We start from the raw sequence: 57,671 nt of genomic DNA on the forward strand, positions 1-57,671 counted from the left end.
GAGCGCGCCCCGCCCCCGGCCGCGCGCGACGAGGAGCGGGGTCAGCAGCGCGGCGACGCAGTAGGCCGCGTAGCCGCCGGCCGCCAGCGCACCCGCGGTGCCGGCGGAGAAGCCGAACGCGGCGCGGAACTGCGGCAGGTAGAGGCCGAAGCCGTACCGGGCGAGCCCGTAGGTGACGGCGATGACGGCGAGGCCCGCGCCGACCAGCGCCAGCGGCCGCACCTCCGGTGGCCCGTCATGGGCGCGTAACGATCGTTTCGGCATAACGGTCGTTACCGTAGTGCCGTGCCCCGGACGCCCGCGACCCCGACGGCGCGGCAGCGGCTGCTCTCGGCCGCGTCCGAGCTGTTCTACGAATCGGGCATCGCCGCGACGGGTGTGGACGCCGTCCTGGCGCGGGCCGGCGTCTCGCCGGCCACGATGTACGCCCACTTCGCCGGCAAGGACGCGCTGGTGGCCGCCTACCTGGAGGAGCGGCACCACCGGTGGCGCGGTGTCTGGGACGAGGTCCTGGCCGAGTCCGGTGACCACCGCGACCGGCTCCTGTCGGTCTTCGACGCGCTGACGCGCTACCGCCGGCGGACCGGCGACCGTCGCGGCTGCGGGTTCCAGGCCGCCGCGACCGAGCTGCCGGTCGGCCACCCCGGCCAGACCTGGCTCGCCGCCGACACCGCCCTCCTCTCCGGACGACTGCTCGAGCTCGCGCGCGCCGCCGGCGCGGACCGACCCGGCGAGCTCGCCGCGGACCTGCTGCTCCTCTACGACGGCGCGCTCGCCGGGCTCGCCCGGCGGGCGGCCGCTCCGGCCGGGTTCGACCAGGACCCTCTCGGCCGCGCCCGGGTGACCGCGCAGCTGCTCCTGGCCACCCGGCTCCCCGACGCGGGCAGCGCCCCCCGCCGTCCGCCCGCCTGACGCGGAGCGGGGCGGCCCCGGAACCCGGGACCACCCCTCTCGTGCGAGCGTGCGCGGTCTGTCAGCGGGTCGAGCAGGTGAGGTGCGCGAAGCCCTCCTCGGGCGCCTCGAACGGGTCGAACGCCACGTCGCCGAAGCGGGGGTCGTGCTCGACGACGTAGGACCGGGTGCTGCCTCCGGCCGCCCGGAAGATCGCCGCGAAGTCGATGTCCCCGCGGCCGACGATCTCGATCCGCCGCTCCACGTCCTCGTTCAGGTCCTTCACGTGCAGCAGCCGGATCCGGTTGCCGTACTCCTCGATCACGTCGATCGGGTCGGTGCCGGCGTAGGTCACCCAGTACAGGTCGAGCTGCGACACCACGTGCCGCCGCTCGGTGTGCTGCATGAGGACGTCGAAGGCGGTGCGGTCGCCGAAGGTGGTCTCGAACTCCCAGTCGTGGTTGTGGACCATCAGCCACTGGCCCGCCTTGCGCGCCTGCTCCCCGACGGTGTCCAGGTACTCGGCGTAGGCGGTCCACTCGGCCTCGCTCTCGTACTGCGGCGTGCCACCGGAGCCGAAGTACGTGACGCCCAGGACGCGGTTGTCCGCGAGGATCTGCTCGATGTCCGCCGGCTCCTCGGGGGTGCCGACGTCGACGTGCCGCGCCGGGGCCTGGAGCCGGTACTTCCGGAGCAGCTCGGCGTACCGCTCGGCCGTCATCCCGCTGAGGGTGAAGGGCTCGACGTTCCGGTACCCCATCTCGCTGAGGCTGCGGAGCACCTCCTCGTGCCGCGCCTGGGTGGCCGCGTCGGTGCCGAAGCCGATGTGCTCGGCGAAGGTCCACAGCTGGACGGAGACCAGGCGGGCCGGCACCGGGCGACCGACGCACGAGGACTCCCCGCGCTCCTCGGTGGCGGGCGGGGCCGCGCTCGCCGGGCCGACGAGGCCGACGAGCAGCAGGGAGGACAGTGCGGCGAACAGCGCCGCCCGCAGGGCGTGGCGCAGGTTTCTCGACAAAAGGGAGATCCTCTCGGGTGGGTGGCGAACGCGTGCCGCCGGCCGCCGACCACCCCACCCGCTGATCGCCGCCGGGGCCCGGTGGGCACCCGGCCGCCACGGGTGAGTCCGGGCCTGCGCCGAGGGCTGTGTGCTGCGCCACAAAAGCTAGCAACACTTCTGCACCACCGAAAGCGGAAGTCCGTTCACCGGCGAGCAGATGCCTGCGCGCGGAGCCGCCGGGTCGCGACCGCCCGGCTCACCAGCGCGGACGCCCGCAGACGAGCAGGTCGGCCCGGACCAGCACCGGCTCCGGCCACCAGCGATCCCCCATGGTGCGCAGCGGGCCGTCCCGCTCCCCCCGGGGTGCCCGGCGGACGCGCCGCCCCGTCGTCGGGCCGGCTGTCCGTGCGGGCCCGGGACGAGGACCGACCGCGGCACCGCGGCGCCGTTCGCGTTCGCCATCATGGCCCCATGAGCACTCCGCCGACGCGCTCCGGCGCGTTCGCGGCCCTGGTCGGCGGGGTCGCCACCGCGGCCTGGTACGCCACGCCCGACCTCATCCCTTCCCGCACCGCGCGGGGCTGGGCGAAGGCCGCGATCATGGTCGCCTCCCTCACCGCCTCCGCCCCCGACCTGCGGGCCGCACGGGTGGCCTTCCGCGACCTCCGCGAGGAGGTGCACCCCGCGGAGGCCTGGCGCGCACTGCCGCCGACGAGCAAGGCCGCCCTCGCCGGGGTCGGGAGCACCGCACTGGCCGCCTCGGTTGCGGGCGTGGTCGCCGGCGAGCGGTGGGCGTTCCGCCGGGGACAGGCGCGGGCCGCCGCCGGCAAGCGGTGGCCGCACGCCGGCCCGGCGCTGGTGTACGGCGCGCTGGCGAGCGCGCTCTGGCTGATCCCTCCTCCGGGGGCTCCGGGCACCACGGGCGGGGACCACCCCACCGGCTGAGGCGCCCCACCGGCGGGTCGCCACCGGTCAGCCGGCGAGGCGAGTCAGCCCCGCCTGCGGCGCTCGCGCTCCTCGGGCCAGCGGACGACGGCGTCGGCCAGCACCTCGTGCAGGAACGCGAGGAACTCCCGGGTCTCGACGAGCCGTCGCCCACCCGGGCGGCCTGCGCCGAGCTGCTCGATGCCGGCCGCCACGACGTCCTGGAACCGCTGCAGGGCCTGCACCTCTGCGGTGACGAACCGGGTCCAGAGGTGTGCGTCGTCCAGGACGTACAGATCGCTACGGGTGCCGGGCTCGCGCTCGCGCACGAGGAAGCCGATCTGCACCAGCTGGCGGACCGCCCCGCTGATCGCCGCCGGGCTCACCTGCAGCCCCTCGGCCAGCTCGGCGGCCGTGTAGCGGTCGGCGTCGTCGGCCAGGGCGTAGGCGAACACCCGTGCCGGCATGGGCTGCATGCCCGACTCGCGCAGCACCAGGGCGAACCGCTCCACGAAACGCAGGAGCGTCGCCCGCCCGGCGTCGATGTTCTCCGCGACCGTCACGTCGCCCACGATACCCGACGTGTTCCGTCATCAATGAACTTCACACTTTCGTGAATCGTCTGTAGCGTGCCGACCATGACGGCGATCTCCGTCTCGGGGCTGGTCAAGACCTTCGGGGCGACCCGGGCGCTGGACGGCCTGGACCTCGAGGTGGCCACCGGCGAGGTGCACGGTTTCCTCGGCCCGAACGGCTCGGGCAAGTCCACGACCATCCGGGTGCTGCTCGGCCTGCTGCGCCCGGACGCGGGCCGCGTCCGGCTGCTGGAGGGCGATCCGTGGCGGGACGCCGTCGCGCTGCACCGGCGCCTGGGCTACGTGCCCGGCGACGTCACCCTCTGGCCGAACATCTCCGGCGGCGAGTCGATCGACCTCCTCGGCCACCTCCGGGGCGGGCTGGACGCGCGCCGCCGCGCCGAGCTGCTCGACCGGTTCGACCTCGACCCGCGGAAGAAGGCGCGCACGTACTCCAAGGGCAACCGGCAGAAGGTCGCCCTGGTCGCCGCCCTGGCCTCGGACGCCGAGCTCCTGGTGCTGGACGAGCCGACCTCGGGCCTCGACCCGCTGATGGAGGCCGTCTTCCAGGAGTGCATCCGCGAGGTGCGCGCCGAGGGCCGGACCGTGCTGCTGTCCAGCCACATCCTGGCCGAGGCCGAAGCGCTCTGCGACCGGGTGAGCATCATCCGCCACGGCCGGACGGTGCAGAGCGGCAGCCTCGACGAGCTGCGGCACCTGACCCGCACCGCCATCACCGCCGAGACGGCGCGCCCGGCGACCGGCCTGGAGTCGCTGGCCGGCGTCCACGACCTGCGCCACGAGGACGGCCGGGTGCGCTTCGACGTCGACACCGACGCCCTGGACGGGGCACTGCGCCACCTCACCGGCTTCGGCGTCGTCAGCCTCACCAGCGCGCCGCCGACGTTGGAGGAGCTGTTCCTGCGCCACTACGGCGACGAGCTCGCCGAGAACGGCGCCGCTGCCCGGGAGCCGGTGCGGTCGTGAGCACGCAGCTGTCCGAGGCCCCCGCCCGTCCCGCCGCACCGGTGCGGCCGGGCCGCTCCGCCACCACCACCGGGACGGCGGCGCTGTTCCGCTTCGCGCTGCGCCGCGACCGCATCCGGCTGCCGGTCTGGATCGCCGCCGGGACGGCGATGGTGGCGCTGCAGTCGGTGTCGAGCCAGTCCTTCTACGACACCCCCGGGTCGCTGGCGGCCTACCGCGCCTCCGTCGGCAGCAACGCGGCCACGATCGCCCTGGCCGGACCGCCGGTCGGGCTGGACACCGTGGCCGGCGCGGTGGCGTTCGAGATCTCGGCGACGGTCATGCTGATCGCGGCGCTGATGGCGATGTTCACCGTCACCCGGCACACCCGCGCCGACGAGGAGGCCGGGCGCACCGAGCTGCTCCGCTCCGCGCGGGTCGGCCGGCACGCGCCGATGCTCGCCGCCGTCCTGCTCGCCGGGCTGGCGTGCGCCGCGCTGGCGGTGGCGGTCGGCATCGGGGCCACCGCTACCGGCCTGCCGGCGACGGGCTCGTTCGTGCTCGGCGCCTCCTTCGGGGCGTGCGGCCTGGTGTTCACCGGCATCACCGCCGTGGCGGCGCAGGTGACCGGCCACACCCGGTCGGTGTACGGCCTGGTGGGCGGGTTGTTCGCGGTCTTCTTCGTGCTGCGCGCCGTCGGTGACATCGAGGGCAACTGGGTCGTCTGGACCTCGCCGATCGGCTGGGCGCAGGCCAGCCACCCGTTCTCCGACGACGCCGTCCTCCCCCTCCTGCTGTGCCTGGTGGCCGCCGTCGTCCTGGTCCTCGGCGGGTTCGCGCTGCTCGACCGCCGCGACCTGGGCGCCGGGCTCACCCAGCCGCGCCCGGGGCGCGCCACCGCGACGCCCTGGCTGCGCTCCCCGCTGGCCCTCGCCGTGCGGCTGCAGCGCGGCGCCTTCCTCGCCTGGGCGCTGGGCCTGGCGCTGCTCGGCGTGGTCTACGGCGCGCTGGCCGACTCCGTGGAGACGCTCATCGCCGGCAACGAGGAGGCGCTGGCGGTGTTCGGCGATCCGGACGTCGACGACCTGGTCGACGCCTACCTCAGCACGACGTTCAGCATCACCGCGCTGCTCGCGGCGGCCTACGCCGTCTCCTCGGTGCTCCGCGCCCGCACCGAGGAGTCCGAGCAGCGCGCCGAGCCCGTGCTGGCGACGGCGACGAGCCGGTCGGCCTGGCTGGGCAGCCACGTCGCCGTCGCGCTGGTGGGGTCGGCCCTCGCCATGACGGCCTCGGGCGTCACCACCGGCGTGGTCCGCGTGCTGCAGACCGGTGAGGCGGCTGCCTTCGGTCGGATGGTGGGGGCCGCGGTCGCCTACGTGCCCGCCGTGTGGGTGGTCGCCGGCCTCGCGGTGGCGCTGTTCGGGCTGCTCCCCCGCCTGGCGGCCGCGCTCGCCTGGACGGCCGTGGGGCTGTTCCTCGTGATCACGATGTTCGCCGAGTCGTTCGACTGGCCGGGCTGGGTCAGCGACCTCTCCCCCGTCAGCTGGGTGCCGCTCATGCCGCTGGAGCCGTTCACCGCCGGTCCGGTGCTGGTGCTCACCGCCATCGCCGGCGCCCTGCTCGCCGCGGGTTCCGCCGGCTTCCGCCGCCGGGACCTGGCGACCGGATGACCGTCCGGCACCCCAGAACTAGGGGTCGGCCGACCCCACGGACGCGTCTGCCCGCCGCCCGTCCCGCTGGCGACGCTGCTCCCGCAGCGGGCCGCGGGGTCCGGATCACGCGTGGAGGCGATGAGGGTGCAGGACTCCCAGGGAGCAGGCGGCGGGTGCCCGTTCAGCGGTGCCGGGCGGGAGCACGGGGTGGCCCGCCGCGGCTTCCTCGCCGGTGCGCTGGCGGTCGCCGTCGCACCCGTCGTCGGCGGGATCGGGGGTGCGCGCGCCGAGGTGGTCAGCACCGAACCGGTCACCGACCCGACCGCCCCCGCGCCGGTGACCGAAGGCCCCGCGGAGACGGCCGCCCACGCCGTGGGCGACCCGCGGGGCGCCGAGGTCGCCGCGCGGATCGACCGGAAGCTCGAGGCGCGCTTCGGCCTGATGTTCAAGGACCTGCCGCCCTTCGCCCCGACCGACGGCCTGCTGCTGTGGCTCGCGGCGAGCATGAACGACGGCAAGGCGCCCCTGTCCGACGTCAAGGACAGCGACGTCGCCTTCGACAACCCGGGCATCCCGGCCGGCTACATCTACTTCGGTCAGTTCGTCGACCACGACATGACGCTGGACAAGACGCCGCTGACCCACCGGCTGCAGGACCCGATGGCCATGAAGAACTACGACACCCCGTGGTTCGACCTCGGCAGCGTCTACGGCAAGGGCATCAAGGGCAGTCCCCAGCTCTACGACCCCGAGCGCCACGGCTACCTGCGGGTGTGGGAGCACGACGACCTGGTCGACCTGCCGCGCGACGACGTCGGGGCCGCCTACCTGGGCGACCCGCGCAACGACGAGAACCTCATCGTCGCCCAGCTGCACACCGTCTTCATCCGGCTGCACAACAGCTTCATGGACCAGGGCATGACCTACGCCCAGGCCCAGCGGCAGACCCGGTGGCACTACCAGTGGCTCATCGTCAACGACTACCTGCCGCGCATCGTCGGCAAGCCGGTCGTGAGCAGCCTGATCAAGCGCGACGGCACGATCAAGTTCACCGGCACCCTCTACCAGCCCGAGCACCCCGAGAACCCCTACATGCCGATCGAGTACTCGGGCGCCGCCTACCGTTTCGGGCACAGCATGATCCGCGCCGAGTACGAGATGCAGGACGGGCACACCGTGCCGATCTTCGGCGCCGACGGCTTCGAGGACCTGCGCGGGAACCGGCCGATCCCGGCCAACCTGTGGTGCGACTGGAACTACTTCTTCGACATCCCCGGGCTCGAGCCGCCGGACGACCGCAACATGGCCCGGCTCATCGACACCCAGATGTCCCTGCCGCTGTTCACCCTGCCCTCCACCGTCGTCGCGCCCACCAGCAAGGCGATCGTCGCCCTCGCCGAGCGCAACCTGCTGCGCGGCAAGCGGCTGGGCCTCCCCTGCGGCCAGGACGTCGCCACCGCGATGGGCGTCACGCCGCTCACGAACGCCGAGCTGGGCCTCAAGCAGCCGGGCTGGGGCGGCAAGGCCCCGCTCTGGTACTACGTGCTCAAGGAGGCCGAGCTGCTCGCCGGCGGACGTCGGCTCGGCCCGGTGGGCGGGCGGATCGTCGCCGAGACGATCCTCGGCATCATGGCCCTGGACCCCGAGTCCTACTTCAACCGCAAGCCCTCGTTCCAGTGGCAGGAGAAGAAGACCGTCGGCGACCTGATCCTCCTCGCCGGCGCCCTCGACCCGCGCTCGCGGATCGTGCAGCCCGAGGACGAGGTGGAGGAGACCGGCGCCCTCCCGCTGGAGCCCGACGAGGAGATCAACCCGGAGGCGACCTCCCCGGTCGACTCGGAGAACCTCCTCACCCCGTGAACCCGGCCGGCCCCGGGTCGGGCGCGGGCCGGGTACGCGGAGGACGCCTCAGCGGCGGCGCAGCGCCTGCGCCGCCGCCACCGCACCGCCGGCGAGCACCAGGCCGGCGACGACACCGACCAGCACGTTGCGCCGCAGCGATCCGTCCGCCCGCTCGTCCGGCAGCTCGGCCGCGCTGCTGACGTAGGCGAGCGCCTGCGGGTTCTCCATCACCCGCAGGTCGACGTCGAGGCTCGCGATCTGGGTGTTGAGCCGGCGCAGCTCCGTCTCCACGGGGTCGAGCTCCGAGCTCAACGTCCGCTGGATCGCCAGCCGCTGGTTGAGCAGCCGGGAGAGCTCGACGGGGTCGGTCTCCACGGCCACGGCCTCGTCCAGCGCGGCCACCGGCTGGAGGATCTCCTGCTGCCTCGCCTGCAGTGCGTCGCGGTCGCCGATCAGCAGGTCGCGCAGGGCCGCGGTCTCGGCGACGTCGCTCGCGTGACGCACCGCCACGTAGGTCTCCGCCCAGGTCTGCGCGGCGTCCTGAGCGGCTTCGGCAGAGCCGGCCTCGGCGACGAAGACCAGCGCACTGGAGTCGGCGGTGCCGCGCACCTCGACCTCGGCCTCGTCGCCCGCGGCCTCGGCCGCGAGCCGCTGGAACTCGTCGCTCCCGACGTAGACCAGCTCGGCGGCCGGTGAGCGGATCAGCGCACCGGCCGACGTGCCGCCGGTGCGCGGGAAGAGCTGGCGGCTGTCCTCGGTGCGGATCAGGACCTCCGCGTCGGCCCGGTACACCGGGCCGAGCACGAACAGGGAGCCGACCGCCACCGCCAGCACGAGGAGGAAGGTGGTGAGCGCGAGCCACCAGTAGCGCCGCAGCGCGGCGAGGTACTCGGCCAGCCCGGAGCGCTCGGCCTCCGGCCGGTGGGTGCCGCCGGCGCGGTCCACGTTCGGGTGCGACGTTCCGTCAGGGGCGGTCTCCAGCACGGCGGTGAAGGTACCGGCAACTCACGGGATCCTGTGGTCTCGGTCGCATCACGATCGCCAGGCGCCGAGGGACCGGCCGAGCGCCGCGGCGAGGTCCTCGTTCGGTCCCGCGAAGCGTTCGTGCAGCGCGGCAGCGGTCGCGGGCGCCATGGGCGGGAAGGCCGCCGGCCCCTCGTTCAGCCGGTTGACCAGGTGGCGGACGCGGTACAGCGTCCGGCTCGGCACCCGGGCGAGGAGCCGGCGTGCAGGGCTCCCGGGCCGTTGCGCGGCCAGGAAGGCCCGGGCGAACGACGCCGACCGGGGGGACCGCCCCTCGTTGTGCCCTGCCGTCGCGTCCGGGACGTGCGGCGGGAGGCCGGCCAGGTCGAACAGCTCCGCGCAGATGCCCACGGCGTCCGCGCGCAGGTCGTCGGAGAGGTAGATGCGCAGCCGCTCCGGCGGCACCGTCTCCAGGAGCGCCCGCACGTGCGGCGCGTAGATGCCGTTCCCGACGTACTGCATGTCCCGGGCCCGCGGCGGTGCGCTCACCGCCCGGCCCGGCTCCCGCGCCAGGCCCTCCTCGAAGGTGGCCGCGTCCTCCCAGCCGCGCAGCCGGGCGTAGTGGAAGTGCGAGTACGCGCGCGGCACGGGCGCGCGGAGGACGGCGACCACGACTGCGGGCGTGGTGTCGGCGATGCGGCGCACCGCGGCCGGGTCGTACATGGCCATCGTGTGCTTGGCGAGCAGCGGCGCGTCCCCCACCGACGGCGGGAAGTACTTCTCGACCGCGTGCGCCCACCCCCGGGCGACCTCCTCGCCCCGGCCGAAGAACGGCATCTCCCGGTGCACGTGGCTGCGCACGTCGGGGTGCTGGGCCAGGTAGTGGAACAGCGCCGTGGAGCCGCTCTTCGGCGCACCGACGATCATCAGCCTCGGGCCCGGACGCACCCGCGGGATGCTAGGGGAACCGGCCGGTGCGGCGGAACGTCCAGGGCTCCCGCAACCCGCTCCGCTGCGTTAGCCTCGCCGACCAGCCGTCGCGGGACGGCGCAGGTCGGAGGTGCGGTGCGTCTCTCCCACGACGTGGTGGCGCGGTCGTGATCGCGCCGCTGCTCGCCGTGGCCGCGTCCGCGGTCGTGTGGGCGCTGGTCTACCGCGCCCTCGTGCGCCACCCGCTCGACGCGATGGCGCTGGTCCTCTACTACCTGGCGCTGCAGCTGCTGTGGCGCCCGCTGCTGCTGGCCGCGGAGCTGGACACCCCCTTCCCCACCCTGCTGTTCCAGGACCGGGACACCGAGCTCCTCCTGCTGCGCGGCCAGGCGGTGGTCGTGCTGTTCCTGGTCGCCCTGTGGGCCGGCGCCCGGCTGACCACCCCGCTGGTCCGGCCGGTGTCGGTGCTCTTCCCGCAGCTGCGCGGTCCCCTGCCGCCGCGGGTGCTGGTCGTCCTCGCCGTCGTCCTGACCGCTGCCGCCGCGGCCGCCACCGTCGCGCTGTGGCTCCGGTACGGCGGCCCGTCCGGGCTGCTGCAGGCCTCGAAGGTGGACCGGTCCCTGGCCGACAGCCGCGCGCTGCGGACCCTTCCTCTGCTGGCCGCGCTGCTGGGCGTGGCGGCCTGGTTCTCGGTCCGCGGGGCCGGCCTGCAGCGCCTGCTGCTCCTCGCGCTCATCGCCCTCAACGGCTACCTGAGCTGGACGTGGGGCGCCCGCGACGTGCCGGTGCTCTCGGCCATCGCGCTGCTCGCCGGCGCGCTGATCTTCGGCCGGACCGGACGCCGCGCCGCCCGCCGCCCCGACGGGCAGTGGTTGCGCGACCCGCGCTGGCGCCTGCGCTTCCTGCTGGTGCCGGTGCTGGCCCTGGCGCTGGCCTTCACGCTCCGCGCCGCCCGCGACACGGTGCTCTGGGGCGACCTGGCCCCCACGATCGAGGGGCAGGGCACCGTCCGCCAGGTCGCGGTCGCCACGAACAACACGTTCTACGACGCCCTGCTCCTCTACCTCGACGACTGGCCGGACCGGTTCGACTTCACCGGCGGCGCCGACTTCGTCGAGGGCTCGGTCGCCGCGGTGCCCTCGGTGCTGGCCGGCCCGCAGGAACCCTTCGTCTCCCCCGCCGTGCAGCTGGCGCAGACCTACATCGACCGCAACAACGGCTTCCCGGCGACCCCGGTCGGCGACTGGTACGTGAACCTGGGCTACCCGGGCATCGTGCTCGGCGGTCTGCTCAGCGGCCTGGTCGCCCGGGCGGGTCAGTTCGCGTTCCGCCGGTTCCTGCGCGATCCGCTGGTCTGGGGCTTCAGCCTCGTGTTCATGGTCCGGATCTTCCCCGGCGGCGTCTGGGCGACCTCGGCACCGAAGTGGGTGGCCATCGGCCTGCCGATCCTCGCGTTCACCGTGCTGGTCAACCTCTTCCTCCGGCGGTCCCGCGCCGACGACGAGGGAACGGCCCCGTCGGCAAGGGAGGGCGTCGCCGACGGGCGGGCGGTGGCCTCCCGGTGACCACCCCGCTCACCGGCGACCGGGGACGTGCGGGCGCACGCGGGTCCCTCCGCCGCGACACGGTCCTGGTCGTCGTCGGCCAGGTCGCCGCCGTCGTCAGCGGCCTGCTCGTCGCCCTGGTCGGGGCGCGTGTCCTGCCCACCGCCGAGTTCGGCGCCCTGTCGTGGGCCCTGAGCTGGCTGACGTTCCTCGCGGTCCTGGCCCAGTTCGGCCTCCCCCAGGTGGCCACCATCGCCGTGGCCCGGCAGGCCCGGCGCACCCACGCATCCCTGCTGCGGCGGCTCGTGCTCGCGCAGGCCGTCGGCGTCCTGGCCACGGCCGCGCTCTGGCAGTGGGCGGTGGGCCCGGCGGCGGTCGCGGCCGGCACCCCGGCGACGGCGTACCGGCCGCTGGTGCTCCTCGTGGCGCTGTGGCTGCCGGCCGCGGCCCTCTGCCCGGTGCTGGTCAACGTGCTCCGGGCGCGGAACCGCTTCGGCCTGGCCCTGGTGTTCGGCGAGCACGTCCGCCGGGTGGTGCTCGTGGTGGTCCTCCTGGCCGGCGCCGCCGGTGCCGCCGCGACCCTGTCGGCGCGGGCCGCGGTGGCGTGGACGGTGGCGGTCGAGACCGCGGTCGTCCTGCTCGCGCTGCTCCTCCTGGCCCGCGAGGTCGCGCCGGCCGGTCGGCACGCGGCCGGGCGCGCAGCGGACGACGGACCGGACGAAGGCACATCGGGGGACGGGCGGGACGGCGGCGGGTCACCCTGGCGGCTGCTGGGCACCGGTCGCGCCTTCGCCGTCGCCTCCCTCGCCTCGGTGACCCTGCCGCAGGCCGGGGTCTGGCTGCTCGCGGTGGTCGCCCCGGTCGAGGAGGTCGCGGTCTTCGCCGTGGCGGTGCGGATCGCCGTCCTGGTCGCCGTCCCGACGGCCGTCGGCGTGCGCACCCTCGCGCCGCGGGTGGCGGCGGCGTCGGCGGCCGACCGGCTGGGGGCGCTGGCGGAGCCGGTCCGCCGGTTCGCGGTGTGGTCGACGGCGGCGACCGCCACGGCGGTGGTCCTGCTGGGCGCGACCGGCCCGGTGGTGCTCCCGGCCCTGTTCGGGCCGGAGTACGCGGCGGCCGTGGTCCCGGCCCTGGTGATGAGCGCCGGCGTGCTGGTCAACGCCTGGACCGGCCCGTGCTCGGTCGTGCTCTCCCACGCCGGGCACCAGCGGGCCGTCGCGCTCAGCGCCCTGGCGGCGGCGCTGGCGTTCGCCGGGCTCGCCACCTGGTGGGGCGGGGCCTGGGGCGCCACCGGGGTCGCGGCGGCTGCGGCGGTGGCGATGAGCGCCCGCAACCTGCACCTCGCCCGCGCGGCGCACCGGGTCCTGGGGGTCCGCACGACCGCCCGCCCGCGCGGGGGCGGGTCGTGACCGGCCCGCAGTTCCTCGTGATCGGCGCCGCGCGCTCGGGGACGACGGCGCTGTACCAGTACCTGGCCGAGCACCCCGGCCTGTTCCTCACCGAGCCGAAGGAACCGCACCACTTCGCGCTCGCCGGGACGACGCCGGCGTTCACCGGCCCGGGCGACCGGCAGACGATCAACCGGCTCGCCGTCCCCGACCGGGGGGCCTACCTGCGGCTGTACCGGGACGCCCGCCCCGACCAGCTCCGCGGGGAGGCGTCGGTGTCGACGATGTACTACCCCGGAGCAGCGGCGCGCGTCCGGGAGATGGCTCCCGACGCCCGGCTCGTCGCCCTGCTGCGCGACCCGGTCGACCGGGCGTTGTCCGCCTACGGGTTCATGCGCACCCGGGGCTGGGAGCCGTGCGCCAGCTTCGAAGATGCGCTGGCCGACGAGCCGCGCCGGATCGCCGAGGGGTGGCACCACATCTGGCACTACGCCGCGATGAGCCGCTACGGCGAGCAGCTGCGCCGGGTGCTGGAGGTCTTCCCGCGCGAGCAGCTGCTGGTCCTGCGCCACGAGGACATGACGGCCGACCCCGATGCCGTGCTCGCCCGGGTCTACGCCCACCTCGGGGTGCCGCCGGTCCCCCGCACCACCACCCCGGACCCGCACCGCTCCGGCGAGCCGCGCAGCCGGTTCATCGGCCGGGTGGTCAGCACCCACCACCCGCTGAAGAAGGTCGTCTCCCCGCTCCTGCCGACGTCGCTGCGCCGCGGGCTGCGCCGGCGGATCGTCGCCCGCAACATCGTGCGGATCGGCTACCGGCCGGAGACCCGGCGCGCGCTGGTGGCCGACCTCGCTCCCGACCTCGACCTGCTCGAGCAGGTCACCGGCCTGGACGTGGCCGCATGGCGGTCGCCCGAGCGGCCGGCGGGCGGCGCCGGGTGACCGGCGGGGCCGGGCGCCTGTTCATGACCCTGCGGCTGCCCGACCGCACGGGTGCGGCCAAGATGGCGCTGGAGTTCGCCCGGGCGCTGCGCGCCGACGGCTTCGACCTCACCCTCGTGCACGGCGCCGTCCCACGGCCGAGCATCCTCCCCGACGTCGAGGCCCTCGGCGTCACGACCGTGCTGGAGCCGCGGCTGGAGCGCCCCTGGGACCCCCGCCTCGTGCCCGCGCTCGCCGATCGGGTGCGCCGCGACGGCGGGCGCTGCGTGATCGGCGTGAACCAGCGGGACCGCGCCCCGGCCCTGCTCGCGGCCGCCCGCGCCGCGGTGCCGGGGGTGCTGATGGTCCAGAACCAGCACCACTTCTGGGGGCCGCGGCCGCTGGCGGCCCTGAAGCGGCGCGGCTACCGGGCCGTCGTCGCCCGGTCGACCACGCTCGCGGTCTGCACCTCCGCCGTCGTGCAGGAGGAGATGACCGGCTTCGGGGTACCGCCCGGGCGCACCGTCGTCCTCCCCAACGGCATCGCCGTCCCGCCGCCGGTCCGGCTCGCCCCGGCCGAGCGCGCGCGGCTGCGGGCGGAGATGGGCGCCGGCGCCGACGACCTGCTGCTGGTCAACGTGGGCCGGCTGGACCCGCAGAAGGGCCAGGACGTCCTGCTGGCGGCCCTCGACGGCCTGCCCGCACCGGTGCACGTCGCGCTGGTGGGTTCGGCCGGGGACTCCGTCGCCGCCCGCCGGACCCGGGGCTACGCGTCCGCCCTGCACCGGCAGGTCCGCGACCTCGGCCTGGAGCGCGCCGTCACCTTCCTCGGCTGGCGGGACGACGTCGCCCGGCTGCTGGCCGCGGCCGACGGGTACGTGCACACCGCCCGGTGGGAGGGCCCCGCCCTGCCCCTCGCGGTCATGGAGGCGATGGCGGCCGGCTGCCCGACGGTGTTCACCGACTGCTCCGGCCGGCCGCCGGTGTTCGAGCCGGGCCGGGACGGGCTGCTGGCCGTCAGCGAGGACCCGGCATCGGTCCGGGAGCGGATCGCGGAACTGGCGGCCCTCCCGCCGGCCGAGCGCGCGGCCATGGGCGCCGCGGGCGCGGCGCTGATCCGCGCGCACTACCGGGTCGAGGACCTCGGCCGCACGTTCAGCCGGCTCGTCCGCGGAGTCCTCGACGGCGGCTGACCCGGTCGCGTCTCCGCGCCAGCAGCTCGTCGTAGAGCTCGACGTGCGCCTGCACCATCCGCTCCGGGGCGAAGTGCTCGACGAACCGCCGCCGTCCCGCCGCCCCGAGCCGGGCGGCGAGGTCCGGGTCGGTCAGCACGCGCACCAGGTCGCGGGCGAGCCCGTCCACGTCGCCCGCGGGCGACAGCAGCCCCGTCTCCCCGTGGACGACGACCTCGGGGATCCCCTCGACGCCGAAGCCGACCACCGGCCGGGCCGCCGCCATCGCCTCCAGGTTCACGATGCCGAACGCCTCCCAGCGCGACGGCAGCGCCAGCACGTCCACCGCCCGCATGACGTCGGCGAGATCGTGCCGCCAGCCGGTGAAGCGGACGTGATCAGCGACCCCCAGCTCGCCGGCCAGCGCCTCGCACTCCCCCCGGCGCGTGCCGTCACCGACCACGACGACGTGCGCCCGCGGGACCTTCGCCAGCACCGCGGGGACGGCGCGGATCAGCAGGTCGACACCCTTCTGGTCCTCGATCCGGCCGACCAGCGCGACCAGCGGCGCGTCGGGCGGCACCCCGAGCTCCCCCCGCAGACGGGCCCGGCCGGACGCGGTCCCGTCGCCCACGGCCATGCGGGCGGCGTACGGGATGACCGTGCAGTCCGCGCGCCGGAAGAGGCGGTTGCGGACGCCGACGTCGCGGATGAACGCCGAACCCGCGACGTAGTGCGTGGTGACCAGCCCGAGCACCCGCTCGACGAGCCGGTACAGCGAGCGCTTCGGCTGCCGCACCCCGGCGTGACCGGCATAGGCGTGCAGCATGTGCAGCCGGACCGGCGTGCCGGCCGACCAGGCGGCCACCCGGCCCATCGCCCCCGCGACCGAGGTGTGCGTGTGGACGACGTCGTACCGGTGCCGGCGGAGGTGCGCCCGGATGCGCAGGAACTGGCGGAGGAGCTCCACCGGGCCGTCCGGCGTCGCCTGCTTGAAGTGGCCGCTGCCGTGCGACGGGGCGTAGTCCAGCACCGGCAGGCCGCTGCGGCCGATCTCCTCGTCCAGCGGGCCACCGCCGGAGAGCGCGATCGCCACGTCGAACCGGTCCCGGGGCAGCAGGGTCGCCAGCTGCAGGAGGTGCTCGGCCGAGCCGCCGACGGTGATGCCGGTCAGCTGCAGCACCTTGACCCGGTCGCTCACGAGCGCCCCCTCACGTGCTCGGCGGTCGGCCACGCGGTCAGCCGGCGGCCGAGCAGCTCCTGCAGGGCTCCGACGTCGTCGGCGAAGGAGTCGGCCAGCCGGCTGCGGGTCGCCGGATCGATGCCCGCCGGGTCCAGGTTGGCCGAGCGGATCCGCTCCCGCTGCCGGTGCGGCACGGCCGCGGTGACCAGGCGCCGCAGCGACCGGGAGCGGCGCAGGGTGTTCAGCGCGGAGGTCACGGCGCGGCTGCGCGGCAGGCCGGAGGCGTTCACCCGGCGGGACGGGTCGATGTCGACGTCGGGGTCCACCTGCAGGAACTCGAGCACCCGCCGCAGCTGACCGGTCGGGTCCGCGGCGAACTCCTCCTGGACGACGACGAGCAGGCGGTCCCCGAACGCGGCGGCGAACGGCGCGAGCTGCCCGGCGTAACGGCTGAGCCCGGCGAGCTGCCACATGTGGCTCCACCCCGCCCGCGTGCGCTCCTCCTCGGCGGCCAGGCACTCCTCGAAGGTCCCGGCGTCGTAGCCCCGCGAGCGCAGGTACAGCCAGCTCGAGAAGGCCCGGTCGACCGGGTCCCGGAGCATGACCACCAGCCGGCACCCGGGCGCGCAGCACCGCTCGATGGCGGGGATCGCGGCGTCGGGGTGGGCCAGCGTGGTCACCGACCCCTCCCCGAGCCGCGCCTCGGCGCGCCCCTCGAACAGCGCCCGCCACGCCGCCTCACCGCGCACGGCGGTCCGGTTGACCAGGTCGTCGTCACCGAGGCCGGTGAAGCGCGGGGCGCCCTCCGGGAAGGCGAGGAAGTGCGGCTCCTTCGGGGTGGACACGAAGACGTCCGGGTGCTCGCCCAGGAAGGAGGTGAGCGCGGTCGTCCCGCTCCGGGCCGCCCCGATGACCAGGAAGTTCGCGGCTGCCCCCATCGCCGGGATGCTAGCCGCGCGCGACCCCGGGTGGCCCGGTTGCGCCACCCCACGATTTGGGGGGTGGGCGCCCCCCACGCGTGGACCTGTCCCCGGCACCACCACCCACCGAGTCTGTGCGCACGACGACGGAGACGGGGGCGCGATGACCGAGGTCTCGTACCAGGAGGGGCGGGCCGGGCTGCCCGGTGTCCCGCGGCCGCGGTGGCACGTCGACGCCCGCACCGCGCCCTCGCGGCGGGACGCAGCGGGGGACCTGCACCTGCCCGAGCGGGAGGTCCGCGACCGGACGGCGCCCGTCCGCGCCGGCCTGCTCGCCGTGGACGCCGCCGCGCTGGCCCTGCCGATGGCGTGGCTGGGCGGCGCCGGCGCCGTCTTCGCCGTCGTCGCGCTGCTGGTGCTGGCCGCCACCGGCGCCCACCACCCGCGGATCACCCTCTCCGTCCTCGACGAGGCCCCCCGCCTCCTCCCCCGGCTGGGCGTGGCGCTGCTGCTCGTCGCGCCCGTCGCCTCCTCCGCCGTGGCGGGCGTGGCCGTCCACGCGGCGTGGGCGGTGCCGTGCCTGGTGGTGGGCCGCGGCCTGGGCTACGCGGTCGTGCGCGGCGCGCGCCGCCGCCGGGCCGTGGAGGACCCGACCCTCGTCGTGGGCGGAGGCCGGCTGGGCATGGAGCTGCTGGCGACGATGCGGGAGCACCCGGAGCTCGGCCTCCGCGGCATCGGCTACCTCAGCGACGGCAGCCCCCTCGACGAGCGGGAGCCGCTCGGGCGCCTGGACGACCTGGACCTGGTCCTGGACGCCTACGGGGTGCGCAAGGTCGTCGTCGCCTACGGCCCCACCCGCGAGGCCGGACTGGTCGACCTGGTCCGCAGCGCCGCGCTGCGCGACATCGAGGTCTACGTCGTGCCGCGCTTCTTCGACGTCGGCATGGCGCCCAGCGGCCCCGACGTCGAGGACCTGTGGGGCATCCCCCTGCACCGGGTCCGCCGGGCCGCGCTGCGCCGCGGCGCCCGGCGGGTGAAGCGGCTCATCGACGTCGCCGTCTCGGGTGCCGCGCTGGCCCTGCTCGCGCCGGTGCTGGGCCTGCTCGCCCTCGCGGTGCGCGTCAGCAGCCCCGGCCCGGTGCTGTTCCGGCAGCCGCGCACCGGGCAGGACGGCGCCCGGATCGAGATGCTCAAGTTCCGCACCCTGCGGGTCGCCGCGGAGGAGACGCCGGTGGCGGCCGGCTCGACGCGGAGCACCATGCACGCCCGGCAGGTCGACGTCGAGCAGCGGCAGACCCGCATCGGGACCGTGCTGCGCCGCACGAGCCTGGACGAGCTGCCCCAGCTGTGGAACATCCTGCGCGGCGACATGTCCCTGGTGGGCCCGCGGCCCGAGGAGTGCGCGTACGCCGCCCGCTTCGCCGACTCGGTGCACGGCTACCGCGACCGCCACCGGCTGACCGTCGGCCTCACCGGCTGGGCGCAGGTCCACGGCCTGCGCGGGGACACCTCCATCGAGGAGCGCGCCCGGTTCGACAACGCCTACATCGAGCAGTGGTCGCTCTGGCGCGACGTCGTCATCCTGATCCGCACCGTGGCCGCCGTGCAGAGGCAGGCCTTCCGCACGGCGGTCCGCACGGTCGCCAACTGCTAGCCGCATCCGCGCGCGCCGGCGGCGGCCGGCGCACCGTCCGAGACGAGAGACCCATGCGCCACCACCACCCCGACGCCGGGGCCCCCGGCACCACGGACACCCCCGCCCGGCCGGCCGGTCCCTCCCTGAGCCGGCGAGGGCTCCTGCTGCTGGGCGGCGCCGGCCTGGCCTCCCCGCTGCTGGCCGGCCTCACCTCCTCCGGGTCGGCGCCGGCCGGCGCACCGGCGCTGGTCCCGCGCGGGCACGACGACGACGTCCTGGACGCGCGGGACTACGGCGCCGAGGGCGACGGCCGGGAGGACGACACGCGCGCCCTGCAGCGCCTGCTCGACGCCTCGGCGCGGCGCGGGCGCGTGGCCTACGTCCCCGCCGGCACCTACCGGTGCTCGGCCGGGCTGCTGCTGCGCTCCGGCGTCGACCTGCACCTGGCCCGGCGTGCCCGGCTGGTGAAGGACTGGGCCGCGCCCCCCGGGATGACCGACGCCTTCCTGCGGAACGCCGACTTCGCGGTGAAGTCGAACGAGGTGCGGATCACCGGGCCGGGCACGATCGGCGCGCGGGACCACGGCATGACCGGCGTGGTGCTCGCCCTCTACGGCGACGACGTGACGATCGCCGACATCACCATCGACACCTACGCCGGCGGGCAGGCGGTCATGTTCGCCGGCGACCGCGGCCGCATCGACGGGATCACCGTCCGCGGCAGCGCCCCGGAGTTCGGGACCGGCGGCATCCGGGTCATCGGCGGCGCCGACTTCCTCGGCACCGGCTGCCACGTCGAGTCCGGCGACGACTGCCTCCAGTTCGTGCCGATCGGCAACCCGGAGGCCGAGCCGACGCTCTACAACCAGAGCATCACCGGCGGCCGCTTCGTCGAGTGCACCGGCGCGAGCTCGGCCAGCCGCTTCATGGTCGCGCTGCTCGAGTTCACCGGCGGTGAGCCCGGCACGACCGACATGGACGCCTCGGTGGTGGACTGCTCGTTCCAGGACTGCCACGGCTCGGCCGTCAACCGGGGCATCGTCGTCAAGAACACCCACAGCCGGGGGGCGATCGAGCGGCTCGCCTTCACCGACTGCACGATCGACATGTCCCGCGCCGCGGACGCCTCCACCCAGGAGATCCGGGTGCAGACCGACCCGGCGTCGCGGGGCGCGATCCGCGACGTGACCTTCACGCGCACCGACGTCATCGACGCCGTGAACAGCCCGGTGCGGGTGGGTGGCCCGAACATCAGCCGGCTGACCTTCGACGGCTGCACCTTCACCGCCCCGTCGGGGGCCGCACCGACGAGCGTCGTGGTCGACGGCACGGACCAGCCGCGCTTCCACGACTGCACCTTCGTCGGCGCCCCCGGCAAGCGCCTGCTGGTGGTCGGACCGGCGAACCCGGTGACCGCGCTGTCCGTGGAGGACTGCCGGTTCACCGACCTCGAGAGCCTCTGGGCCCTCGACCTGCTCGGCGTCGCCGGGGCCCGGGTGACCGGCTCGGTCTTCGAGGACACCGGCGCCGCCTCGACCGCGCGGGCGATCCGGGTGTCGCCCACCGCGACCGACGTCGTCATCGAGGGCAACGACTTCACCGGGATCAGCCACCCGGAGCCGGTGACCGACCGCGCGTCCGGCGCCGCTCTCGAGGGCAACACCGGCGCCTGACCGCCGCACCGGGAGCCGGCCCCGACCGGCGGCACGGTGCAGGCCGTCCCGGCCGGTGCGCGCGGGCTGCCCGCGGACCCCTCGGCCGGGCGCCGGCCCCTGCCGGCACCATCCCGGACAATTCCGGAACAATTCCGAGCCACTCGTTCACACCGGTCGATCACTTCTCGTCCATCAATGGCGACGATCCGTCACGCCATATTTCCCCGACGAACCCATTCGTCCGGAAGGGCGCCCGGGCCCGCTCTGCAGCGGTCGTCACCGCTGGTCAGGACGTCGGGCGTCGCGCACCACCCCACGCAGGGGCAGGTGACGACTGCAGTCGGTAAAAGGTCCCGGGCGTTTCCGCAATGGACCCCCCAAATGGTGGGATGCTCCTCCCCCTCGCTTCGGCTGTGGCGGGTGTGGCCGCGCGAGAAGCATTTCCGCCGAACACAGCGGATCTGCCGAGGAGCGGTACCGATGGAAACGCCCAGCCTGAACCGACGCGACGTCCTGAAGCTGTCCGCGGCCGGCGCCGCCGCGATGGCCCTCCCCCTGCAGGGGGTCGTGTCGGGCGCCTCCGCGTCCGAGCTCGACGAGAGCAAGATGCCCACGCCGTACACCCGGGCGTTCAAGGCCCCGCCCGTGCTGGAGCCGGTCGTCCGGGACGACGTGCGGAGCAACGTCTTCGGCCACGTGCCCGACGACTACGTGCAGGTGCCGGGCAACAGCCACTACCCGGGCGAGCCGATCCTCGGGACGGAGTACCTGGGCACCGACTACTACCGCATCACCCAGACCAACGTGCAGGTCCAGCTGATCCCCGGCATGTGGACCAAGATGTGGGGCTACAACCGCTCGGTCCCCGGCCCGACGATCCGGACCTACCTGCAGCCCGACCCCGACAACCCGGGCCGCAAGATCCCCCGGCGCACGGTCATGCAGGTGCTCAACGAGCTGCCCCGGCGCCACCCCACCCTGAACTACGTCCCGTGGACCTCGACGCACCTGCACGGCTCCCCCTCCAAGCCGCAGTACGACGGCTACGCCGGCGACCTGACCAACCCGGGCGAGTGGAAGAACTACCAGTACCCGAACAGCTGCACGCCGCGGACGCTCTGGTACCACGACCACGGGGTGCACCACACCGCGCAGAACGTGTACATGGGTCTCGCCGCGCAGTACCACGTCGTCGACGAGGAGCTGGAGAAGAGCCTCGGCATCCCGCGCTGGGACCGGCAGAAGGCCGCGGAGGGCAAGCCGCAGTACGAGTTCCCGCTGATCCTCAGCGACGTCATGTTCACCGAGGACGGCCAGCTGCTGTTCGACGACGACAGCGAGTCCGGGGTCTACGGCGACGTGATCCTGGTCAACGGGGTGCCGTGGCCGAACATGAAGGTCGAGCCGCGCAAGTACCGGTTCCGGATGCTGAACGGCTCACTGGCACGGGGCTACCGGCTCCGGATGAGCAACGGCATGCCGTTCAAGATCATCGCGACCGACGGCGGCTTCATGCAGTTCGCCCAGACCGTCACCGAGTTCACCATCGGCATGGCGGAGCGCCTGGAGTTCATCCTGGACTTCAAGGACCTCAAGGGCGCCAAGGTCCAGCTGCTCAACGACGGCGTCGAGAACGCCCGCGACTTCGACCACACCGGCAAGATCATGCAGTTCGAGGTGGGCCGCGGCGTGACGAGCTTCGACGGCAACCTCTCCCCCAACGTCCTCGGGGCGCCGCACCCCGTGATGACCCTGAAGGCCGCCGACCGGTCAGCGGTCCGGAAGATGGAGCTGGACCGGGGCAACGGCCTGTGGCAGATCAACGAGAAGACGTGGGACGACGTCGTGCGGTCCAACTACGAGCTGCTCTTCGCCTCGGTGGAACGGGACGCCATCGAGATCTGGGACGTGGAGAACGACTCCGGCGGCTGGTTCCACCCGCTGCACATCCACCTGATCGACTTCAAGGTGCTCAGCCGCACGAACACCGAGACCGGCGTCACGGCGCCCCCGCGGCCCGAGGAGCGCGGACCCAAGGACGTCGTCTACGTGGGCGAGAACGAGATCGTCCGCCTGCTCATGCGCTTCGAGCACGAGGACGGCCGGTACATGATCCACTGCCACAACCTCTCGCACGAGGACCACGACATGATGGTCCAGTACCAGGTGGGTCACCACGACATCGACTGCGACCCCATCCGGAGCGATCCTCCCCAGCCGCTGCCCGCGCCGCCGCTGGTGCCGCAGGAGGCGCCGGCGGAGGAGCCCGTCGCGCCCGAGACCACGGAGACCGTCGAGACCACCGACACGGTCGAGACGACGACCGAGCCGGCGGCCACGACCGAGCCGACGGCCACGACCGAGCCGACGGCCACGGCGACCGCGGAGCCGACGGCGACGGCGACGACGGAACCGACCGCCACCGGGTCGGTCACCACCACCACCGAGCCGGCCCCCACGGGCACGACGGACGGCACGCCGTGAGCACGGCGGCGGTGACCGCGGCGCGGCCCGCGGTGGTCTCGCCCCCGGGGCGCGGGCACGGCCGGCGGGTCGCGCGGTGGCTGCGGGCCGGCGCGCTCGGGGCCGCGGTGGCCGGCGGCCTGCACCTCGTCGCCGCGGTGGACCACCTGGAGGCCGGCGAGCTGGCGGTCGGCTTCTTCCTGCTCACCGGGCTGGCCCAGCTCGGGCTGGCCGCGTGGTTGCTGCTGAGCAGCTGGACGGACATCCGGCCCGGCCCGCGCCTGGTCACGCTGGCCCTGGCCGGCACCGTGGGGCTGATCGGGCTCTACCTCGTCGCCCACACGACCAGCCTGCTCGACGCCTTCGCGGTCCACGATCCCGCGGCGCACGGCGGGCACGGCGATGCGGCGCACCTTCCCGGGTTCGACCCGGTGACCGGGGTCGACCTCTCCGAGGGCGTGGCGATCAGCACGCCCGGTCCGGTCGCCATGGACGGTGAGGTCGGCGGGGCCCGGCACGCTCCGGGGTTCGTCGGCCAGGCCGCCGTCGCCGCAGAGCTCCTCCTGGTCGCCGCGCTCGCCGCCCTCCAGCCGGCCGCCTGGCGGAGGCGCACCGTCGACGCGGTGCTCGTCCTGGGCTGCCTCGCCTGGGTGCTCTGGTTCACCGGCGTCCTCGCCTGATCCCCGTCGACGCCCACCGCCGGCAGGGGGCCCGTTCCCGAGCGGGGACGGGCCCGCTCGGTGCCGGCGGATCAGACCCGGTAGGTGTCGTGGCGGAGCATGAACTCCGCGCGCTCCTCCGGGGCCATCCGCTCACCCCGCGCCAGGGTCTCGAAGTACTCCTCGCGCGGCCCGCCCGGCGCGAACATGAGCAGCATCGTGGCGTGCGCACCGCCGCGGAACCCGTGGATGCCCCCCTCGGGCACGTAGAGGAAGTCCCCGGCCTCGGCGTCTCTCCAGGACCGCCCGTCGTAGAGGCTCACCCGCCCGGAGAGCACGTGGAACTGCTCGGAGACGGCACGGTGGACGTGGGCGGCCGGGCCCGACTCCTCCTGCCCGAAGGTCCACCGGTACAGGCCGAACCGCCCACCCGTCTCCGCCCCGGTGGCGAGGAACTCGCACGTCACCCCGTTCGCCGAGGTGGTGTCGGGCTCACCGCCCGCGGGGCGCAGCCAGGCGCTCACCTCGCCCGTGGTGCCGCGGTCGAGGTCCGGTGGGTAGTGCCGGTGCAGCGACACGGTGGCTCCTGTCTCCCGGTGCGGGGCCGGCCGCCGCCGGTCACGACGATGCGGTGCCTCAGGCGCGTGTGCCTCAGGCGCGGGTGCGGCCGCGCGGGCGCCGGCGGCGGGCGAAGAACCGCTCGACCCGGCGCCAGCGGTTCGGCGTCTTCTCCGGGTCCATCACCTCCGACTCCCCGAGCGCCCGGTCGGCGGGGCCGAGCTCGGGCGGCTCGAAGGGCACCAGCGACCGCCCGCTCGGCCGGCGCAGCTGCTCGATGCCCCGCACCAGCGAGCCGGTGCCCTGGATCGCGGCGGCGACCTGCTCGGCCGTGCAGCCAAGGTGCTCGGCGAGCAGCCGGTCCCGGAAGCCGCTGATGGTGGCCGCGACCCCCTCGGCGCCCGGCTCCCCCTCCACCGCCTCGATCGCCAGGTCGCACTCGGTGTCCAGCCCCATGGAGCGGTTGTTGACGTTGCTCGACCCGATGCGCAGCAGGCGGTCGTCGACCACGGTCACCTTCGCGTGCACGTAGATGTGCGCGCGCTGCTCGGTCACCGGGGTGTACAGCCGGAACCGGTCGTGCACGTCGGCCTCGCGCAGGATCTCCAGGGCAGCGGCGCGTGCGGTGCCCATCGCCTTCTCCGAGAGCCACCCGTCGGCGGTCCACGGGTTGACGACGACCACGTCCGGGCCGTCGGGCTCGCGGAGCCGCTCGGCGACGGCCTCGGCGATCCGCCGGCTGGCGAAGTACTGGCTCTCCACGTAGAGCGACCGCCGGGCGGCGGCGATGACGGCCAGCCACAGCAGCTCGACCTCGTGCACCAGGGGCGTGCCACCGTGCTCCGGCCGGGTGCGCGAGATGGCCACGTCGACGTCGGTGAGCAGCGGCTCGACCCCCTCGGGCCAGCAGTCCGGCACCTCCTCGAGCTCCTCGAGCCGCTCCCCCGTCCCGCTCTCCCACCGCTCGCGGGCCAGCTCGGCGACGGCCCGGGCGGCGGGGCCGGTCATGATGCTGGTTGCGTCGTGCCACGGCCCGGTGGGCCTGCCGGTGCCGCGACCGTTGACGGGGCGGCACCGGTCGGGGTTGTCGTCGGTGTGGTCGGAGGTGTCCCAGCGGTCGGCGGTCACGTCGATGCCGCCGGCGAACGCGAGCGAGTCGTCGATCACCACGATCTTCTGGTGGTGGGCCCCGCCCACGGGGTGGTGGGTGTCGACGGCGAAGGTCAGGCGATCGGGGGCGCGCCGGTCCAGCAGCACGATCGGCGCCAGCCCCCGGCCGAGGGCGCGCAGCATGCCGAGGTCCCACTGCAGCACCCCGATCTCCAGGGCGGGGTTGCGCTCCACCGCCCGCTCGAGCACGGCACCCAGGCGGTCCTCCTCGGGCCGCCCGCCGCCGAGCGGGTCGAGCCGGATGCGCGGGTCGAAGTCCCAGCCGATGAAGAGCACCCGGCGCTCGGCGCACAGCACCGCCCGCTTGAGGGTCGCGAAGTACCCGGCCGCGTCCACGAAGATGGCGAACCGGGTGGCGCGCTCGATGCGCCAGCAGGTCTCGCCGGGGATCAGCAGCGGCGCCCCCGGTGCCGTGCCCCCGCCGTCACCGTCCGGCTCCGGGAGTGCGATGCCGGGATCCGTGCTCGCCTCGCCGCCTCTCACACGGGCAGTGTGCCCGTCGTGCCCCGCGGGGACCAGCGCCCCACCTCCTCCCGGGTGGCGTGTCCGGCCGTCGGGCAGCGGTCAGCGGCGGGCAGGGACGGCCGTCGCGGCCGCCGAACCCCACCCGGTCACGACGACCGGCGTCCCGAGTCGGTCGGGACGGCGCACCCGCAGCCGGACGGCCCGCGGCCGCCGGTGAGCTCCTCGACCGGCACGGCGGCGACCCGTGACCGGACGTGCCGGGGCGTCGGGCCGTCGACGACCTCGCGGGCGCGCCGCCCCGCCCCGTCGCGCAGCGGCCCGGTGTTGTCCGCTTCCAGTGCTCGACGTCCTTGACCAGCCCGCCGGCCGCGGCGGCCCGCCCGGTGACCATCTCGTCGGTGCACGGGAGGCCGAGGTCCGCGCAGAGCGCGGCCGGCGCCGCCTCCGCGACGGCGCACAGGCTCGCCACCACGTCGACGCCGTCGCGCACGACGTGCACCACCTGCGCGCCCGGCACCAGCTGCTCGACCAGGTCCAGGGCGTAGAGGGTGGCCGGGGTCTTCTCCACCCACGTGTCCGCGCCCCGCTCGCGCGCGGCGGCGTCGGCCATCGCGACGAAGGCGGCGCCGTCGCCGCGCACCGTCGGGAGCACGGGACGGCGCCGGCGGGTGCCCAGCCAGCCGGCGACGTCGTCGAGCCGCCGGCTCGTCCCGGCCGCGGCGAGCCCCACCGCCCGCCGGACCCCCGCCCGGTGCGCGGAGCTCGTGGAAGACGTGCGTCTCGGGGAAGGAGTGGACCTGCGGGTGCGCCGCCAGGAACGACTGCAGCAGCGTGGTGCCCGACCGCGGGCAGCCCACCACGAAGACCCGCCGCACCGCGCACCCTCCCGGTTCCCGTGCCGTGCCCGTCGCGGGCGGTCGGTGGGGACGCTCGAGGCCACGACCTGGCCAGGCGGCCGGGCTCCGGCCGACCGGGACGACGTCGCGGGTCAGCGCAGCAGGGCAGCCAGCGCGGCGTCCGAGGCGGCCAGCGCCGCCCGGTCGTAGGTCGCGCCGCTGGCGAGCAGCTCGTCGGCGCCCGTGCGCTCGGCGAGCTGCTCGAGGCGACGCCGCACCGACGCCGGCCGGCCGGCGGTCGCGGCCGCGAGGCCCTGCTCCACCCGGCGCGCGTCCAGGTCGTCCCAGCGCCGCCCCCGGATCTCCCCGACCGGCTCCAGGACGTCGAACACGCCGGTGCGCCGCGAGCGCACCATCGCCCACACCTCGGGCAGCGCCAGCTCGCGGGCCTCCCGGTCGGTGTCGGCGACCAGGACGTCGAGCGAGACCGTGACGTGGGGGCGGCTGTCACCGTGCGGGCGGAAGTCGCGCCGGTAGCCCGCGAGCACGTCCGCGAGCTCGGGCCGGTCGAGCACGGGACCGCCCAGCACCAGCGGGAGCCCGAGCGCGGCGGCGACGCCGACGCCCCGGCCGGTCGCCAGCACCGAGAGCGGGACCGGCTCTCCCGTGACCGGCCGGGCGGTGACCTGCCCGGTCCGCTCCAGGTACCCCCGCAGCTCGGCGACGTCCTCGGCGAAGGTGTCGGGCTCCTCACCGGTGCGGCGCAGCGCCCGGCGCACCGGCGCGGTGAACCCGAGCGAGCGGCCCACCCCGAGGTCGACCCGGCCGGGGTGCAGGGCGGCCAGCACGAGAAACTGCTCGGCCACCACGAGCGGCTGGTGGTTGGGCAGCATCACCCCGCCCGACCCGAGCCGGATACCCGACGTGGCCGCGCCGACGGCCGCGAGCAGCACCGCCGGAGCGCCCGAGGCGATGCCCGGCACGCCGTGGTGCTCGGCCACCCAGAAGCGGTGGTAGCCCAGCCGTTCCGCCCCGACCGCCCGCTCCACCGTGTGCCGCAGCGCCGCCGCCTCGGGGTGGCCGGCACGCGTCCGGGAGCGGTCGAGCAGCGAGAGCCTCACGCCGGGGTGCAACCGGCGACCACCCGCCCGGCTTCCGCTACGCCCCGGCCGCGCCCTGCTCCGCTGCCGACGTGGTGGCGACCCATGCGTCGATGGTCTCCCACCACCGGTAGAGCCAGTCGACCTGCTCGGCGGCGTCGCGGGGGATCTCCGCGGCCGGGACGAACCACCAGCGCAGGTGCAGGGTCTTGTCGAGAGGGAGGCCGCGCCAGACGTCGCGCGGGGTGTTCAGGTGCTCCAGCCCGGTGTGCGCCACGAAGACGACGTCGGCGTGCGGCGCGGCGCCGAGGGCCGCGGCCACCCCGGCGGGCCGGGGCGGCAGCACGTGCCGCATCTCCTCGGCCCGCCGCACCGCCGCCAGCAGCCCGCGCTCGCGCAGCCGGTGGATGGCGCGGCTGCGGCGGCGGGTCGTGAAGTTCGCGCCCTCCGGGAAGATCAGCAGCGCGTCCTCCTCTCCCAGGTCACGGGCCAGGTCGCCGATCGCCTGCTCCGAGCTGTAGCCACCCGCCTGGTCGGCCGGCACGAAGTGGTTGGGCAGCCGGTTGAGGTAGACGTCGATCACCGGGTCCAGCTGCAGCACGTCCTTGAGCACGATCCGCGGCCGGCGCAGGTGGTCGCGGTCCATCAGCGTGTGCACGAGCAGGAACGAGTCGCCGGGGCCGGCGTGCCGGGACAGCACCACCATGGCGTTGGTCGAACCGGGGAGCCCGTCGTCCAGCGGTGACCACGACTCGCCGTCGGTGACCAGCCGGAGCGCGAGGAGCCGCCGCGCGATCCGCATGAACCCGTCGAGCAGCAGCCGCAGCACCGTGTAGTGGGCCGCGCGGGACCACGGGCCGCCCAGCCGGCGACCGAACCCGCTGAGCACCCAGAGCGCGCCGGCGGCCACGAGGCCGGCGACCTGCAGCGCGAGGTAGGCCAGCGCCAGGCAGAGCAGCCGCAGGCCGCGCCAGTGCCCCGGTAGCCACAGCGAGGCGACGGCCGCCACCGGCACGAGCACGGGCAGCAGCAGGACGGCGGCCACGAGCGCGACGACCAGCAGCGGACCGGTGAACCGGCGCACCCGGCGCGGGGGCAGCACCTCAGACCGTCCCGGCGCCGGCGCGCCCCAGGTACTCCCGCGCCGCCGTGTAGGCCCGCTCGATCCGCGAGGGGACGGCGGAGAAGTCGCGGTAGCGCAGGTCGGCGGTGCCGAACGGTGCGGCTCCGCCCGAGGGCAGCACGTGCGCCGTCACCCCCGGGGGCAGCGCGGCCAGGTCGGCGGCGAACCGGTGCCGGCGGGCGATCTCGAAGGCCACCAGCCCCACGTCCCACGGGCGGGCCGGGGGCCGCAGCGGCCGGTCGATCCGGCCGACGTGCAGCACGTAGATCGTCCCGGCCCCGAGAGCGACCGCCCGGCCGACCGGGATGCTGTGCACCAGCCCGCCGTCCAGGTAGTGCTCCCCGTCGATCTCGACCGCCGGCAACAGCCCGGGGACGGCGCAGGAGGCGAGCACCGCATCCACCAGCGGGCCCTCGGTGAACCAGTGCTCGGCGGCCCGCTCGATGCTCGAGGCGACGCACTGGAACGGGATGGTGAGCTCGCCGAAGCTCCGCACGGGCAGGTGCTCCTCCAGCAGATCGCGCAGCGGTTCGCGCGGGTGCAGGTGGGTGCGGGTGCGCACCAGGGTGCCCAGGCGGGCCAGCACCGACCCTGCGAAGACACCGCGCTCGGCGACGTCCTCCCACACCGCGCGCAGCCGGCCCACCGCCCCCGGCGTCGGGTCGGCGGCGAGGAGCGCCCCGTTGATCGCGCCAACCGACGTCCCCACCACCAGGTCGGGCCGGATCCCGGCCTCCACGAGCGCCTGCAGCATGCCGACCTCGGCCGCACCCAGCACCCCGCCCGTGGCATGCCGGCGCCGGGCCCTCCGCCGTGCACGGCCCACCGGCCCCGCAGGCGGGCGCGCTCCGCTCAGCCGCTGCGGCTGAACAGGCGCCGCCACCACCCGCGGGTTCCCGTCCGCGGCGCCGGCCGGGGCCCTTCGCCGTGCCCGTCGGTCCCGGCGGGGCGCTGCGACCGCTCGGACGGCGCGGACCGCTCGCGGTGCCCGGGCCGCTCGGCGCGGGTGAGCCGCTCGCGGGCCAGGTAGTGCTGCAGGACGTCTGGTGCGGCCCGGTGGCCGCGGGCCGCGACGTCGTGCCGGGCCTCCCACTCGGCCACGCGCTTCTCGTGCTCGGTCATCTGCAGCGGATCGGTGTCCCGCCGCCGACGGGGTCCCGACGCCTGCGGCGACCCGCTCCCGGTGCTCATCACGCCTCCCCGAGGCTGTAGGTGCGCTCCACGGTCGGCCGCAGCGGCGGCCTGCGGGAGGGCGCAAGGTCCCCCCGCCCGGGGCCACCGGTCCCACCCGGCCGCGGGCCGGCCCCCTCCGGCACGACGAGCGCGTGCGGTACCGGGCCCGAGGGCCGGAAGACCCACCCCTCCACCGCCTTCCGGCCGATGCCCGCCTGCCTCCGCTCCCCGGACAGTCGGACCCAGGCCCCGGCGAGGAGGAACCCATGACCCTGAACCTGGCACTCGTGCTCCGGGAGGCGGCCCGCAGCTTCCCCGGCAAACCCGCCCTGCTCCTGGACTCGGGCCGGGTGACCTACGCCCAGCTCGACGCCGCGTCCGACCGCCTGGCCGCCGGCCTGCGGGCCCGGGGGCTGGCTCCCGGGGACCGGGTGGCCCTGCAGCTGCCCAACGTGCCGCAGTTCGTGATCGCCTACTTCGGCATCCTCAAGGCCGGCGGTGTCGTCGTCCCGGTGAACGTGCTGTTCAAGGCCGGCGAGGTCGGCTTCGTCCTCGGCGACTCCGGCGCCCGGACGCTGATCACCTGGGCCGGCTCCGCGGAGGAGGCGGCCAAGGGAGCGGCGGACGCCGGGGTCCACGAGCTGTTCGTCCTCGACCTGCCGGGATTCCCGCCGGCCACCGCGGGCCGGCCCTTCGACCAGCTGCTCGCGACGCCGGTCGAGGGGCGGCCACCGATGCACCAGGGCGATCCGGGTGACACCGCCGTGATCGTCTACACGGCGGGCACGACCGGCCGGCCCAAGGGCGCGGAGCTCACCCACTTCCAGCTGTTCATGAACGCCGACACGCCGGGCCGGTTGTTCGGCATCCGCGACGACGACGTGGTGCTGGTCGTGCTCCCGCTGTTCCACGTCTTCGGCCTCTCCAGCATCCTCGACGTCTGCGTGCGGTTCGGGGCGACCATGTCGCTGGTGACGCGGTTCGAGCCCGCGAAGGCGCTCGAGGTGATGCAGCGCGACCGGGTGACGATCTTCGAGGGTGTGCCGACGATGTACGTGGCGCTCCTGCAGCACCCCGGGCGCGAGGCCTACGACCTCTCCGCCCTCCGCGTGGGCGTCTCCGGCGGCGCGCCGCTGCCGGCGGAGGTGATCGACGAGTTCGAGCGCGAGTTCGGCGTGGTGATACTGGAGGGCTACGGCCTGTCGGAGACGGCGTCCACGACGACGTTCAACGTCAGCGCCGAGGAGCGGCGGGTCTACAGCGTCGGCAAGCCGATCTACGGCGTCGAGGTCGAGGTCCGGGACGCCCAGGACCGGCCGCTGCCACCCGGGCGGGAGCACGTCGGCGAGATCGTCGTCCGCGGCGTGAACGTGATGAAGGGCTACCACGGCCACCCGGAGGCGACCGCGCAGGCGATGGCCGGCGGCTGGTTCCACACCGGCGACCTGGGTTACGTCGACGAGGACGGTTTCTTCTTCGTCGTCGACCGGAAGAAGGACCTGATCATCCGCGGGGGCTACAACGTCTACCCGCGCGAGGTGGAGGACGTGCTGTACGGCCACCCCGCCGTCGCGGCCGCGGCGGTGGTCGGCGTGCCCGACGAGCGGCTCGGGCAGGAGGTGAAGGCCTTCGTCGCCCTGCGTCCGGGCCGGCGGGCCACCGAGGAGGAGCTGGTCGGCTGGGCGAGGGAGCGGCTGGCCTCCTACAAGTACCCCCGGTCGGTCGAGTTCCGGGACCAGCTGCCGGTGAACGCCACGGGCAAGATCCTCAAGCGGGAGCTGACCCCGTGACCGACCGGATGAACCCCCTCGACGCGGCCTTCCTCGAGGCCGAGGACGAGGAGCCGGAGGCCTCGCTGGCCATCGCCTCGATCGCCGTGTTCGAGGGCCCGCCCCCGGGGGCGGGCGAGTTCGAGCGGATGATCGCCGGCCGGCTGCCCCTGGTCCCCCGGTACCGGCAGAAGGCGCGGGAGGTGCCGCTGGACCTCGGGCCACCCGTCTGGGTCGACGACCCCGGCTTCGACCTCGGATACCACCTGCGGCGCACCGCGCTGCCCTCCCCCGGCGGGGACGAGGAGCTGGCCGTCCTCATGGGCCGGGTCATGTCCGCGCGCCTGGACCGCGACCGGCCGCTCTGGGAGTACTGGCTCGTCGAGGGGCTCGCCGGGGACCGCTGGGCGCTGATCTCCAAGGTCCACCACTGCATGGTCGACGGCGTCTCGGGGACCGACCTGTACCGGGTCATCCTCGACCAGACCCCGGAGCCACGCGCACCGGTCCCCGACGACTGGCACCCCGCACCGGAGCCCACGGCGCTCGAGCTCACCGCCGCAGCTGCCCTCGACGCCGCGCAGCTCCCGCTGCGGCAGGCCCGTGCGCTCACCGCGGCGCTCCGCCACCCCACGGCCGTCCTGCACGCCGCCGGTGCGGCGGCCAGGGGGTTGACCGCGCTCGCCGGGGCGCTCCGGCCCGCTGCCGCGTCGTCGCTCTCCGGGCCGCCCTCCGCCCACCGGCGGTTCGCCTTCGGGCGGGCCAGCACCGAGCAGGTCGGCGCGGTGCGCGCGGCGCTCGGCGGCACGTTCAACGACGTCGTGCTCGCCGCCGTCACCGGCGGCTTCCGGCGGCTGCTGCTCTCCCGCGGGGAGCTGCCCACCGAGCACGCCGTCCGGACCCTGGTCCCCGTGTCGGTGCGGCGGCCCGGCACCGAGGACGTGCGGGACAACGAGGTGTCGCTGCTCCTGCCCGAGCTGCCGGTGCACCTCGCCGACCCGGTGGAACGGCTGGTCGCCGTCCGGCAGCACCTCGACCGGGCCAAGGCCGAGCACGAGGCCGAGGCCGGGGCCGCGGTGCTGCAGGTGGCGCAGCAGCAGCCGTTCCCGGCCGCCGCCCTCCCCGTGCGCTGGGCAGCCCACCTGCCGCAGCGCTCGGTGGTGACCGTGACGACCAACGTGCCGGGGCCTCGGACCCCGCTCTACGCCCTCGGGCGGAGACTGCTGGAGATCGTCCCGTACGTGCCGATCGCGTCGACGCTGCGGACCGGTGTGGCGATCTTCAGCTATTGCGGCCAGGTCACCTTCGGGGTCACGGGCGACCTGGCCGCCGGCGACGACGTGTGGACCCTCGCCCGCGGCATCGAGGAGGCCCTCGGTGAGCTGGTGACCGCCGCCGGGGCCCACCCCGCACGACGCACCACGACCGACGGCACCTGACCGCTGCGCCCTGTCCTCGATGCCGGCCGCACCACCGTAGGAGGAGCCGTGGACACGACCGCGGAGGGCTCCGTCGCCGCGCAGCAGCTCGATCCGTCCGCGCCGGTACCCCTGCCGGCTCTCGACGAGCGGATGCAGGCCTTGTCCGACGCAGCCACCGGCGCGACGCTGCTGTCGGCGTCCTGGGGCGTGCCGGACTGCGCGCTGGTGCTGCACCCGGACCGCGTGGAGCTGCGGCTGACCACCGACCACGCCGACTCGTGCCGGCGCAGACTCCAGGGCGTCGGGGCGGTGCTGCTCGCCGTCCGGGTGGCGCTGGCCGCGCGCGGGTGGGCCGTGCACGTCGAGCGCCTGCCGCACCCCGGCGACCCGGAACTGGTGGCGGTGGTGAGCCCCGTCGATGGAGCACCCGAACCCGGGCTGGCTCCGCTCTCGCCCCTCCCGACCGCCGCCCCGGTCCGGCGCCGCCCACCGGTGGCCGGTGGGCTCCCGGCGGCTCTCGTGGCGGGTCTCCGGGAGGCGGCGGCCGCCGAGGAGGCGGTGCTCCTGCCCGTCCCGGCGCACCGGCCGGTGACCGCGGGCGGAGCGGCGCCCGCAGGCCGGGCGGCAGCCGACGGCACTCCGCCCGGGGAGGCGTTCTTCCTCGTCGCGACGCGCACCGACGACGCGCTCGCCCGGATCAGGGCCGGGGAAGCGGTGGAGCGGGTGCTGCTCGAGCTCGCCCGCACCGGGTGGACCGGCGCGTTGCTCCCCGACGCGCCGCTGGTCCGCGCCCGCGCACGGGCGACCGTCTGCGCGGACGACCACCCTCAGGCGCTCGTCCGCGTCGCGCTGGACGCACCACCGCCCGGCTGGACGGCCGGCACGTCGCCGGCGCGGGCGACGAGCTCGACCAGCACCACGGCGGGGACGGCGACGGCGGCGGCAACCAGGACGACCTGCAGGGACGGGTCCAGCAGCACGATCCCCTCGCCGAGCGGCGGCACCAGCACCACCACGGCGGCGACGCCGGCCATCGCGGCGATCAGTGCGGTCTTCGCGACGGTGAACGGCCGGGCCAGGACGACGAGGGTCCACAGCGCCACGGTCACCACCACCAGCGTCGCCGTCGTCCGCGCCCCGGCGACGCCCGCCCCCGGCTCCAGCCAGCGGGTGGCCGCGTAGCCGCCGTACGCGGCGGCACCGGTGACCAGCCCGACGGGGACCGAGAAGCGGAGCACGCGGCGGAGGAAGCCCGGCACGTACCGCCGCCGGTTGGGCAGCAGGGCGAGGAAGAACCCGGGGATCCCGATGGTCACCGTCGAGATCAGCGTCAGCTGCACCGGCGCCAGCGGGTACGCGGTGAGCGTCGCGACCGTGATCAACGCCATGACCAGCGAGTAGACGTTCTTGACCAGGAAGAGGTTGGCCGCCCGCTCGATGTTCGCGATCACCCGACGTCCCTCGGCCACCGCGGCGGGCAGGTGCGCGAACCGCCCGTCGAGGAGGACCAGCTGGGCGACGGCGCGGGTGGCCGGTGAGCCGTTGCCCATGGCCACCCCGATGTCGGCGTCCTTCAGGGCCAGCGCGTCGTTCACCCCGTCACCCGTCATCGCCACCACATGCCCGCGCCGCTGCAGGGCCCGCACCATCGCCCGCTTCTGGTGCGGCGTCACCCGGCCGAAGGCGCTCGCGTCCTCCACCACCGCGCCCAGCTCGTCGACGTCCTCGGGCAGCGTCCGTGCGTCCACCGCGTCGGCGGCCCCCGCGACCCCCGGTACGCCGACGGCGGCCGCCACGGCGCCGACCGTGCGCGGGTTGTCCCCCGAGATCACCTTGAGCGCGACGCCCTGCGCGGTGAAGTACCCGAGCACCTCCGCTGCGTCCTCCCGGACGTGCTCCGCCATGACGACGAGGGCCACCGGTACGAGTTCCCCGGGCAGCGCGGCGTCCTCCCCGGAGACGACCGGCGCGGCGGGCGAGCAGGCGAGCAGGAGCACCCGCCGTCCCTGCGCGGCCAGCTCGTCGGCGCGCGCCCGCGCGGTCGCGGCCGCGCCGGGGCCCGCGGAGGGGAGCACCATCTCGGGCGCGCCCAGCACCCAGGTCGCCCCCGCCTCCGTGCGGGCGGCCGACCACTTGCGCGCGGACGAGAAGGGCACGACCTGCACCGCGGCCGGGCCGGGCGGGAACGCCTGGGCCAGGGCGACCGCCGTCGCGTTGGCGGCGTCCGCGGCCACCAGGGTGCCCAGCCCCGCCCGCACCGCGTCGTCCCCGGGTCCCGACCCCTCCCCCAGCCGCTCCAGCCGGTCGAACCGGACGTCGCCGTGGGTCAGCGTGCCGGTCTTGTCCAGGCACACGACGTCCACGCGGGCCAGGCCCTCCACCGCCGGGAGCTCCTGCACGAGGGTCTGCCGGCGGGCCAGCGTGAGCGTGGCGACCATGAACGCCAGGGTCGTCAGGAGCACCAGCCCTTCGGGGACCATCCCGACCAGGGCGGCGACGGTGCCGGTGACCGCCTCTCGCCACCCGACGTTCTCCGCGCTCCGGAACTGGCTCCACAGGACGGCCGGCGCCACCACGACCAGCACGACGGCGATCCAGCGCAGCAACCGGTTCGTGCCGGCGACGAGCTCGGAGAAGGTGGTGCTGAAACGCCGGGCCTCGGTGGCCAGGCGGGCCGCGTAGGCGTCGTCGCCCACCGCGGTGGCCTGCGCGCGCCCCCGCCCGGCGACCACGATCGCGCCCGACCAGAGGAGGTCGCCCGGCTCCTTGGCCACCGGCTCGGCCTCACCGGTGAGCAGCGACTCGTCGACCGCGAGCCCCGTGGCGGTGCGGACGACGGCATCGGCCGGGACCTGGTCCCCGGCCCGGATCTCCAGCAGGTCGTCGAGGACGACGCCCGCCACGGCCACCTCGGCGACCGTGCCGCCGCGCACCACCCGGGCGGTCGGCGCGTTGAGCACCGCGAGCCGGTCCAGCGTCCGCTTGGCCCGCAGCTCCTGGACGATCCCGATCCCCGCGTTGGCGACCACCACCATGCCGAAGAGCGCGTTCTGCCAGCGCCCGGTGAGGACCGCGACCACCCACAGCGCCGCGAGCAGCCCGTTGAAGAAGGTGAGGACGTTGGACCGGACGATCTCGCCCACCGTGCGGCTGGTGCGGACGGTGGAGGTGTTCGTCCGGCCGGCGGCCACCCGCTCGGCGACCTGCGCCGCGGAGAGCCCCGCCGGCGGCGTCACCGGGCGGTCCGGCACGGCCGCGCCGGCGGCAGGGGACCGCGGGGTCTCGACGACGTCGGCACCCATGTCGCTCCTCTGCCTGGTCGTGCGGGGCGGGTCCACCTGACCAGGCCCGGTGGGCACCCGGAGGTGCCCGAGTGCCCGTGCCCGCCGGGACGTTGGTCCCTCCACCGGCTCCCCGCCGCGGCGGCACGGTGGGTCCCACCGCACGGGGAGGACGGGCCGGTGACCCACGGAGGAGGAGCCATGCGCGTGGAGGAACTGCTGGGCCAGGCCCGGGACGCGGTCACGGTGCGCCGCGTCTTCGGCGAGCCGTACGAGAAGGACGGCGTCACCGTCATCCCGGCCGCGCGGATCGGGGGCGGCGGTGGCGGGGGCAGCGGCTTCGACGAGGCGGGCCAGGAGAACTCCGGCGGCGGCTTCGGCGTCGGCGGCCGCCCGGCGGGTGCGTTCGTCGTCCGGGACGGCCGGGTCTCCTGGCAGCCCGCCGTCGACCCGAACCGGGTGATCGCCGTCGCCGGCGCGCTGCTCGGGATCTGGCTGCTCACCCGGTCCCGTCCCGCCCGGGCCCACCGGGGTGGCTGATCCGGCGTCCCGGATCCCCGGGGACGGGGAACCGCACACCGGGGCGGAGGGCTGGCTGCTGACCTACGAGGGGTACGACCCGGCGCAGGAAGCCCTCCGGGAGGTGCTCTGCGCGCTGGGCAACGGCCGGTTCGCCACCCGGGCCGCGGCACCCGAGAGCCGCGCCGACGGCGTCCACTACCCCGGGACGTACGCCGCCGGCGTGTTCGACCGGCTGGTCGACGAGGTCGACGGGCGGCAGGTGCCCAACGAGAGCATCGTCAACCTGCCCGACTGGCAGTCGCTGGCCTTCCGGCTCGGCGACGGCGGGTGGGTCGACCTCGCCGGTGCGGCCGTCTCCGGCTACGTCCAGGAGCTGGACCTGCGCCGGGGCGTCCTCACCAGGCGGTTCGTCGTCCAGGACGCCGAGGGCCGCCGCACCCGTGTCGCCCAGCGGCGGGTCGTCTCCATGGCCGCGCCCTGCCTGGCCGCCCTGGAGACGACCTTCCGCGCCGAGAACTGGTCGGGCACCGTGACCGTCCGCTCCGGCCTGGACGGCCGGGTGCGCAACTGCGGGGTGGCCCGCTACCGGGGCCTCCGGGGGGACCACCTGCGGGTGGAGGAGACCTCCACCGAGGGCGGGCTGCTCGTGCTCGTCGCGGAGACCGTCCAGTCACGCGTGCGCGTCGCGCTCGCGGCGCGGCACCGGGTGCGCGTGGACGGCACCGAGCACCCGGTCACCACCCGGACCACCACCCACGACGGCTACGTCGGCTGGGAGGCGGAGCTCTCCCTGCCCGACGGCGTGCCGGTCACCGTCGAGAAGACCGCGGCGCTGTGCACCTCGCGGGACCGCGGCGCGGGTGAACCGGGTGAGGCGGCGCGTGCCGAGCTGGACCGGGCCCCCGGTCTCCCAGAGGTGCTCGACGCCCACGTGCTCGCCTGGGCGCACCTGTGGCGGCGCTGCGACGTCGCCGTCACTGGCTCCCCCCGGACCTCGCTGGTGATCCGGCTGCACGTCTTCCACCTGCTGCAGACGATCTCCCCGCACAGCATCGACCTGGACGTCGGCGTCCCGGCCCGGGGCCTGCACGGCGAGGCCTACCGGGGGCACGTCTTCTGGGACGAGATCCTGGTGCTGCCGTTCCTCAGCGTCCGGCTGCCCGAGGTCTCGCGCGCGATGCTGCTGTACCGCTGGCGCCGGCTCCCGCAGGCGCGGGCGGCCGCCCGCGCGATCGGCCGGCGGGGCGCGATGTTCCCCTGGCAGAGCGGCTCCTCCGGCGACGAGGAGACCCAGCGGGTGCACCTGAACCCGCTCTCCGGCCGGTGGCTGGCCGACCGGTCGCACCTCCAACGGCACGTGGGCCTGGCGGTCGCCTGCAACACCTGGCGCTACGTCGAGGCGACCGGCGACGAGGAGTTCCTGTCCTCCTACGGGGCCGAGCTGATCTGCGACGTCGCCGCGTTCTGGGCCGACCTGGCCACCTACGACCGCACCGACGACCGGTACGACATCTGCGGTGTCATGGGCCCGGACGAGTACCACGACGCGCTGCCCTGGCGGGACACGCCGGGGCTCGACGACAACGCCTACACCAACGTCCTCGCCTCGTGGACCCTCACCCGGGCGCTCGAGTGCCTCGAACGGCTACCGGTCTGGCGGCGGGACGAGCTGCTGGACCTCCTCGGGCTCAGCCGGACCGATCTGGAGCACTGGGCGCACGTCAGCCGCCGGCGGCGGCTGTGCTGGCACGACGACGGCGTGCTGAGCCAGTTCCGCGGCTACGAGGACCTCGCGGAGTTCGACTGGTCCGGCTACCGCCGCCGGTACGGGGACATCGGCCGGCTGGACCGCATCCTGGAGGCGGAGGGCGACACGACCAACCGCTACCGGGTGTCCAAGCAGGCCGACGTGCTCATGCTGTTCCAGCTCCTGCCGGCCGACGAGCTGTACGCCGTGCTGGACCGGCTGGGGTACCGCTGGGACCGGCGGACGATCCCACGCACCGTGGCCTACTACCTGGCGCGGACGAGCCACGGCTCGACGCTGTCGAAGACGGTGCACTCCTGGGTGCTGGCCCGCAGCGACCGCCGCCGGGCGTGGACCTACTTCCTCGAGGCGCTGGACAGCGACATCACCGACGCCCAGGGCGGCACCACCGCCGAGGGCATCCACCTGGGAGCGATGGCGGGCACGGTCGACCTCCTGGTGCGCGGCTTCACCGGGCTGGAGACGCGGGGCGAGGCCCTGGGCTTCGACCCCTACCTCCCCGATGCACTTCACGAGCTGCGGTTCCGGCTGCGCTACCGCGACCACCCCGAGCTGGAGGTCGTGGTGGGGCACGACGCGCTGGTCGTGGGTGGCAGCTCCGCCCGTGCGACGACGCTGCCGGTGCGGGTGCGGGGCGGGGAGCACCGGATCGACCCGCGCGCCACCCTGGAGGTCCCGCTGCCCCGCCGGCGGGCCGACCGGCCCTGAACGCTCACAGCAGGCCGCCCGCCCGGAGGTTGAGCGCGGCGAGTGCGACGGTGAGGGCGATCCCGCCGACCGTGGCCAGGGCCAGCAGCAGGCGCCGGGCGCTCCAGCGCTGGATGCGGATCCTCGGGTGGTGCGGCAGCGAGGCGCGGAACTCCGCCAGCAGGTCGCGGCCGGACGCGTCGATCCGCCGGCGCAGCTGGCGGGGAACGGTGACCGACCCGGTGGCGGCGAAGGCCTCCGCCAGCTCCTGCTCGTCGAAGTACTGCCGCGCCCGTGCCAGCACCCGCTCGGTGCCGACGGCCAGCGCGAGGACGAGCAGCATGTTCGCCAGGTCCACCGCCTGCCGCCAGCGTGAGGGGCGCAGCTCACCGAAGGACACGTCGACGAGGACGGCCCGGGCCCCCTGCGCCAGCACGTTGGAGGGCTTGATGTCCCGGTGCGCGGCGCCGGCGGCCCAGAGCCGGCGGACCTGCACCAGCGCGTCGTCGACCAGCGCCTCCTCCACCGGCGCGTCGAGGACCTCCACGGCGTCGGGCACGAGCTCGGTGACCAGCAGGTACTCCCGCCCCGGCACGACCTCCACGACGCCGACGGGCTCGGGCACGCGGACGCCGGCGTCGCGCAGCAGGCGGAGCATGTAGTCCTCGTGCTCGACCAGGCGGCGGACGGAGGAGAACGGCGCCTCGTCCTCCAGCCGCCCGTAGCGGAGCACGCGGGCCAGCTTGTACCAGCGGTCCGAGTGCAGGTGGGTGCTCGAGTAGAGCTTGCCGAAGAGGAGGCCCTCCGGGGGACCGGCGATGCGCAACCGGCAGGGGGTCGATCCCGCCGAGCCGTCGAGCCGGTACGGCTCCAGGGCGGTCAGCCGCAGCCCCAGCTGCTCGCGCACCGCCCGGGACACGGCCGCGCACCGCTCACCGTCCAGCCGCAGGTGGGCCTTCACCTGCCGGCGGAACGTGACCGGGAAGGCGTCCTCGGGCGCCAGCACGTGGAAGGCGACGGCCGCCAGACCGCAGCCCAGCAGCGCGCTGAGGACCTCGGTCGACGCCACGTCGTGCCCGAGCGCCACCCGCCCGGCCGAGACGACGCCCAGGAGCAGGACGACGGCGGACCACCCCCACCTCCGCGCCGGTCCGGAGGGGGTCAGCACGAGGAGCGTCGCCGTCGCCACGGTGGCGAGCACGAGCAGGGGCCAGGCCGGCAGGTGGACCGCGTCGGGCGAGCCGGTGAGCTCGTCCCGGAAGGCCCGCGCCAGCGTCGCCGGCCCCAGGGCGAGCTGGGCGACGGCGGCGACGACCGACACGGTGCCCAGGTAGACCACCAGGTGCCGCCACCGCGTCGTCCACACGAGGACCAGCAGCACGGGGAACCACAGCACCCGGTAGCCGAGCACCCCGCCGAGCCGGTTCATGCTCTCCGCCCAGCCGGGGACCTGCTCCTCGGCGCCGAGGAGCAGGTCGCGTGCATCGCGGTCGAGGCCCGCCACCAGCTCCGGGTGGGCGCTGCGGACGAGCAGGCCGGCGACGGCCGCCACGACGGCGAGCGACCATGCCAGGACCACCCGCGGGAGCCGGCGGCGGCCCGTCGGCTCCAGTCCCGAGGGCCGGCGCCACCGGTCCTCGTCGGGCCACCGCGGGCGGCGCACGTCCGCACCGACGGCGTGGCCGCGGTCCTGGGTCTCCACCTGCCGTCCTCCCGCCCGTCCGCTCGGTCGCGTCCCGGCGGTGCTCCCCTTGGATCGTCGACCGGTCACGCTCGGGGCACGCGGGCCCGCCGTCCCGCCGCGCAGGGCCGAAGGTCCCTCCCGCGACCTCGCGTCGCCGTGGCCGCGCGACGCCGAAGGTCCCCGGGGGACGGGGTCGGGAGACCCCGGGCAGGCCCCCGGTGCGCGTCTAGCGTCGCCAGCACCGCCCGCCCGCCGTCCCGGGGAGTGCCCGTGCCACGCCTGCTGCCGCTCCTGCTGCTCGCCCTGCTCGGCGTCCTCGTCGGGGCCGTCGACGCCGCCCGGGGCGGCGACGGTGACCTGGTGGTGCTCCTGGCCGCCGTCGGCGTCGTGCTCGCGGCGGCGCTCGTCCTGGTGCTGCGCTCCCGGCACCGGATCGCGCTGCGTCCCGACCTCGCCACCTGGCTGCGCCGGCGGGCCGCGGCGACCGGCGAGCCGGCCGACCGGCTGGCCGACCGGTGCGTGGCCGCCTACCGCGCCGGGCTGACCACCGCCGGGGACGCGGGCCGGTGACCGTCACCACCGGTGTCCGGCGCGACGCCGTCGCCGAGCCGGTGGTGGTCCTCCGCCGCGGCAACCCCGCACCGCCCGGGGAGCTCGGCGGCAAGGCGGCCTCGCTCGACCGCCTGGTGCAGGCCGGGTTCCCGGTGCCTCCGACCGCGGTGGTCAGCGCCACCACCTACCGGTCGGTCGCCGCCCACCCCGACCTCGCCGGCCTGCTCGGCCGGCTGCGCGCCGGGGAGACCGTGCCCGCCGGCGAGGTCGACGCCGCGTTCCTCGCCGTACCGGTCCCGCCGTCCCTCGAGGAGCGGCTCGTGGCCACGGCCCGATCGGTCGGGGGTGGCGCCCCGGTGGCGGTGCGGTCGTCGGCGACCGTCGAGGACATGGCCGGGGCCTCCTTCGCCGGCCAGTACCGCTCCTCGCTGGACGTCCCGCCCGACGACGTCCTGCACGCGGTGCGCCTGACCTGGGCCTCGCTGTGGCACCCGGCCCCGTGCGCCTACCGCCGCGCGTGGGGCATCGGCAGCGACGACGTCGCCATGCCGGCGGTGCTCATGCGGATGGTCCCGGCGCGCTCGGCCGGCGTCGTGTTCACCGTCGACCCGGGCGGCTCTCCCGGCCAGGTGCGCGTCGAGGCCGTGCCGGAGCTCGGCGAGGCGCTCGTCTCCGGCGCCCGCACGCCCGACGTCTGGCTCCTCCCCCGGCAGCCGCCGGGCGAGGCGGCGGCCCCCGCCCACGTGCGGGAGGCGGCGGCCCTGGCCCTGCAGGTCGAGGCGGCGTCCGGCGGCCGGCCGCAGGACGTCGAGTGGGCCTGGGACGGCAAGCGGACGTGGGTGGTCCAGGCGCGGCCCATCACCACCGGGCCCGACCGCACCGACGACGGCGCGGACACCCCTGTCGACGACGCCGAGCTGACCACCGCCGGGATCGGCGAGACGCTGCCCGGCGTCCTCCCGCCGCTGGTGTGGGACGTGGCCTCCTTCCTCGTCGAGGAGGCGCTGCGCGACGTGCTCGGCCGGTCGTGGGGGCTGCCCGCCGACCGGTGCGGTCCCCACGAGCTGGTCCGCCGCGTGCGTGGGCGGGCCGCCCTGGACCTGGACCTGCTCAAGAGGGCCGCCCGCAGCGTCCCGGGCGGATCCGAGGCGGAGCTGGAGCGCCAGTACTTCGGCTCCGCCGAGCCCGACGCCGACGAGGGGGCGCCGGCGTCCCGGTGGCGGACCGCACGGGTCCAGCTCCGGGCGGGCGCGGCCCGGCGGCGCGCGACGGCGGAGGCCGCGGTCGTCCTGGCCGCCACCGACCAGCTCCTGGCCGATCCGCCCGCGCTGCCCGTGATGGCGATCCCCGACCTGCTGGCCTACCGCCGGAGGCTGGTCGACCTGGGCACCCGCGGCATGACGGTGGAGTTCGCCGTCGCCTCGGCGGCGGTGGGCGCCTACGCGGAGCTGGAGGCGACCCTCGCCGGGCACCTCGGCGAGCAGGAGGCGGCCTCCGCCGCGCAGCGGGTGACCTCCGGTGCCGGCGCGCGGCGCACGCGGTCGGCCGGCACCTCCCGCTCGGTGTTCGCCGGCCCGACGTGGGCCGAGGGCGGGCAGGAGTCCCTCCCTGCGCACCGGTCCCGCCGGGTCGAGCGGGAGACGGCACGGCGCGAGCTGGAGCGGCGGCTGACCGGGCAGCGGTCGTGGCGGCGGGTGCGGATCCTCACGGGGCAGGTCGTCGACGTGCGGCTGCACGTGCTCCGCCGGCTCGTGACCGACGCGAGCGACGGGCTGGCCCGCCGGGAGAACGTCAAGGCTGCGGTCCTGGCCCTCGGGGGCGAGGTGCGGCGCGTGCACCTGGAGCTCGGCCGGCGGCTGACCGGGGCGGGGGCGCTGCCCGATCCGGAGGCGGTCGACCTGCTGCGCGAGCACGAACTCGCGCCGGCGCTGGCCGGTGCCCCGCCCGCGCCGGCCGAGCTCGCCCGCCGGCGGCGCTGGCTGCGGCAGCGTGAGGAGGAGCCGCCGTTGCCGGTCCGGTTCACCGGCGACCCCGGCACCGCGCCGGGCGCGGTGCCGGTGGGGGACCGCCTCGACGGCTGGGCCGCCGCACCGGGCCGGCACACCGGGCGGGCGCACGTCCTGCGCGCACCGGACCCGGACCTCCTCGAGCCCGGGGAGGTGCTCGTGGCCGCCGCGACGGACGCGGGGTGGTCCCCGCTGTTCCTCCGCGCCGGCGCGATCGTCGTCGAGCGGGGCGGGCCGCTGTCCCACGCGGCGATCGTGGCCCGCGAGCTGGGTGTGCCGGCGGTGCTCAACGTCGCCGGCGCCACGAGCGTGCTGGACGGCCGCGCCGTGACCGTGGACGGGGACGCCGGGACCGTCGTCCTGCACGCCGGGGACGGCGCGCACGGGACCGGCGCCCGGGACGCGGGGGTGGCCCCGTGAGGCGCCGGGTCCGCGAGGACTGGTGGGCGCAGGCCGACGTCGACCGGGCGCAGATCTTCGTGCCCGCCATCATCGGCGCCGGCATACTCGTCTCCGCCTTCACGCTGGTGCGCGACGCCCTGCACGGCCGCAACCGGCGGGGGCGGGACCGGCGAACGTCGCTGCAGGGCCTGGCCACGGCGCACGGCGTCCGGACCGGCGACCCCCCGGAGGCCGCGCTCCCGGCCGGTCTCCGGCTCCGCGTCCACTACCTGCTGCTGGCCCTGAGCGCCGGCGCGCTGGCGGTCTACGGGGCCCGGGGCGCGACGAAGAACTACACCCAGGCCGCGGGCATGTTCGGCGCCGGGGTGTCGTGGCTGTACGCCCTCCTCCTCCTCGCCGCCGGAGCGATGGCCGCCCTCGCCATCACCTCCCTGGTCCTCCTCGTCCGCTGGCCCGACGTCCCCGGGCCGGTCCGGCCGCTGCTGGTCAGCACCCCGCTCGGCCGGCGGCCGCCGGCACCGGGCGCCCCGTCCGGGCTCGGGGTGCTGCTGCTCGGCTGGGCCGCGGTGCTCACCGGCGCCGCCGCGGCCCAGTTCACCTTCACCGTCGCGGGGGCACCCCAGCTGCTCGAGGGGGTGGACGAGACCGTGCCGGAGCTGCCCGGGTGGACCGGGCTGCCCCTGGAGCTGGTCGGCACGGTGCCTGTCGCCGTCGCGCTGTCGGTCCTGGTCGGCCTGCTCACCCGGCGCTGCCCGCCGTTCGCGCTCGGGCAGCTGACCGTGGTGGGCCTCTCCCTGGGGGCGCACCTGTGGTTCACCGACGCGGTGGAACGCGCCCACCCGCCCGACGGTCCGCTCGCGGGCCTGCTCGACTCGCTGCCCAGCGGCCCCGCCCTGCAGGCGACGCTGCTGGCCGGGTTCGTCCCCCTCGCCGTCCACGTGCGCACCCGCCGGCGCGGGCCGGCGCTGGCCGTCCTCGGCGGCACCGCCGCGCTCCTGGCCGGCTACGCGGTCCAGCTCGTGCGCGACCGGCTCTACTGGCCCTCGGACGTCGGCGCCGGCGTGCTCATCGGCACGGCGCTGGTGCTCGGCACCTGGTGGGCGCTGGAACGGCGCGGGCTGCACCGGGACTGCAGCGGATGCCCGTGGCAGCCGGCCGGTGCCACCCCGACCCCGGGCCTGGTGAGCCTGGGGCCCGCGCGTGAGCGGACCGTCCGGCGCCTGGCCCGGGCGTGGCTGGCCGGGGCGCTGGCGTTGTTCGCCGTCCTCGCCCTGGTGGAGGGGCTGCCCACCAGCCCGGAGGGCGACACGATGGGTGCGGAGCTGTCCCGGACCCTCCAGCTCGGGCTGCTCGCGCTGGCCGCGGTGGGGCTGCTGGTGGCGCTGCGGTCCGAGGCCGTCGGCGCCCTGCTGGCCGCCGTCGCCGGCACGGCCCTGGGCATCTTCGCCGCCATCACGTACCAGCCGTGGGTGAGCCTGCTCGTCGGTGCCGTCTTCCTGCTGCCGGCCGTCGGCTTCTGGCTGGTCTGGCAGCACCGCAGCTCGCTGCGGGCGGTGACCACCCTGGCGCTGGTGCTCGGCGGCACCTACGGCGCCGCGGCGGCGGTGTACGAGCGGCTCTTCGGGCCGGCGCACCCCGTCTCCGCCACCCTGCCGCTCGAGGTGGACCGGGTGCTCTGGGCCTGGTCCGGCGGCGTGACCGGGCGGTCGGCACAGGTGGTCGCCGGCCTGGCGGACCCGTCCTCCACCGCCCGCCTGGCGGTGACCCCGGTCGACGGCGGCGCACCGCGGCGCTCCGCCGCCGTCGCCCCCACCGCACGCGGCGTCGTCCGGCTCGCCGTCGACGGCCTGTCGCCCGGCACGGCGTACCGCTGGACGGTCGAGGTCGACGGCCGGCCGGACGAGGGGCGCGGCCGGGGCGGCTTCCGGACCGTCCCCGAGGGCCCGGCGTCGTTCACCCTCGCGGTCGCCGGCTGCGCGCGCACCGGCTCCAGCGGGGCGGTGTTCGACGCGATCGCCCACGTCGACCCGCTGCTCTACCTCCAGACCGGCGACCTGCACTACGCGGACGTCTCCCGGGACGACGTCGGCGCCTTCGGCGACCGGTACGAGGACGTGCTCACCGCCCCGGCCCAGGCGGCGCTGTACCGCGAGGTCCCGGTGGCGTACGTGTGGGGTGACCACGACTTCGGCGGGGACGGGTCCGACGCCTCCTCCCCCGTCGGGCCGGCCGCGCGGCAGGCCTACCGCGAGTACGCGCCGCACCACCCCCTGCCGGACGAGGGCGCCGTGTACCAGGCCTTCACCGTGGGCCGGGTACGCGTCGTCATGACCGACACCCGGTCCGAGCGCACCGCGACCTCGATGCTCGGCGCCGAGCAGAAGGCCTGGCTGGCCGACGAGCTGGTGCGCGCCGCGCGCACCCACGCGGTCGTGCTCTGGGTGAACCCCGACCCGTGGGTGGCGCCGGCCGGACCCGGCCGGGACGACTGGGGCGGCTACGCCGACGAGCGGCGCGAGCTGGCCGACGTCGTCGCCGGTGCGGGCATCGAGAACCTCGTCATGCTGTCGGGGGACGCGCACATGGTCGCCGTCGACGACGGCACCCACACCGGCTACGCCACCGCGGGCGGGCCGGGGTTCCCGCTGCTGCACGCGGCGGCGCTGGACCGCCCGGGCTCGGTCAAGGGTGGGCCGTACAGCGAGGGCGCCTTCCCGGGGGCCGGCCAGTTCGGCACGGTCGCGGTGGCGGACGACGGCGGGCCCACGGTGACCGTCACCCTCGCGGGCTGGACGTGGGAGGGCGAGCAGCTGGTCTCGCACACCGTGACGGTGGCCGCGCCGCCCGGCTGACGCAGTGCGGGAGGTCCCCCGGCCCGGGCCGGAAGACCCTGCTGCCGAGGGCGGCCACGGGGGTGCACTCCTGGGGTGACCACGCAGCTGCAGGTGGGCAGCCGGGACCTGGGACCGGGCGGCTCGGGACCGCCGCGGGCCGGCCGCTCCCCGGTGCACCGCTACCACGTCGACCTCGTCCGCGTCCTCCTCGGCGCGGCGGTGCTCGGCCTCGGGTTCCTCGTCGCGCAGCGCGGTGAGCTGCCCACCTTCGAGCGCGACCTGTTCCAGCTGGTCAACGGCCTGCCGGCGGGCATCTTCCCGGTGGTGTGGGTGGTCATGCAGCTCGGCAACGCGGTGGCCGTCCCGGTCCTCGCGGCCGCCGCGCTCGCCGCCCGCCAGGTGCGCATGGCGCGGGACCTGCTGGTCTCCGGGCTGCTCGCCTACGTCGCGGCCGACCTGGTGAAGGGAGTGGTCCGGCGGGAGCGGCCCGGCGGCTTCGCCGTCGAGGTGAACTTCCCCGAGGGCCCGGTGGGTGGCCTGGGCTTCATCTCCGGCCACTCCGCGGTCGCCGCCGCCCTGGCGACGGCCGCGGTGCCCTACCTCTCCCGCCGCATGCGGCGCGTCGTCTGGGTGCTGGCCTGGTCGGTGGCGCTGGGCCGCATCTACGTGGGCGCCCACCTGCCCCTCGACGTCGTCGGCGGCGTCGCCGTCGGCTGGGCCATCGGCTCGCTGGTGCACTGGGTCTTCGGGGTGCCACGGCGCGAGGTCGACCCGCGCCGGCTGAGCGGCCTGCTGACCCGGCTGGGCATGCCCGTCCGGGACCTCTGCCCGGCCGAGGTCGATGCGCGCAGCTCGCACCCCTTCGAGGCCACGACCGCACACGGCTGGCGGCTGTACGTGAAGTACCTGGAGCCGGACCGCGCCGAGCGGGACTGGCTGTACCGCCTCTACCGGCTGCTGGCCGTCCGGGACGTCAAGGACGCCGACGCCGTGGCACCCCTGGGGCAGCAGGCCGAGCACGAGGCGGTCGCCGCGATGACCGCCCGGGAGCGCGGGGTGCGGACGCCGCGCATCCTCCTGGCCCGGGGCGACGACCGCGGCGCCGTCGTCGTGCAGGAGTTCCTCCCCTCCCGGCCGCTCGACGAGCTCCCGGCCGAGGCCCTCACCCCGGAGCTGCTGGACGCGGTCTGGGAGCAGGTCGGCCTGCTGCGCCAGGCGCGCGTCGCCCACCACGACCTGGTCGCGGGCAGCGTCGTCGTCGACGACGTCGGCCGGCCCTGGATCGTCGACTTCGGCAACGCCCTCACGGGCGCCTCCGACGACTCGCTGGCCGGGGACGTCGCCGAGCTGCTGGCCGCCCTCGCCCTGCTCGTCGAGCCCCGGCTGGTGGTCGCGTCGGCCGTGGACCGGCTCGGACCGGCACCGGTCGCCGCGGCGCTGCCCGCCCTCGCCCCGCTCAGCCTCTCCTCGGCGACCCGCGCCCGGCTGCGGGCCCGGCCGGACCGCCTGCACCTGCTGCGCGCCGAGATCCGGGCGCGGCTCGGCCTGCCCGACCCCGACCGCCCGGAGTTCGCGCCTGCCGGCTGGCCGGCGCGCACCGCCGTGGCCGTGGGCTCGCTCGGTGCCCTCGTGGGTGTGCCGCTGCTGGCCGGGGCCGGCCCGATGGCCGAATCCGTCGAGCGCGGTGGCTGGCGGTGGCTCGGCGCTGCCGTGGCGCTGGCGGTCCTCGCCCGCGCGGCGATGGCCGTGGGCGCGTTGCTGACCGTGGAGCGGCGGATCGCCCTGGGCCGGACGTACGGCGCCGGGATGGTGGCCGACAGCGCCATGCTGCTGCACGGTCACGACGGATGGCGGCGCGCGGCCGCCCGCTTCCTGGAGCGGGCCGGGGTGCTGCCGGAGGCGGCCCGGGCGGCCCTGGCCCGGTTCACCGCCGGGGCCGTGGTCGCCGCCGTCCTGGTCGCCGTGGCGACGTTCGCCCTCGCCGTGGTGGAGGGTCGGCTGACCGGCTGGCGCACGCCCGAGGCGCTGGTGCCCGCCGTCCTCGTCGGGCTCGGGGCGTGGGCGCTCGTGCTCACCGGGCAGTGGCTCGCCCTGCGCGGGTCGGGGGCGACCCCGGCCCGGACCGCGCCACGGGAGGACGTCGGGCAGGCGCTGCGCGACCTGCTGTCGCTCCGCCGGCAGGGCGTCGAGCGGCCGCCGTGGCGGCGCGGTGCCCAGCTGGCGTGGACGGTCGCGGGCGTCTTCCTCGAGGCCGCCGTCCTGGCCGCGGCGCTGCACAGCGTCGGCGGTCAGGTCGCGCTTCTCGCGACCGCGACGGTCTACGGCGCGCTCCACCTGCTGTGGTCGGTCGTCCCCGTCACGGCCGCACCCGGTGCCGCCGACGTGGCGCTGCTGCTGGCCCTCACCGGGCTGGGGGCGCCGCTGGCCAGCGCCTGCGCCGCGGTGCTGCTCTTCCGGCTGCTCACCTTCTGGCTGCCGGCCGCGGCGGGAGCCGCCCTCACCGCCTGGTTCGAGCACCGCTTCGGGCTGTGAGCACGCCTCTCCCCGGCCGGTCCCGCCCCGGTCGCGCCCGGGCGGTCCTCACCGGCCGGGTCGCGCGGGCGCTCCTCACGGTCGGCGTCCTGGTGGTCGTCTTCGCCGGCATCCTGCCCCGCATCGCCGACTACGACCGGGCGTTCGGCCTGGTGCGCGCGCTCACGTGGCGGGAGGTGGTCCTCGTCGCCGCCGTGGCCGCGGTGAACCTGGTCTCCTACGCGCCCCTCTGGATGGCCGCCGTACCCGGGCTGCGGCTGGGCCGGGCGGTCCTCGCCGACCAGGCGTCCACCGCGATCGCCAACACCGTGCCGGCCGGGTTCGCCTTCGGGGTGGGGACGACGGCGGCGATGTACCACTCCTTCGGCGTGCCACCGGCGGCCATCGCGCGCGCGGTCACGCTCACCGGCGTCTGGAACAACCTCGTCAAGCTCGCCATGCCGGCGGTGGCGCTCGGTGGTCTGGCGCTCGCCGGCGACACCTCGCCGGCCCTGGCGACCGCGGCCGCCCTCGGCAGCGGCCTGCTCGTGCTGGCCGTCGCCGCCCTGGTGCTGGCCCTCACGTCCCACCGGGCCGCCGCGACGCTGGCCTCGGGGGCGGAACGGCTGTCGGCCCGGGCACTGCGCCGGTGGGGGCGCCGACCTCCCTCCGGCTGGGTGGCGCGCACCGAGACCTTCCGGACGGAGTCCCTGGGGCTGGTCCGCGACCGGTGGCACCTCCTCACCGCCGCAGCGGTGGGCAGCCACACGGCCCTGTTCGTCCTCCTGCTCGTCTGCCTGCGGACCGTCGGCGGGGAGGGCGCCGGCGTCCCCTGGCTCGCCCTCCTGGCCGTCTTCTCGGTCACCCGGCTGGTGACCGCGGTACCGATCACCCCCGGAGCGCTCGGCATCGCCGAGCTCAGCTACGTCGCGGGGCTCACGGCCGTCGGCGTGGACGCGGCCGCGGCGGCCGGGGCGGTGCTCGACTTCCGGCTGCTCACCTGGTTCCTGCCCATCCCGCTGGGCGCGCTCGCCTGGGTGCTGTGGCGCCGGGGTGCGGGTCGGGTGACCGCTCGCGTGCCGCAGGGCGCCGTGGTCCGGGGGTGACCGTGGACGTGCGGCGCCGGTGGGCCGATGCCGCCACCGTCGCCGGTGGTGCGGCGATCGCGGGGCTCTGCGCGCGGGTGGTGGCGCCGGGCACCGTGGGCGACCTCGAGCGCCGGGTGTTCGAGCTGGTCAACCACCGCTCCGACGTCTGGCAGTGGCCGCTGTGGTCGGTGCAGCTGGTCGGGGTGCTGGGCATGCCGCTGCTCGTCGCGACCGGCGCGCTGGTGCTCCGCCGGTGGCGCCTCGCCGGTGCGCTGGTGCTCCTCGTGCCGCTCAAGCTCCTCGTCGAACGGGCGGTGCTGAAGGAGCTGGTGCACCGCGAGCGCCCGGGGACGACGATCCCCGGAGCGGTGCTGCGCGACGTCCCCTCAGCGGGCGCCTCGTTCCCCTCGGGGCACGCGATCATCGCCTTCGGGATCGTCGTGCTGCTGCTGCCCCACCTCCCGCGAGGCCGCTGGCGGGTGGCGGTGGTGGTCCTGGCCGTGCTGAACTCCGCGGCGCGCGTCTACCTGGGCGGGCACGCGCCGCTGGACGTGGTGGGTGGCGCCGCGACCGGCGCGGCGCTGGGGGCCGTGCTCAACCTCGGGGTGGGCGTCCCCCGCCGGACGGCGGAGCCACGGCCGGCCGGCCGGCCCGCTCACGGGTGACGGCCCCACCGACCGGCGCACCGGGGCCGATCGTCACCTGCGACCACGACCGTCGCCCCTGACCCGCCGCATCCGGTCCCGCGACCATCGGGTGGTCACGCGCCACCCGCCGGAGGGACCGGGCACGCCGATCCACCTCCGCCCGTCCCCCGCCGGCACGGGTGCGTGGTCCGCCGGTGCCCCGGCGGCGTCGCGACCGCTCGGAGGTCAGGGTGAGCACGGTGCGCCAGGCCCGCTGGACGGGCATCGCCCTCGCCGCGGCGGCGCTGGTGGCCCTCGTCGTGGCGGTCGTGCTGGCGGGGGGTGGGGGATCCGGCGACCGCGCCGCGGACGGCACCGGATCCGCCCCGGCGACCACCACCGTGCCGCCCTCGACGGTGCCGCCCTCCGCCGTCCCGCCCGAGCCGTCCACGAGCCCGGCGCCGTCCACGAGCACGGTGCCGGGTCCGCCGGCCACCGTGCCGCCGGCCTCCCCCTCCCCTCCGGCGGCCGCGGTCCCCGCGGCGCTCCGCGGCCAGGACGTCTCCACCGTCCCCACCGACCGGCGGGTGGTGGCGCTCACCTTCGACGCCGGGGCCGGCAGCTCGGGCCTCGCCTCGATCCTCCGGACGCTCGCCGACGAGCGCGTGCCGGCGACGTTCTTCCTCACCGGCCGCTGGGCCGCGGCCGATCCCGCCGGCGTCGAGGCCATCCGCGCCGCCGGGCACCGCATCGGCAACCACTCGGCCACCCATCCCCACTTCACCGGGCTGTCCACCGCCGCGATCGCCGCGGAGGTGCGCGGCGCGGAGGCCACGCTGCGAGCCGCCGGGGTCGATCCGCGGCCGCTGTTCCGCTTCCCCTTCGGGGACCGCGACGCCCGCACCGTCACCGCGGTCAACGACCTGGGGTACGTGGCGGTGCGGTGGACCGTGGACACGCTCGGCTGGCAGGGCACCAGCGGCGGCCGCACCGCCACATCGGTCGTCGACCGGGTGATGGGTGCGCTGCAGCCCGGCGAGATCGTCCTCATGCACGTCGGCGCGCACCCCGAGGACGGCAGCACGCTCGACGCCGACGCGCTGCCGGCGCTGGTCGACCGGATCCGCGCGGCCGGCTACGGGTTCGTCACCCTCGACGCGCTGTTCCCGGGCTGACGCCGGCGAGCTCGTCGAGGCGGCGCTGCAGGGCCTCCCGGAGCACGGGGAGGTCGGTCACCGCGCCCGCATCGGCGACAGCGGTGACCGTGAGCGTGCCCGCGTAGGACAGGGCGGTGAAGGAGACCGTGAGGTTGCCGGACTCCCCCACCGCCACCGGCACCACCGCGGTGACCGGGACGCCCCCGAGGGACCGGGGCACCGGCGGCCCGGCGACGTCGCTCACCAGGGTGTGCATGCGGCGCTGCCGCCGCAGGTACCAGCGGTAGCACCCCCCGGCGGCCAGCACGCGGAACACCGGGCCGAGGAGCGCCGGGAGGGACGGGCCGGCGGCCTGCTCCCGCCGCGCCGCCACCACGCCGGCGACGGTGCGCAGCCCCTCCTCGGCGCCCCCGCCCACGGGCACAGCCACGACCAGCGGGGCCGCCGCGTTGCCCGGCCGGTCCGCCCGGGCGGTCCGGCGCCCGGACACCATGACGGCGACCCGGAGCACGTCGAGGTGCTCCCCGCGGTGCCGCAGGAGGTCCCCGAGCGCCGCGGCGACCGCCGCCAGCAGCGCGTCGTTCACCGATGCGCCGGAGCGGTGCGCCGTCGCCCGGAGCGGGGCGAGCGCGGCGCGCGCCACCGCGAGGGCCACCCTGCCACCCGTGGGGGCCAGCAGTGAGCAGGGCGCGGCGGCGCCGGGGTGCGCCCCGCCCCCGGCCGACAGCGCCCGTCGCAGCTCGGGGAGGGCCCGGCGGAGCCGGCGGACCCCGGCGATCCGCGCCCGCCACGCGTCGGCGACGAGGCGGGCGTAGGCGGGCCGCGACGTCCCGGCCGGGCTCCCCACCGGCGGGGCGTCGTGGCCGTCGAGGAGGCGGTCGAGCACCGCCATCCCGCCGATCCCGTCGAGGACCGCGTGGTCGACGACGAGCAGCACCGCTGCCCGGCGGTACCCGGTCAGGATGGTGGCCGACCACAGCGGGCGGTCCCGCGGCAGCCGGCGGCCCACGACGTCGGCGGCCAGCCCGAGCAGCGCGTCCTCCTCGCCGGGCCCCGGCCACGGCAGGTGCCGCACGTGCCGGTCCGGCGCGAAGGCCGGGTCGTCGACCCAGACGGGCGGGCCGGCCAGGGGCGGGGCGGCGAGCAGGCGCCGGCGCAGCCGCGGCACGGACGCCAGCCGCGACACCAGCAGCCGCTCGACGGCGTGCAGGTCGTCCGCCGGGCCGGTGCCCAGGAGCAGGAGGACCCCCAGCTGCCCGGGTCGTCCCCGGCGCCCCATGGCCGCCATGGCCCGGTCGGCCGGCGAGGCCCGGTCGATCGGCTGGTCGGTCGCCACGCGTCCCTCCCCGGCAGTCGTGCGACGACGCTGCCCACCCGGGTCCGGCCCGGGGAGGGCCGAAGGTCGCCGACCACGGGGGCCGCTCGACCCGGACCGGAGGACTTCCGCACCGGGACCCACCGGCGGCCGGTCCCCGACGCTGGACCGCGGTCGGGTCACCGGCCCGCTGCCGCCGTCCGGATCCGGAGCGCCCGATGCCCGACGAGGGCTCCCTCCCCTCCCCCGCCCAGATGCGGCGGCGTCGACGGTTCGCGCACCACCTGCTGGTCTTCGCGACCGTCAACGCCGCCCTCGTGGTGGTCTGGGTCGTCGGCGCCCTCGCGACCGGCTCCTGGTTCCCGTGGCCGCTGGTACCGGTCGCGGTCTGGGGCGCGGTGCTCCGCCTGCACCGGCGCAGCGCCTACGCCGACCAGGACGCGGCCCACCGGGACCGCGCGTGACCGGGGACGTCGCGGCCGCCACCCCGGCCGGCCTGTCCTCGGCAGAGGTGGCGGGACGTCGGCCCGAGGGCGGGAACCGGCTGCCGGTGGAGGGACCGCCCCCACCGGTGCGGCTGCTGGCCGCCCAGCTGGTGCACTTCTTCGCGCTGCTGCTGTGGGCCGCCGCCGGGCTGGCCTTCGTCGGCGGCATGCCGGAGCTGGGCGTGGCGATCGCGGTGGTCGTCGTCCTCAACGGCGTGTTCGCCTTCGTGCAGGAGTACCGCGCCGACCGGGCCGCCGAGGCACTCCGGGACCTGGTGCCCCACCGGGTGACGGTCGTCCGCGACGGCGTGCGCCGGCAGGTCGACGCCGTGGACCTGGTCCCGGGCGACCTGGTGCTCCAGGAGGCGGGTGACCGGGTGGCGGCCGACCTGCGGGTGGTCGAGTCGCACGGGCTGCGGGTCGACGAGGCGCTCCTCACCGGGGAGAGCGAGCCCGTGGGCAAGGACGCCGGCGACCCCCTGTCGGCGGGTTCCTTCGTCGTCGAGGGCGAGGCCTCCGCCGTGGTGACCGCGATCGCCGGCGACACCCGCCTGGCATCGATCGCCCGCCTGACCCGCACGGTCGAACGCGCCAGGACACCGCTGGCGCGGGAGCTCCACCGCGTCGTCCGCACGGTCACCGTGCTGGCGGTGGGCATCGGCACCGTCTGCTTCCTCACCGGCACCTGGCTCGGCCTGCCCGCCGGCGAGGGCTTCCTCTTCGCGGTCGGGGTCACCGTGGCGCTGGTCCGCCGGCTGGAATCCGTGGAGACCCTGGGCTCCACCACCTTCATCTGCACCGACAAGACCGGGACCCTCACCCAGAACCGCATGGCGGTGGTGCGGGTCTGGACGCCGGCGGGCGACGTGGCGGTCGAGGGCACCGGTTACGAGCCGGTGGCCGAGGTCCGCGGCGTCGAGGCCGCGGTGACGGCCGCCGGTCGGCTGGCGCGGACGGCGGCCGCGTGCTCCACCGGCCGGGTCCACCGGGACGACGACGGCGGCTGGGTCGCGGTCGGCGACCCGATGGAGGCGGCGCTGGACGCGCTGGCGCGTCGGCTCGGCGTCCCCGGCACCAAGGCCGGCGCACCGCCGGGCGCCCGGCGGTTCACCTTCGACCCGCGGCGGCGCCGCATGTCGGTCTGGTCGGACGGCACGCTCGCGCTCAAGGGGGCACCGGACAGCGTGCTGCCCCGGTGCACCGCCCCGGGCGGCGCCGCCGACGAGGCGGCCCGCATGGCCGCCGACGGGTTGCGCGTGCTCGCCGTCGCCCGCCGCTGCGGCCCGCTGCCGGACGGTGCGGACGCCGACGCCGCCGAGCGGGACCTGGAACTGCTGGGCCTGGTCGGGCTGGAGGACCCGCCCCGACCCGGCGTCGACGAGGCGCTGAGCCGCTGCCGGACCGCCGGCATCGCCGTCGCCATGATCACCGGGGACTCGGGCGCGACGGCGACGGCGATCGCCCGCCGGACCGGGCTCTGGCGCCCGGGCAGCCGGGTGCTCGCCGGCCGGGACCTGCCGGCCGACGAGGCCGCGCTGGGCGAACTGCTCGACGCCGACGGCACGGTGGTCTGCCGCGTCGCGCCCGAGGACAAGCTGCGCATCGCCCGCGCGCTGCAGGCCCGCGGCCACGTCGTCGCCATGACCGGCGACGGGGTCAACGACGGCCCGGCGCTGCGCGCCGCCGACATCGGCGTGGCGATGGGCGTGAGCGGGACCGACGTGGCGCGCCAGGCCGCCGACCTCGTGCTGCTGGACGACCACTTCGCGACGATCGTCGACGCCGTCCGCCAGGGCCGGGCGACCTTCGCGAACATCCGCCGCTTCCTCACCTACCACCTGACCGACAACGTCGCCGAGCTCACGCCGTTCGTCGTCTTCACCGTCACCGGCGGCTCGGTGCCGCTGGCGCTCGGCGTGCTGCAGGTGCTCAGCCTCGACATCGCCACCGACCTGCTGCCGGCCCTGGCCCTGGGCGCGGAACCGGCCTCGGCCCGCGTGCTCGACGGCCCGCCGCCGCGCCGGCGGCTGGTCGACGGCGCCCTGCTGCGCCGGGCGCTCCTGGTCCTCGGGCCGGTCGAGGCCACCATGGCGATGGCCGCCTTCCTGGCGGTGCTGCTCCCGGCGGGCTGGTCCTACGGCGCCGAGGTCCCGGCCGGCACCCTGGCCGCCGCCTCCGGGGCGGCCTTCGCGGCGGTCGTGCTCGGCCAGTTCGGGAACGCGTTCGCCTGCCGCAGCACCACCCGCCCCGCGTGGCGGGTACCTCCGCGCACCAACCCGCTGCTGGCGTGGGCGGTCGCGGTCGAGCTGCTCGTGCTGGTGGCGGTCCTCGCCGTGCCACCGGTCGCCGGCCTGCTGGGCCAGGCCGTCCCTCCCCTGGCGGGGCTCGTGGTGGCGGTCGCCGCCGCGCCCGCGGTGCTGCTCGCCGACGCCGTGGTGAAGGGGGCAGCGGCGCGGCGGCACCGGGCCGGCGTCGGCTGAGCACCGGGCCCGTCGCGCTCTGCCTGCGTGCTGCCCGGTGCGGCCGGTGGTCATCCGTCGGTGGGGACGTTGGTCGGCGCGGCAGGGGGTCCGGCGTCAGCGGCGCCGCCGCGCGCGACGGTCGATCCTGGGAGGACCGTGCCACCCCGAGGAGGGACCGTGCTCCCTGGCAGACCTCCGGACCCGCGGCGCACCGCCCGGGCGCTCCAGGACGCGGCCGTCGCCGCCCTCCTCGCCCCCTCGGCGAACGGCGCCCGGCCGTGGCTGGTGCGGGTGCGACCGGGGTCGCTGGAGCTGCGCGCGGACCGCTCCCGCAGATCGTCCGTGCCCGACCGACGGGCCCGCGAGCCCCTGCAGGGCGCCGGGGCCGCGCTGCTCGACGCCCGCGTGTCCCTGGCCGCCGCCGGCCTCGCCGTCGAGGTGCGCCGCCTCCCGCTGGCCACGGATCCCCAGCTGCTCGCGGAGGTGTGCCCCGTCGCGGGGTCACCGGACCCCGCCCTCGCCGCCCTGGGCCCGGGGACGGCTCCGGTCCCCGCCGCCGGCGAGCCGTGGCCGGGCCCGCTCGAGCCCACCCCCGCCCGGCTGCCACCGGAGCTGGTGCGCGCGCTCGTGGAGGCGGCCTCGGCCGAGGACGTCACGCTGGTCCCCGTGGACCGCGAGGACCGGCTGCGGTTGCTCGCCGACCTCGTCCGGCTCGCCGAGCCCGGCCCGCGCGCCGGCCACGCCGATCGTGCGGAGCCGGTGGACGTCAGGCCCGGCGCGGGGCAGACCGTGGTCCTGCTGGCCACCGCCCGGGACGACGAGCTCGCCTGGCTGAGGTCCGGCGAGGCGCGCCGGCGCGTGCTCCGCATCGCCGGCGCCCGCGGCTGGACCGGAGATCCGCTGCACCAGGTGGTCGAGGTGCCGGTGGTGCGCATGCAGGTCCGCTCGGCGCTGAGCTGGCACGCCCACCCGCAGGACCTGCTCCGCCTCGGCCGCGTCACCGCGCCCCCGGCCGGCACGGCGGCACGCGGCCGCGCCACCCCCTCGACGGGCTGATCGCGGGACCGGCCCGGTCAGGCGTGCAGGACGGCCGCGCCGCCGAAGCGGCCGTGCGCCAGGTCGGCCAGCGCACGGGGGGCCTCGGCCATGGGGTAGGGCACCGTCGTCGCGGTGATCCCGAGCCGGGCCGCCAGCCGGAGGAACTCCTCGCCGTCGCGGCGGGTGTTCGCGGTGACGCTGCGCAGGCGGCGTTCCTGGAACAGCTCCGCCGCGTAGTCCAGCCCCGGGACGGCGGAGAGCCAGATACCGGCGACGGCCAGCGTCCCCCCGCGGTCCAGCGCCCGCAGTGCGACGGGCACGAGCTCCCCGGCCGGTGCGAACAGGATGGCGCCGT

The 57,671-nt window shown here is 76.3% G+C and carries 44 protein-coding genes and 2 pseudogenes (1 of these 46 running past the window's edge); 27 read left to right on the forward strand and 19 right to left on the reverse strand.

Features of this window, described 5'->3' with window-relative positions; all coding sequences use genetic code 11:
- Positions 1–264, reverse strand: a pseudogene (locus E9565_RS03795) (MFS transporter); the annotation flags it as partial.
- A 21-nt stretch (positions 265–285) separates the two neighbouring features.
- Here E9565_RS03795 and E9565_RS03800 point away from each other — a divergent pair.
- Complete coding sequence (locus tag E9565_RS03800) at positions 286–912, forward strand: TetR/AcrR family transcriptional regulator (RefSeq protein WP_236834101.1); 627 nt, start codon at positions 286–288, stop codon at positions 910–912.
- A gap of 61 nt (positions 913–973) precedes the next feature.
- Here the strand turns inward: E9565_RS03800 and E9565_RS03805 are convergent, their stop codons facing one another.
- On the reverse strand, positions 974–1,909 hold the full coding sequence (locus E9565_RS03805) for a sugar phosphate isomerase/epimerase (protein WP_236834102.1): 936 nt from the start codon (positions 1,907–1,909) through the stop codon (positions 974–976).
- Between the two features lie 453 nt (positions 1,910–2,362).
- Between E9565_RS03805 and E9565_RS03810 the strand changes: the two genes are divergently transcribed.
- Positions 2,363–2,836, forward strand: coding sequence for a hypothetical protein (locus E9565_RS03810; RefSeq protein ID WP_236834103.1), 474 nt, complete (start codon positions 2,363–2,365; stop codon positions 2,834–2,836).
- A 44-nt stretch (positions 2,837–2,880) separates the two neighbouring features.
- On the opposite strand, the gene E9565_RS03815 is transcribed toward E9565_RS03810, so the two are convergent.
- The gene (locus E9565_RS03815) at positions 2,881–3,378 is read right to left on the reverse strand and encodes a MarR family transcriptional regulator (RefSeq protein ID WP_236827218.1); all 498 of its coding nucleotides are present in this window, start codon (positions 3,376–3,378) and stop codon (positions 2,881–2,883) included.
- A 75-nt stretch (positions 3,379–3,453) separates the two neighbouring features.
- On the opposite strand from E9565_RS03815, the gene E9565_RS03820 reads away from it, so the two are divergent.
- The 3 genes from E9565_RS03820 to E9565_RS03830 all read left to right on the forward strand — a co-directional run bounded on the left by E9565_RS03820 (position 3,454) and on the right by E9565_RS03830 (position 7,868).
- Entirely contained in the window at positions 3,454–4,377 is a 924-nt protein-coding gene (locus E9565_RS03820; protein ID WP_236834104.1) for an ABC transporter ATP-binding protein, read from the forward strand.
- Positions 4,374–6,026, forward strand: coding sequence for an ABC transporter permease (locus E9565_RS03825; protein WP_236834105.1), 1,653 nt, complete (start codon positions 4,374–4,376; stop codon positions 6,024–6,026). The genes E9565_RS03820 and E9565_RS03825 overlap by 4 nt, the downstream gene beginning before the upstream one ends.
- Before the next feature lie 126 nt (positions 6,027–6,152).
- Positions 6,153–7,868: a heme peroxidase family protein gene (locus E9565_RS03830; protein WP_236834106.1), complete on the forward strand. Its 1,716-nt coding sequence runs from the start codon at positions 6,153–6,155 to the stop codon at positions 7,866–7,868.
- Between the two features lie 48 nt (positions 7,869–7,916).
- Here the strand turns inward: E9565_RS03830 and E9565_RS03835 are convergent, their stop codons facing one another.
- Positions 7,917–8,834, reverse strand: a complete 918-nt coding sequence (locus E9565_RS03835; RefSeq protein WP_236827222.1) for a hypothetical protein — start codon at positions 8,832–8,834, stop codon at positions 7,917–7,919.
- A gap of 48 nt (positions 8,835–8,882) precedes the next feature.
- The gene (locus tag E9565_RS03840) at positions 8,883–9,761 is read right to left on the reverse strand and encodes a sulfotransferase (protein WP_236827223.1); all 879 of its coding nucleotides are present in this window, start codon (positions 9,759–9,761) and stop codon (positions 8,883–8,885) included.
- A gap of 149 nt (positions 9,762–9,910) precedes the next feature.
- On the opposite strand from E9565_RS03840, the gene E9565_RS23080 reads away from it, so the two are divergent.
- From E9565_RS23080 to E9565_RS03860, 4 genes are read left to right on the forward strand one after another with little or no spacing between them, the layout of a single operon-like run.
- On the forward strand, positions 9,911–11,308 hold the full coding sequence (locus tag E9565_RS23080) for a hypothetical protein (protein WP_236834107.1): 1,398 nt from the start codon (positions 9,911–9,913) through the stop codon (positions 11,306–11,308).
- A complete protein-coding gene (locus tag E9565_RS23085; RefSeq protein WP_236827225.1) occupies positions 11,305–12,693 on the forward strand; it encodes a lipopolysaccharide biosynthesis protein in 1,389 nt (462 codons plus the stop codon). The genes E9565_RS23080 and E9565_RS23085 overlap by 4 nt, the downstream gene beginning before the upstream one ends.
- A complete protein-coding gene (locus E9565_RS03855; RefSeq protein ID WP_236827226.1) occupies positions 12,690–13,616 on the forward strand; it encodes a sulfotransferase in 927 nt (308 codons plus the stop codon). Before E9565_RS23085 ends, E9565_RS03855 begins: the two co-directional genes overlap by 4 nt.
- A complete protein-coding gene (locus E9565_RS03860; protein ID WP_236834108.1) occupies positions 13,577–14,788 on the forward strand; it encodes a glycosyltransferase family 4 protein in 1,212 nt (403 codons plus the stop codon). Before E9565_RS03855 ends, E9565_RS03860 begins: the two co-directional genes overlap by 40 nt.
- On the opposite strand, the gene E9565_RS03865 is transcribed toward E9565_RS03860, so the two are convergent.
- Positions 14,751–15,968, reverse strand: coding sequence for a glycosyltransferase (locus E9565_RS03865; protein WP_236827228.1), 1,218 nt, complete (start codon positions 15,966–15,968; stop codon positions 14,751–14,753). The genes E9565_RS03860 and E9565_RS03865 overlap by 38 nt on opposite strands.
- Entirely contained in the window at positions 15,965–16,888 is a 924-nt protein-coding gene (locus E9565_RS03870) for a sulfotransferase (RefSeq protein WP_236834109.1), read from the reverse strand. The genes E9565_RS03865 and E9565_RS03870 overlap by 4 nt, the downstream gene beginning before the upstream one ends.
- Before the next feature lie 145 nt (positions 16,889–17,033).
- On the opposite strand from E9565_RS03870, the gene E9565_RS03875 reads away from it, so the two are divergent.
- The 4 genes from E9565_RS03875 to E9565_RS03890 all read left to right on the forward strand — a co-directional run bounded on the left by E9565_RS03875 (position 17,034) and on the right by E9565_RS03890 (position 23,304).
- Positions 17,034–18,524: an exopolysaccharide biosynthesis polyprenyl glycosylphosphotransferase gene (locus E9565_RS03875; RefSeq protein WP_236834110.1), complete on the forward strand. Its 1,491-nt coding sequence runs from the start codon at positions 17,034–17,036 to the stop codon at positions 18,522–18,524.
- Between the two features lie 53 nt (positions 18,525–18,577).
- Positions 18,578–20,179: a glycoside hydrolase family 55 protein gene (locus tag E9565_RS03880; protein WP_236834111.1), complete on the forward strand. Its 1,602-nt coding sequence runs from the start codon at positions 18,578–18,580 to the stop codon at positions 20,177–20,179.
- A gap of 462 nt (positions 20,180–20,641) precedes the next feature.
- Positions 20,642–22,645 (forward strand): multicopper oxidase family protein, encoded by a 2,004-nt coding sequence (locus tag E9565_RS03885; protein ID WP_236834112.1) that lies wholly within the window; start codon positions 20,642–20,644, stop codon positions 22,643–22,645.
- On the forward strand, positions 22,642–23,304 hold the full coding sequence (locus E9565_RS03890) for a hypothetical protein (RefSeq protein WP_236827233.1): 663 nt from the start codon (positions 22,642–22,644) through the stop codon (positions 23,302–23,304). Before E9565_RS03885 ends, E9565_RS03890 begins: the two co-directional genes overlap by 4 nt.
- Before the next feature lie 71 nt (positions 23,305–23,375).
- Here E9565_RS03890 and E9565_RS03895 read toward each other — a convergent pair whose 3' ends face one another.
- The 8 genes and pseudogenes from E9565_RS03895 to E9565_RS03920 form a co-directional block, all read right to left on the reverse strand.
- Entirely contained in the window at positions 23,376–23,861 is a 486-nt protein-coding gene (locus E9565_RS03895) for a cupin domain-containing protein (protein WP_236834113.1), read from the reverse strand.
- Positions 23,862–23,934: 73 nt separating this feature from the next.
- The gene (locus tag E9565_RS03900) at positions 23,935–25,494 is read right to left on the reverse strand and encodes a phospholipase D-like domain-containing protein (RefSeq protein WP_236834114.1); all 1,560 of its coding nucleotides are present in this window, start codon (positions 25,492–25,494) and stop codon (positions 23,935–23,937) included.
- The gene (locus E9565_RS23490) at positions 25,436–26,086 is read right to left on the reverse strand and encodes a sulfotransferase (RefSeq protein ID WP_374201717.1); all 651 of its coding nucleotides are present in this window, start codon (positions 26,084–26,086) and stop codon (positions 25,436–25,438) included. The genes E9565_RS03900 and E9565_RS23490 overlap by 59 nt, the downstream gene beginning before the upstream one ends.
- Before the next feature lie 112 nt (positions 26,087–26,198).
- Positions 26,199–26,351 (reverse strand): annotated as a pseudogene (locus E9565_RS23495) (sulfotransferase); the annotation flags it as partial.
- A gap of 113 nt (positions 26,352–26,464) precedes the next feature.
- Positions 26,465–27,433, reverse strand: a complete 969-nt coding sequence (locus E9565_RS03905; protein ID WP_236834115.1) for an MsnO8 family LLM class oxidoreductase — start codon at positions 27,431–27,433, stop codon at positions 26,465–26,467.
- Between the two features lie 37 nt (positions 27,434–27,470).
- On the reverse strand, positions 27,471–28,514 hold the full coding sequence (locus E9565_RS03910; protein ID WP_236827238.1) for a 1-acyl-sn-glycerol-3-phosphate acyltransferase: 1,044 nt from the start codon (positions 28,512–28,514) through the stop codon (positions 27,471–27,473).
- 1 nt (position 28,515) lies between these two features.
- The gene (locus tag E9565_RS03915) at positions 28,516–29,361 is read right to left on the reverse strand and encodes a patatin-like phospholipase family protein (RefSeq protein ID WP_308196083.1); all 846 of its coding nucleotides are present in this window, start codon (positions 29,359–29,361) and stop codon (positions 28,516–28,518) included.
- A gap of 26 nt (positions 29,362–29,387) precedes the next feature.
- Positions 29,388–29,726 (reverse strand): hypothetical protein, encoded by a 339-nt coding sequence (locus E9565_RS03920; protein ID WP_236834117.1) that lies wholly within the window; start codon positions 29,724–29,726, stop codon positions 29,388–29,390.
- A gap of 248 nt (positions 29,727–29,974) precedes the next feature.
- On the opposite strand from E9565_RS03920, the gene E9565_RS03925 reads away from it, so the two are divergent.
- On the forward strand, positions 29,975–31,498 hold the full coding sequence (locus tag E9565_RS03925) for a long-chain fatty acid--CoA ligase (RefSeq protein WP_236827241.1): 1,524 nt from the start codon (positions 29,975–29,977) through the stop codon (positions 31,496–31,498).
- Positions 31,495–32,916, forward strand: coding sequence for a wax ester/triacylglycerol synthase family O-acyltransferase (locus E9565_RS03930; RefSeq protein ID WP_236827242.1), 1,422 nt, complete (start codon positions 31,495–31,497; stop codon positions 32,914–32,916). The genes E9565_RS03925 and E9565_RS03930 overlap by 4 nt, the downstream gene beginning before the upstream one ends.
- An 809-nt stretch (positions 32,917–33,725) precedes the next feature.
- Here E9565_RS03930 and E9565_RS03935 read toward each other — a convergent pair.
- A complete protein-coding gene (locus E9565_RS03935; RefSeq protein WP_236834118.1) occupies positions 33,726–36,200 on the reverse strand; it encodes an HAD-IC family P-type ATPase in 2,475 nt (824 codons plus the stop codon).
- A 180-nt stretch (positions 36,201–36,380) separates the two neighbouring features.
- On the opposite strand from E9565_RS03935, the gene E9565_RS03940 reads away from it, so the two are divergent.
- Both E9565_RS03940 and E9565_RS03945 read left to right on the forward strand, forming a co-directional pair.
- Positions 36,381–36,719: a hypothetical protein gene (locus tag E9565_RS03940; protein WP_236834119.1), complete on the forward strand. Its 339-nt coding sequence runs from the start codon at positions 36,381–36,383 to the stop codon at positions 36,717–36,719.
- Positions 36,712–39,177 (forward strand): glycoside hydrolase family 65 protein, encoded by a 2,466-nt coding sequence (locus E9565_RS03945; RefSeq protein WP_236834120.1) that lies wholly within the window; start codon positions 36,712–36,714, stop codon positions 39,175–39,177. The genes E9565_RS03940 and E9565_RS03945 overlap by 8 nt, the downstream gene beginning before the upstream one ends.
- Before the next feature lie 4 nt (positions 39,178–39,181).
- Here E9565_RS03945 and E9565_RS03950 read toward each other — a convergent pair whose 3' ends face one another.
- Positions 39,182–40,858, reverse strand: coding sequence for an RIO1 family regulatory kinase/ATPase (locus E9565_RS03950; protein ID WP_236834121.1), 1,677 nt, complete (start codon positions 40,856–40,858; stop codon positions 39,182–39,184).
- 252 nt (positions 40,859–41,110) lie between these two features.
- On the opposite strand from E9565_RS03950, the gene E9565_RS03955 reads away from it, so the two are divergent.
- From E9565_RS03955 to E9565_RS03985, 7 genes are all read left to right on the forward strand, one after another.
- A complete protein-coding gene (locus tag E9565_RS03955; RefSeq protein WP_236834122.1) occupies positions 41,111–41,410 on the forward strand; it encodes a hypothetical protein in 300 nt (99 codons plus the stop codon).
- Positions 41,407–43,818: a PEP/pyruvate-binding domain-containing protein gene (locus tag E9565_RS03960; protein ID WP_236834123.1), complete on the forward strand. Its 2,412-nt coding sequence runs from the start codon at positions 41,407–41,409 to the stop codon at positions 43,816–43,818. Before E9565_RS03955 ends, E9565_RS03960 begins: the two co-directional genes overlap by 4 nt.
- Positions 43,815–46,652: an alkaline phosphatase D family protein gene (locus E9565_RS23090; RefSeq protein ID WP_236834124.1), complete on the forward strand. Its 2,838-nt coding sequence runs from the start codon at positions 43,815–43,817 to the stop codon at positions 46,650–46,652. The genes E9565_RS03960 and E9565_RS23090 overlap by 4 nt, the downstream gene beginning before the upstream one ends.
- Positions 46,653–46,727: 75 nt before the next feature.
- Entirely contained in the window at positions 46,728–49,166 is a 2,439-nt protein-coding gene (locus E9565_RS03970; RefSeq protein WP_236834125.1) for a phosphatase PAP2 family protein, read from the forward strand.
- Positions 49,163–50,251, forward strand: a complete 1,089-nt coding sequence (locus E9565_RS03975) for a YbhN family protein (protein WP_236834126.1) — start codon at positions 49,163–49,165, stop codon at positions 50,249–50,251. Before E9565_RS03970 ends, E9565_RS03975 begins: the two co-directional genes overlap by 4 nt.
- On the forward strand, positions 50,248–50,898 hold the full coding sequence (locus E9565_RS03980) for a phosphatase PAP2 family protein (protein WP_236825950.1): 651 nt from the start codon (positions 50,248–50,250) through the stop codon (positions 50,896–50,898). The genes E9565_RS03975 and E9565_RS03980 overlap by 4 nt, the downstream gene beginning before the upstream one ends.
- Positions 50,899–51,110: 212 nt before the next feature.
- Positions 51,111–52,034, forward strand: coding sequence for a polysaccharide deacetylase family protein (locus E9565_RS03985; RefSeq protein ID WP_236834127.1), 924 nt, complete (start codon positions 51,111–51,113; stop codon positions 52,032–52,034).
- Here the strand turns inward: E9565_RS03985 and E9565_RS23095 are convergent.
- Positions 52,006–53,352, reverse strand: a complete 1,347-nt coding sequence (locus E9565_RS23095; protein ID WP_236834128.1) for a wax ester/triacylglycerol synthase domain-containing protein — start codon at positions 53,350–53,352, stop codon at positions 52,006–52,008. The two genes, E9565_RS03985 and E9565_RS23095, sit on opposite strands and share 29 nt — an antisense overlap.
- 197 nt (positions 53,353–53,549) lie before the next feature.
- Between E9565_RS23095 and E9565_RS03995 the strand changes: the two genes are divergently transcribed.
- From E9565_RS03995 to E9565_RS04005, 3 genes are all read left to right on the forward strand, one after another.
- On the forward strand, positions 53,550–53,795 hold the full coding sequence (locus tag E9565_RS03995; RefSeq protein ID WP_236834129.1) for a 2TM domain-containing protein: 246 nt from the start codon (positions 53,550–53,552) through the stop codon (positions 53,793–53,795).
- Positions 53,792–56,296 carry a cation-transporting P-type ATPase gene (locus E9565_RS04000; RefSeq protein ID WP_236834130.1) on the forward strand — a complete coding sequence of 835 codons (2,505 nt, stop codon included), beginning with the start codon at positions 53,792–53,794 and terminating at the stop codon, positions 56,294–56,296. Before E9565_RS03995 ends, E9565_RS04000 begins: the two co-directional genes overlap by 4 nt.
- Positions 56,297–56,455: 159 nt before the next feature.
- Complete coding sequence (locus tag E9565_RS04005) at positions 56,456–57,334, forward strand: hypothetical protein (protein ID WP_236834131.1); 879 nt, start codon at positions 56,456–56,458, stop codon at positions 57,332–57,334.
- A 17-nt stretch (positions 57,335–57,351) separates the two neighbouring features.
- Here the strand turns inward: E9565_RS04005 and E9565_RS04010 are convergent, their stop codons facing one another.
- Positions 57,352–57,671: the 3' portion of a zinc-dependent alcohol dehydrogenase family protein gene (locus E9565_RS04010; protein ID WP_236834132.1), read on the reverse strand. It continues 667 nt past the right edge of the window; 320 of the gene's 987 nt are visible here — the last part of the coding sequence; its start codon lies off the right edge, out of view — the gene reads right to left on this strand; its stop codon occupies positions 57,352–57,354.

This window comes from Blastococcus sp. KM273129 (assembly GCF_021698995.1).
Taxonomy (GTDB): domain Bacteria; phylum Actinomycetota; class Actinomycetes; order Mycobacteriales; family Geodermatophilaceae; genus Blastococcus.

What these genes read in the sequence shown, in the direction of transcription:
- E9565_RS03810 (WP_236834103.1), top strand. Translation starts at nt 2,363, where the DNA reads ATGAGCACTCCGCCGACGCGCTCCGGCGCGTTCGCGGCCCTGGTCGGC.
- E9565_RS03820 (WP_236834104.1), top strand. Translation starts at nt 3,454, where the DNA reads ATGACGGCGATCTCCGTCTCGGGGCTGGTCAAGACCTTCGGGGCGACC.
- E9565_RS03860 (WP_236834108.1), top strand. Translation starts at nt 13,577, where the DNA reads ATGGCGGTCGCCCGAGCGGCCGGCGGGCGGCGCCGGGTGACCGGCGGG.
- E9565_RS03870 (WP_236834109.1), bottom strand. Translation starts at nt 16,888, where the DNA reads ATGGGGGCAGCCGCGAACTTCCTGGTCATCGGGGCGGCCCGGAGCGGG.
- E9565_RS03875 (WP_236834110.1), top strand. Translation starts at nt 17,034, where the DNA reads ATGACCGAGGTCTCGTACCAGGAGGGGCGGGCCGGGCTGCCCGGTGTC.
- E9565_RS03880 (WP_236834111.1), top strand. Translation starts at nt 18,578, where the DNA reads ATGCGCCACCACCACCCCGACGCCGGGGCCCCCGGCACCACGGACACC.
- E9565_RS03885 (WP_236834112.1), top strand. Translation starts at nt 20,642, where the DNA reads ATGGAAACGCCCAGCCTGAACCGACGCGACGTCCTGAAGCTGTCCGCG.
- E9565_RS23490 (WP_374201717.1), bottom strand. Translation starts at nt 26,086, where the DNA reads ATGGCCGACGCCGCCGCGCGCGAGCGGGGCGCGGACACGTGGGTGGAG.
- E9565_RS03920 (WP_236834117.1), bottom strand. Translation starts at nt 29,726, where the DNA reads ATGAGCACCGGGAGCGGGTCGCCGCAGGCGTCGGGACCCCGTCGGCGG.
- E9565_RS03925 (WP_236827241.1), top strand. Translation starts at nt 29,975, where the DNA reads ATGACCCTGAACCTGGCACTCGTGCTCCGGGAGGCGGCCCGCAGCTTC.
- E9565_RS03935 (WP_236834118.1), bottom strand. Translation starts at nt 36,200, where the DNA reads ATGGGTGCCGACGTCGTCGAGACCCCGCGGTCCCCTGCCGCCGGCGCG.
- E9565_RS03940 (WP_236834119.1), top strand. Translation starts at nt 36,381, where the DNA reads ATGCGCGTGGAGGAACTGCTGGGCCAGGCCCGGGACGCGGTCACGGTG.
- E9565_RS03995 (WP_236834129.1), top strand. Translation starts at nt 53,550, where the DNA reads ATGCCCGACGAGGGCTCCCTCCCCTCCCCCGCCCAGATGCGGCGGCGT.